We start from the raw sequence: 57671 nt of genomic DNA on the forward strand, positions 1-57671 counted from the left end.
GGTTGATTGCATTTTGATGATTGTTATAATTTGTAGAATTTGGGATTGCGGAAAAATTACCTTCTGTCATCTCAGCTAATCGGGATTGAATATTGCTAATTATTCCCGCCCAATCAGCATTTCTATCCCACTCACGACGAATCCTAGTTTTAGTTATTGCATCATAAAGTCTGCAAAAAACTACATTCTCCTCGCCGGGAGTTGCAGCAATAATTAGAGGTTTAGAAAAGTCGTAAATTTGCGATGCTGCGAGGAGAAAAGTTTTGGCGAAGTTGGTTTCTATTCCAGTTCTAATCACATAAATTTCATCGGCAGAAATGACTATATCTAGTTTTAAATTATCTTTGCCTCTGAACTCTTTACTGGTCAATTTCAAGCTTTGTAAGTAACCAGTTAAACCCCTTTGTTGGACGGGAATTGTTTGGTTATTATTGACATCGTATTGATACCACAAAAATGATTCGCCACTTACTTCGCCATTTTTGACGTATAAATATATTGGCTCTGGCGGATTACAAAGACCCAACTTAATTTCGGAATTCATGCTTGTTTCTCCAAAAAATCATGTGGAAATATTTATGTGTTGAGGGGTTACAAGTTTATTTTGATGGTAGATAATGCAACCCCTTTCAACTTCAATTTATAATGCGCTTCTTCCTCAGAAATTTTTCTAGCGTTCTCAACAGCAGGAATAAATACTGGATGCTAACTTGAAGAAGTTCAACGCATTTGGCGTAAACTTTTTGAATTAATTTTGTGGCGGTGATGGTCGTAGATTGGGCTTCAGCGATCGCAAACTTTTTAGATTTGTGCTGGGGAATAAATACTGGTATGGCTGCACACTCTTTCTCTGCTGCGGTTACTTCTTCTTGTTGTGGTAGCGTTCCTTGGGTAAAATGCCAGGTTATGTAATGAAAACATTTCATCCAAGTATTGCCCCGATGAATTTCGATGCCGTTGATAATTACAACCCAAGGCTGGGTTTCAAAATCTTCGTCGGTGAGGATAATTTTTGCGATCGCTCTATCCCCAACATAAATCTCATGTTCCTCGAAGCATATTTCTACTGCCCTGATGTCGTTTAGACTTTGGAGCGATTTGGGGCGATTGGGCAAAGCCCACGCTTCGCGAACGCTTGAGGAAACTTGAAAAGCATCCGTCGCATAAGTCATAATATAGACTCCTGTAAAGGTTCAAAGGGCGATCGCACGTTTTCCAGACTGGGTGATCGCCTTTTGTTGTAATTTTATTATGATATTCTGCTAACTGATTGTCAATATACAGATTATCAGTTACTCTGTAAACAGACAGTCAGTATTCTGATTGGCTGTTATTCTGTAATCAGATGAGCGTTAATGGAGGTTGGTTTATACGGAACGTGCTAGCAATTTGGATGGAAGCTTATATTGATATTTCGCGTTGGTGGCCCAAAACAAATGATGGTAGTCACTTGTCTGTCTATGCAGTTCATAGGCAATTTGAGGGTACTCCAAACGAAGTGACCCGACATACTTTAACGGTTGCTCGTGATGGAAAGCTCAAAAAAGCAGACATCGATAATTTGGTTAAGTTAGCCAGGATTTGCTCGGAACTGTCCGGCGAACTGGTAACTATTAACGATATTGTAAAAATTCAAGAGTGAACTTGATTTCATCATATAAGCATAAGCATTGGGCAAGGTTATGCATATCAAATTGTTGACAATTCAACCTTTCCAAAATATGAAGATTTTAATTCAAGTATGCGTAATCTTGAAACAGACGCACAAAAGCAAAACATAGATTCTAAAGTGAAAATTTAACGGTAGGTAACTACGCTGATAATTTCTATTGATAATTTTTCAGCGTAGCGCGAGCATGGCAAAAATTAAACAAAGAGCGCTGCATTTTTACTTATGCGGCGATTAGTGCTAATTCCAAGAATTTAAAACATTACAAAATTTAATAAGCACTTTAGAGCATCTGCGAGCATTTTTATGTTCGCTCAAATTTCGTATGTCACTGCGCCGAAATAGATAGTGGCTAAAAATTTGGAGGGATATGAACGCAATAAGCGAAGTTTTACACCAAGAACTCAGTGCAAATCTATACACACAAATCGAATTCCAGCACCTGCGGGAATGGTACGAAAGTGGAGTTGACCAAGAAATCATCCATCTCAACGTCAAATCCTTGGAAGGAACTACCCCTTACGAATACTTGATTTACAGCCCTAAAATATCACGCCGCAACGATGGAAGATTACGAGACGGTGACTTGAAAAAATATCGTCACATCGAACACGGGGGTTGGTGGTGTAGCGGAGTTGACCCACTCGATGACTACAATCCCATGATGTGGGGATGCTTTAAGCCGGATAAACCCAGACGCGATCGCACTAAAATCCATAAACACATCAAATATGAACACCCCTATAAAGAACCAACCAGAGCATTCTTCTTACAAGTACCGCAACGAATTTGGGAAAAAATTGCGGGGAACTGTGGAATTGCGATCGCTCCCGAAGACCTCCAAAACAATCAAGGTTTTTGGCATTGGGTATGGAAAAACAACGTACCAGTCGTAATTGTTGAAGGAGCAAAGAAAGCAGCTTGTTTATTGACTGCTGGATATACGGCGATCGCAATCCCTGGAATCAATGCGGGCTACCGACTTCCCAAAGATGATGATGGAAATACCATCGGAAAACCCTTTTTAATCCCGGATTTGAAACATTTCGCTACACCAAACAGACGGATTGATATTTGCTTCGATCGCGACAAGAAATCCGAAACCATCAAAAATGTCCGAACTGCCATCAAACGCATGGGGAAATTGCTTGCTGTTGAAGGCTGTGAAGTCAGAGTCATCGATTTACCGGGACCAGAGAAGGGAGTTGATGATTTTGTTGTTGCTCAGGGACAAGACACATTCGATGAACTTTATGATAAATCCGACACCCTCGATATTTGGCAAGTGAGGCTGTTCACACTGCTGAATTACCAACCTGCTTTGGAGTGCGATCGCCCCTTCCTCGGACACATTCAAATCCCAGATACAGAGCGACTTATCGTTCTCAAATCAGCAAAAGGAACAGGTAAAACAGAATGGTTAACTGGTGAGGTCGCGAAAGCCCACGAGCAAAATCGGAGGGTGCTAATTATTACTCACAGGATTCAGTTGGGGGAAGCATTGTGCGATCGCTTTGGAGTGAATTACGTAACTGAGGTTAGAGACTCAGGAACAGGGGATTTTCTTGGCTATGGAGTCTGTATAGATTCTTTGCACCATCAAAGTCAAGCGAGATTTAATCCCAACGACTGGTATAACGATACGGTCATCATCGATGAATGTGACCAAGTATTCTGGCATTTATTGAACTCTGGGACGGAAGTGCAAAAACGCCGGGTTTCTGTCCTCAAAAACCTCAAGTCCCTCATCCAGAATGTTCTGAGTAGTCCCCACGGTAAGATTTATCTTGCCAGTGCCGATGTGTCCGATTGTGATGTGGATTACGTTTTGTCATTGGCTGGGGAAATCAAGGTCAAACCCTTCGTGATTCGGAATAACTATCAACCCAAATCTGGAAACTGCTATACCTACTCAGGGAGCAATCCCCAGGATTTGATTGCTGCATTGGATAAAGCAATTCCTGAAGGTGGACATCATTTACTGTGTTGTTCCGCCCAAAAAGCCAAATCGAAGTGGGGAACGCAAGCTTTAGAGGAACGATTTCGGCGTAAATTTCCAGATTTGAGGATTTTACGAATCGATAGCGAATCCGTTTCTGACCCATCGCACCCGGCTTTCGGTTGCATTGCTCATCTCAATGAAATTCTCACGAAATATGACTTGGTTATTGCTTCCCCAAGCCTAGAAACTGGGGTATCAATCGACATCAAAAGTCACTTTTCAGCAGTATGGGGGATTTTCCAGGGTGTACAGTCGGCGAATTCCGTGCGACAGATGTTGGCGAGGTTGCGGGAGAATGTAGATCGCCATATATGGGTAAGAAGCAGTGGAATCGGCATGGTTGGTAATGGTTCCACATCGGTTGGTGTGCTGTTGGCAAGTCAACACGCAGCTGCACGGGCAAATATCATGTTGTTGTCCCAAGCTGATAATGCAGATTACAGCATCGATGAGAATTTTCAGCCCGAATCGTTGCAAACTTGGGCGAAACGGGCTTGTGTAATCAATGCTCAGATGCGGTGTTATCGGGAATTTGTGGTGCAGGGTTTGGAGGAGGATGGTTATCAAGTTCTCGATGCGAATAAGGTTCCAGACGAAGAATGTTGTGGGGTTTACGATTCGGTCAAAGCTGCTTCTCTGAAGTTATATGGGGAGGAATGTCGGGCGATCGCACAATCCGAAACCATCTCTGATTCTGAGTTTAAGAAGTTGCAGGATAAAAAAGCCAAAACCAAAACTGAGCGATACCAGGAACGGAAAGCTTTGCTGAAAGAGCGTTATGGAATTGAGGTGACACCTGGTCTTGTTGAGAAAGATGATAGCGGGTGGTATCCCCAATTACGGCTGCATTATTTTCTTACCATTGGACGGGAGCAGCTTGTTGAGCGTGATTCCAAGAGGGCTAAATCGCAGATTGAGGTGGGCGATCGCGCTATTTGGAAACCAGATTTTAACCGTGGGCAGTTATTGCCCTTGGTTTTGCTGCTGGAAGATTTGAATATCCCCTATTTTCTCACGTCTGGGGTGATGTTTCGTGGTTCCGATGCTGAATTGCGGGAGTTGAAGAGTAAAGCTGTGCAGCATCGGCAGATTATTCGGAATTATCTGGGGGTTTCTGTTTCTGAGGGGATGAGTTGTGTTGCGATTATTCAAACCCTGTTGAGTAAGTTGGGTTTGAGTTTAACCTACGTTGGGCGATTTGGAGTGAGGGGAAATAGGGAGAGGGTATATGAATTTGTTGCCCCAAAAGATGGGCGGGATTTGGTTTATGCAAAATGGCATCATCGTTGTGATGTTGGTGTCCACCAGCAATAAATATAGTATTTACGAACTACTTGATTGGACGCAATCTACAAGGTAATTTCTCAAAATTATCCAGCCTGGGTTGAGTATTGCGGCAAGCAGGGAAATAGGGAGAATATGAATTTGTTACTCCAAAAGACTAACAGGGTGAGGTTTACGCAAAATGGTGCGACCCCTCATAATTTTGATGCCCAATATTGATTATAGTAAATAAGCACTATTTTCTTGAACGCAATCCACGGATAATATGTCATCCAAAATTTTACTCAGCATTTCCAATCAAATTAAATGCAGCCCAGCTATTGGGAGAAAGGTCTTGCTCAATCATTGTTAGCATGGCTTTTCGCAATGATTTAGCTTTGTCGAACTTGTTTTGTTGTAAATTACGATAAAATTCCGTCATTAAACGGGTTGTAGACCCATCTGGTATGTCCCACAGGGTTACAAGGACGCTGGGAACTCCTGCATTCATCAATGAACGAGATAATCCGATCACACCATCCCCAGTAATGCGTCCTTTCCCGGTATTACACGCGCTAATTACTACTAATTCGGCATTGAGTTTCAAATCGAAGATTTCTTCGGCGGTGAGCAAACCGTTATCATTACCATAGGGAGTAAGCGCGATCGCACTTCCTAATCCTCTCACATCGTCCAGTATCCCGTGTGTGGCGAAATGAATGATTCTAGCTTTGGGTAGCATGGGTAAAATTGCGTTTTTGGTGGCTTCTTTACCAATAAGCGGTTTGGCTTGGAATAGAGGAGCGATCGCTTTGACTTCACCTTCGCTTCCTGGTAATTGGTCTAATTGTGTAGGTTTTTCTCCTGGTTTCTTGGGGGGAACCTTGGGCATGATAGGATTACCCACAAGTAAGACATCTTTTGCTGAACCAGGAACTCGCTGTCGTTGTTGATGGGTTAGTTGTAAAACCTGAATTGATGGGGAAGTAAGAATTGTGTGTTTTTCAATTAAGTATTTACCTTGGGAGTCTTGCAGGGCGGGAAAGGGAACGGCAAATAATTCTTGCTGGGGGATAAAAATTACACGCGCATCTTCTTGAGTCGGTAAATCTTTGGCTATGGGTTCGATTAGTAGTCGATGAAGTTGTTGCAAGTAGCGGTTTTTGGCGTTAGCACTTGGCTGGGAGCCTTTGTCTCCGATTTTTTCTTTTACATCGGTTATGGGGTATGTTGATGTTACTCCTGGTGGAAAAGAAGGTAGTCGGAGGGTAAGCGTATCATTATCAACAACTACTACTTCCCATGCTGGGTCTTTAGCTCGGTCATTTTTGAGTGTGACGCGATCGCCTTTTTTGAAGGTTAGCTGGTTATTACCGCGAGTTCTATTGTTAGGGTTAGCATTTGTAGGCATCGATGGGATAGATTCGAGGGTATTTTTTACCAGCGTTTCTAGCGAAGTCTGATTTTGTAGTAGTTGTGTAAGGTTAGATTGATGAAATGTGATTTTTCCATTAGGTTGAACAACCCAAATCAATATTTTGGTTGCGGGTACTTGGGGTTGTTTATTTTTGGCTGAAGATGGAATAACACGCAAAATATCGTAAACAATTTGGTAATTTACTAAAGTCGCATTTTGTTGTTTGGCTATTTGTTGAATTTGTGGCAGAGAAATTTTTGGTGTTTGTGTTTTGAAATCGCTATTTTTACTGTTGCTGGAAGAATTGGCTAGTAATTTTGCGAGTATTCTAGCTCTACTTCGTTCAGAAATTTCTAATGCATCCTCTTTCTTGTTTTGAGCGAGAAGAACTTCTACAAGCGTTTGATAGGTTCCCAAATAGGAGTCAAAAAACTGTACTCTATTTGCATCTTTATTGCCAATTCCACTATCGAGTATTGAGTCATATTTATCTACAGCTTCAGAAAGTAATTTTTCTGCTTTTTGATTATCTTTTGTTAAAAAATACAAAAATCCTGCTTGCCATCGCATTATAGCTAAAGTGTGTGGGTTGGAATTGGGATTTTTTTGTAGTAATGACTCTGCATTGCGTTGAATTTGGAATGCTTTATCGAGATTGCCAGATGCGGCATATTGAATTGCCAGGGTTTGCATTAAATCTGCTTTAGAATTCCATTGCAAAGAATTTTTTGCATCTGTGGTTTCGCGATCGAGAGCTAGGACTTGTTCATAATAATGAATCGCAGCTTTCCAATTTCCCTGTCCGGAATTGGCAGAGCCTAAATACCTCAATGCTGTAGCTTCTTCATCTGCAAGTTTCAGTTTTCTTGCTAATTCTAACCCTTGATTAATATATTTTACACCGAGATTGAAATTGTATTTTTCACTTCTAGCTCTAGTATACAAAGAGCCTAAAAAAGTTAATGTTTGTACTTCCATCCTTTGGAATGATGGACATAATATTACCTGTTGTTGTTGGCTAAAAAAAACTTTATTTGATTGTAAATTAAAATTATTTTGATTAGTACAATCACTATATTTTTTCACCGTATCTAAAACTTTTTCTTGATACTTAATAGCTTCATCTATACTTGCAATTGATGCATAGGCGTTACCAATACCTTGATATGCTGCTAACTCAAAGAATGGATTTCTACTATCTTGAGCAATTTTAATTGCTTTGTTAAAGTTTTCAAGACCAATATTGTATTTGCTTTTAGATAAAAAGGCTAGACCCAGACTAGTATGTGCAGTAATTTTAGCAGAAATCTTATCGTTGGAATCTACTATTTGTTGGAAGAATTCAATAGCTTTATCAGTTTCTCCAATCTCTAGATAATTTGTACCCAACAATTGTAAAATTGTATTCTGAAATCCTGTCAAATAAGAATTATTTTTTATTTGTGGATAAATTACATAGGCTGATTCTAATAATTTTATAGATTCTCTATTTTGATTCATTTTTTGATAAGTAACCCCCAGTCCCAATAAATGTTGAAATTCAGCAATACGATTACTAGCTTTAACTTCTGAATTTTGATTTTTTTGATATTCTTGAGATATAGTTATCCCGTTTCGATAACATGCAATTGCTTTATCATACTCATTTGATAGGTCATAATTGTTGCATAATAATACGTGTTCTCTTCCATGCATTAGTGCTACCCAAGGAGCTTCATTTTTTTCAAAAATCTTCTGTTCCTCTTCTTGGATTTTAATTGCTTGTTGAAGATTACCCATTAATATATATGCAGATGCGAGAAAACCCAATCCTATAATTTCAAGCTTTGGATCTTTAATTTTGCGTGCGATCGCAATCGATTCTTGGGAATATTTAATGGCTGCGGTAAAGTTTTTTCCCTGAAGGTAAGAGCTGGTGATTCTAACCAATGCTTGACCTTGGTTTTGCAAGACAGATATTTCTAATTGAGTATCTTTTAGTTCTCTGGCTATTACTACTGCTTGCTCGAAGGATGCGATCGCCTTACTGTTATCCCCAACAGCAGTATAAGCATTTCCCAGGCTGACTAAAATATTTATTTCTCTGCGTTTATCTTTAGTACCTCGAACATTTACTAGATTCTTCTCTAATAACTCAATGCTGGTTTTCACGGTAGATAAAGCGTATTGCTCCATTTCCCGGTTTTGACTGCTTCTGGCTACCGCTAAACTTTGCTGATAAAAATCAATAGCCTTTAATGTATTTCCTTGTGGAGAATTGAAATTTATAATTCCCAGATTAAGTAATGCTCTTGCCTCTAAATCGGTATTTTTAATTTCTCGTGCTATCGATAAAGCCTGTTCCTGGTGGGTGGTTGCTTGAGAAAAATCTTTTAAAAATATGTAGGCGTTACCAATACTTTTGTGAGTGTGTCCCTCTGCTAAACGCTCCCGCAATTGTTGGTAAATTGGCAGTGCTTTTTGAAAGAATTCCAAAGCAGCTTTTGCTTTTGCTTCCGGTTGCTTGCTTTTGAGTTGCTGCTCACCCAACTTGAACAATCGATCTGCTTCAGCTTTTCTGGAATTATGCATAACTTGGGTTACATACAAGGAAACTGGTTTGGCTGAAGGTAAAGTGATCGCGAATGTACCTAAAATTACCAGCGCACTTATATAAATTTTTTTCATATCTGTAACGACTACTATTTAGGCTTACAACAGGAAACAATTGGTTCTGGGACAATTCTTGGTAGATTAACCCCATCCAATGTCAATAAATCCTCCCAGTCAGCTTTCAAGCCTTCATCCTGGGGATTTTGACGACGAAGTTCGATTAATAGTGTGAGAGTTTCGTACCAAAAACTATTTTCGGCATAAACAAGAAGGCGATCGCGTCCCGTATTTGCCTGTAACTGTTTTGTCACCTCTGCACTAGCTTTTACCCGTTTGATTCTGCCATTAACTTGGTCAATTCGAGTATCGCAATTAATACCCAGACTCCACTCATAGGTTTGATCTAGTTCTAAAGCAGGTGCATTCTTGGGTAAAGTGATACTGATAATGCCGGGTGTATTTGTTAACTGCAAATCCTGCTTGTAGATTTCTTTTTCATCGAAATCTGTCAGCTTAAATTCTACTGGGGTTGTAGAGTTTGCTATGTAGGGGACATAAAACCAGAACGTGGGGCGATCGCTAACTGTTAAACCCTGATTTTTCTCCGGAATCAAACCAGTCAAAGGAGGCTTCTTGTTATCGCTAGAGCAACCACGAGTTGCTGCTCCCATACGGTTCCCAGGTGCGCCATCGTTGGATAATTTGAAGCGAAATGGCTTTCGACGTTGTGTTTTTGACGGTGATGGGTTTGGTTTTTGTTTTGGTGTTTGTGCAGGTTTGGCTTCTGAAGGGGGAGCCATAGTTAACAAATTTTGGTTACAACCAAATAGTAAAGGGAGGATGAGGAATAGTATTAGTTGGTATGATGGTCGCAGACCAAGCTCTGTCCGTCGTTTATGTTTAGATTTCATGTTATAACTCCCAATTTATTGATTTATCGTTGATTTTTTATATAGTGAGTAGCATATCAGGATTGCACTAGAACCAGCTAATGTCAGCAGCGATGGTACAAAGGGAACCCAGTATCCTTTAACAAATAAGAGAAAACACGAGCCATATAGGATAACGATCGCTAAAGTTATTCCCACTCCTAGAGGTATGGCATCTCGAATACGCCAAATAATCAAACCCCCGACAAAAGACCAACCACAAATCCATAAACCATCTCCCCACCAAGACCAAACTCCCAATAATGGACGTTCCCCCAATGCTGCGCTGATAATTTGACTTACCATTTGAGCGTGAAGAAATACACCTCGTATTGGTGTTCCATAGGGAGTTTGAAAATCATCGGGCACAGGAGGGTCTGTAACACCTACTAAAATTATTTTGTCTTTTATATCACTATGCGGCACATAGCCTGTAAGTAATTCTGTAACACTGAAGGACTTTGCAAATTTTTCAGGGTTACGGTTACGGTAATTGAGTAAGATTTGAAAACCGCCATTATCTAAGTGTTGATAACCACCTGCGTGACTCGGTAGCTGTTGAAAATGTGCTTTTTCTAACTTTAATTCTGTTTTTGAAATTTGCTTGGGACTAATATTTTTTTCTGTATCCAGATAATACTCTGCCAACTGCCAGCTGAGGGAGTTATGTGCTTGACAACGAGAGCTTGACTTTGGATTCATGAACAGTAGATGGCGGCGAATAATTTTGATTCCGCTACCAGGAGTCGCAGAGTCAAACGCAACATCACTAAATCCCAACCTCTCTGTTGAGATAAAAGGTGGTGGTGGAGTACCAACAGAACCACTAACCCTTTCTGGATTTTCTACTTCACAGGTAGCCAACAAGTTTTCACTTTCAAACAGCTTTTTTAAATCTGCGGTAGGTTTAACTTTAGATAAAGGGGAGAAATCCCTGTACATATCCAACCCGATAACTCGTGGTTGATGTTCGTTGAGTTCATTTATAACTTTAACAAGGTTGGCATTCGATAACGAAAACTCACCTTTTTCTTTGTTGTCTTGAGCATCGATATCTCTTTTGTCAACTTTAATAACCAAAATACGAGGGTCGATTCCTTCATCGGGTCGTAACTGCATCATCTGGTCATAAGCTTTCAACTCTAGGGATTGCAACAAACCGAGATGACGCACCCCCAACACTAAAGACGCTACAGCTAAACTGGTAGCGATTAGCGATCGCAATGTGGGAGTGTATCTGTAGGGAACCCAACTTAAGGGTTGATAAGCAGGGTTTTGGAAAATTACAGGGAGCCAACTGGCACAAGGAAACTGTTGATTTTGTAAATCTACATCTTTCCCTAAACCATTCTCTAAAATTTGCAAGCTTTTTCGTGCTTCTCGCACTGCTAAATATAAGGAATGAGTGCGAGCAAATGCCTTGAGGAAACACTTCAAAAACTTATGAGCTACTACATCTGGAATTGGTTCCTGCATCACAATCATTTGGGGAATCTGCATTGTGCTTAATTCTGCGGCTAATCCCAAACCATCACAAGAATTAAAAATTGCCAACGAAAGTCCTTTTGCAATCGCTTTGCTGAGAGTATCTCGTAAATCCTTCAGGTTTAAACTATCTGTTTCATTAATTTTTATCAAACCTCGATTGAAATTACTTTTACTTTCGCTATGTCCAGCAAAAAATAAAATATCCCAGCTTTCTTCTTGTAACTTATCGTTGATTTGTGTTCGTGTCGGTTTTTCTAAAAATTCAATCTTAGCGTCTGGTAATTCTCGTTTTAATATTTGTCTGTCTTTTTCAATATTTATATCTGCACTATCGCCTAATATGGCTAATACTTGAATTTTTCGTTTCTTCTTGATATTACCAACTTTCGGTGGCTCGTAATTCCTGGGACTAAATGCTATTTCTGCATTTTTATATTCCGCCAGTAGTTCCCACTTACTCCAAGGCAATTTCCTGAATAAAAAATTATCTGTCTGTACAATTATTTTAATTTCTTCATCAGTCCGAATTTTTCGTAAAAACTTTTCTCTAATACTAATAAACGAACTGGATTTTAACCAATCATTCAAAGCATCGATTAATACTTGTCCTGCTTCTTTGCAATCATCGATGGGATTAAGGGGGCGATCGCATTCGCCTATATTTGTAATCTGATTCTTTTCGTCGTCTAAGCGTGTCGCTGAACCCGAACGGAGATAATGTTTATAGCGCGATCGCCACAGTACGTAGCTTTCCTCAACTTGGGGGTTGGGAGGTAATTTTCCTGTAATGCTTATTTCCGCAGGTTTTCCATCTTCCATAATCCTCAGCCTGACCGGAAAACCCTGCTGCTGTAAATCACCTTCCCCCAATTCGAGGACAACCAACTTACTCATATTTTCTGTTACCTGCCAGTTTGCTGAGTAATGGTTTAAATTCTGACAGATAATACTTTTAGCTGTAAATTAGTCTTAATGTTTTTGTCACAATTGATATAGAATTCAAATCTCAAGTTTAATTCGATTCACCAATTAAAGTAAAAGCTGCCCAGTTCTTGGGGTCTGGGTGCTGCTTCATCGTTTCCAGCATTGCTTGACGCAGGGCAAAAGCCTTTCCTTTGTGTAAATTTTGATAAAATTCTGTCATCAAGGACGCAGTAGGTGCATCGGGTATTGACCACAGAGAAACAATCACACTGGGGACACCTGCACTAATCAAAGAACGCGACAAACCAATCACCCCATCACCGGAAAGTTTTCCTCTACCTGTGTCACAAGCACTCAACACAACCAATTCAGCATTTAGCTTTAGGTCAAAGATTTCGCTGGCGGTGAGTAAGCCATTAGTTTCTTCTGTTTTACCTTTATTATTAAATACTTCAGGAGCTAAGGCGATCGCACCGGGTATACTTCCAGCAGTAAAATCATCGAGTAAGCCGTGGGTTGCAAAGTGAATAATTCTGGCTTTGGGGAGTAGGGGTAGGATTGCAGACTTGGTAGCGCGATCGCCGATAATCGGATTGGTTTTGAATATCTGCGCGATTTTTTTGACTTCTTCCTCTGCATCTGGAAGTGGATTTAACCGGGTTGCGGGTTCCCCAGGCTTTAGTGATACTTTTGGCATAGTGGGATTACCTACAATTAGCGCATCTGTGGGTTCTGGCGAGAACTTTTGACGTTGTTGATAACTTAACTGTTGGTGGGTTAAATCGAGTACCTGTATTGATGGTGCAGTTTGGATAGTATGTTTCTGAATGAGATAATTTCTATTAGCATCTTGCAGCGCGGGGAAGGGAACAAAAAATAGAGAATCTTGGGGAATGAAGATGACACGAGCATTTGGGTCTTTTGGTAAAAGGTCGGCAATGGGATCGATGAGAATTTTGTGTAGTTGCTGTAAGTTGGTGTAGGCTGCTTGAGAGTATGATACTTTCGTAACTTGAGCGAATGTGCGTTCGATGGGTGTTTCTGTTTTTTCCCAAGTAGTCAACCTGATTTTGACTGTCATGTTTTGAGGGTTAACTGCAACAACTTTCCAAGGTGGGTCTTTTTCACGGTCTTCTGTATTGCGTCTTACTAAATCATCAATTGCAAAATTTTGTTGGTTATTTTGTTGGTTATTTGCGCTTCTGGGACTATCTATAGCGACACCTAAATCTTTGAGGTTATTGTTAACTAGGTCTTGCAAAGAAGTTTTTTGTTGTCGCAACAAAGATTCTATGTTTACTTGGCGAAATGTTACTTCGCCTGTGGGTTTGATAACCCAAATAGATAATTCTGATGCTATGCTTTGCGAGACTCGGAATCCTTCTTTTAGTGGTATTACTTGAAACTTTTCACCTTTTATAGGTGTATAAGTTGCAGCAAAAGTACTATAATCACTTATAGAGTATTCCACTAGGGTGGCATTTTGTCTTTTGGCGATTTGTCTAATATCTTCAATTTTCAGTGGTGAAATAGGCGAGTTTTGCTTGGTATTGTCGGATAATCGAAAGTTAATTAACTCAGAAAAAGCCCTCGCTCTTCCTCGCTCGGAAATTTCAAGTGCTTCTTTGTATTTATTTTGCTTAATGAAAACTTGTTGTAGACTCTGAAATGAATCAGTTTGCTTATCAATAATCGATATTCTATCGGTATCTTTTAATCTTACTCTTAATGATTCTTGAACTTTAATGGCTTCCATAAGTGTACTTTCTGCTAGAAGAAGATTACCTTGTCTATAGTAAGCTAATCCTAAATTTTGGAGTGCGATCTGCTCATTTTCACGATCTTTTTGCTCTCTTGTAATTGCTACAACCTGTTTTCCATAATCAATTGCTTTAGAATAGTCTCCCATTTGACGATAAATTATAGCAAGATTTCCTAGCGAATTACCTTCCCCTTCCCTATCTGGAATCTCTCGTTTAATTTTCAAAGACTGTTCCTGATAATTAATTGCTTCTTTGTATTTTCCCAATTTATTAAATATAGAAGCAAGATTTCCTAATGCTTTTGCCTCAAGCTCTCTATCTTGATATTTTTTTGCGAGAGATAAGCTCCGAGATATATTATCAAAAGCTTCATTATAATTTCCAATATCTTTGTGCAATACGCCAAGAAGATTGAAAGCATTACTTTTGAGAGTAGAAATTTCATTTTCAGGTAAATTTAGTTTCTGTATAATTTTCAGAGCCTGTTCTGCATCATCAATTCCTCTAGAGTAGTTACCCAAATAAGAATTAGTCATAGCAATATTTCCAAGTGCTACAATCTCAGATCGAAGATCGTTGGTTTCTCGTGCAATTTCTAAACTTTTCTCAAGATATTTCATTGCATCTCCATAATTTCTTCGCCTCATGTGAATACTGCTAATCTGGGAAAGAAAAGAAAGCTCTTCTTTTTTACTCCCTGTTTTCTGCACAATTATCAACAACTGCTGGAAATATTCATCCGCTTTCTGATAATCTCCTTTATCAAGGTAAACTTGAGCAAGATTAATGTTTGCGTTTTTCTCGGTTTGAGAATCTACAGTTTCTCGTGCGATCGCCAAACTTTGCTGTAAATAGTCAATAGCTTTGGTGTAATTACCCAAATTCATATAAGCTGAACCAATATTTCCCAGTCCTTTCCCTTCACTTTCACGGTCTTCTGTTTTCCTGGCAATCGCCAAGCGCTGTTCTTCATACTCAATTCCTTTTTGGTAGTTTCCCAACGCAATGTTAGCAGCACCCAAATTTCCTAGTGCAGCACTCTCACCTGAAGGATGTTTAATTTCTCGGTAAATAACAAGTGCCTTTTGAAAAGATTCCAAAGAAGCTTTTAGTTGACTACTTTCTAGCTGCTTTACTCCCAACTTCAAAAGCCGTTCAGCCTCCGCTTCCCTAGAATTATGCGTGACTTGGGCAAGGGGTATGGAAACTGGCTTGGCTGAAGGCAAAGCGATCGCAGATGCACTTAAGAAGATAACTAGCACACCGAGGGAAACTTTTTTAACACCCATATTTTAACGCTCATACAAGTGACTATTTAGACTTAATACCTGGGGACTATCACCCTATTTTTGTATATTAAATCACTAATATTTGTACATGCCTTTTGTTTATACAAAATTAATCTATGGACTTCAGTCAATCTGAAGGATTGAGGGATGATTGTTGTAGAGGCGATCGCACCTCAAGTATGAGGAATTGGAAGATTGGAAGTGCGATCGCTTACAACAACTATTTGACGATAGCGCGATCGCGTTTATACACCCAAATCGCACTCAATCCAAAAAATCCAAAAGCCCAAATTAACCACAGTAGATGTAAAATAATTCGAGTGTCAATATGTGATTGAGCTACTGATAAAACCAATTCCTTGTAGTGGTAAAAAGGTGATAGAGAAACCAAATCCTGCATTAATTTTGGCTTAAATGGTAATGGAAAAATGCCGCAAGCAAAGGGAATAATAAACAAAGACAAACTCAAAATCGAATCTGCACTTTTAGGATGGACTAAATATCCGAGTTCCAAACCTAAAATAGCAAAAGGTATAATCCCAATTATCGAGCAGATGAAAATAGACAAATACAGACCCAAACTTTCATGAATTCCTAGCTGCCAATATCCCAGAATAAAAATAGATAGAATCGCAATGGCGCAAACAATTAGTAAACTGGCAATCTTAGCTGCTATATAAACAACAGGAGGTAGGGAGGTGGTTTTTAATAATTTTAACCATCCTTCTGCACGTTCAACTGCCACACGTTTACTTAACCGCTCGATCGCAATAATAAACAGGATAATACCACACAAGTAGATTAACTGGTCTATACTAACTTTTCCTGGTTGAAATCCTGGTTGAAATTTGAGTAGTGGAACAAATCCAACAATGCTTAATGTTGCGAGCAAAAATGTAGGTGTACGTCGCAGTTGAGTGACTTCAAACTCAAACTGTTTTTTAAAGATAGCTAATAAATTTCGAGGTGTAGTTTCAATTGGAGTTAATGTTTCATTCTCTTTATCATTTGGTAGCTTAACAGGAATTTCCTTATTATCTACCACTGATTCCTCTACTAGCTGTCCTGTTACCGATGCTTCAGAAGGTGGATATAACTTAATAATTCGAGTTGCTAATTCTCTTATCTTTTCCGAATCACCAGGGTTATGGGTAGTCACTAAAATCGTCACACCTTGTTCGTGACAATGTTTGATTTGTTGCCAAAATACTTCCCAGCTTTCCTTATCTAAATTTCTAGTAGGTTCGTCGAGGATGATGAGTTTGGGATTTATAGCCAAAGCCAAAGCAAAATAAAGTCTTTGTTTTTCACTACCAGCTAAAGTAGCTATCTCAGCATCTATTATTCCTGGTTTTGTGAGATTTACAAGAGCTAGAATTTCTTCATTTGAAAGTAGGAGGGGATTTGGGGAGTAGCTTCTGACTAGTTCTAGTAGTTCCTTGACTTTCGTATTTTTAGGAACCTGTGTTTCTTGCAAAACCACACCAACATCAAGTTTTGAATTGGCATCTTTTGGATCGAGTCCCATGAGTTTTATTTCTCCACTACTGGGAGTTATTAACCCACATATTTGAGATAGTAAAGTTGTTTTACCAGCACCACCATCTCCTTGTAGCCAAATAAACTCTCCCGAATTAACTGTGAGATTAATATTTTCCAGTATCGTTTTCTGACTCAATCCATTGCGAAATTTTTGCGTAACATTATTGATTTCAATTACTTTCATTTTTGATTCTCCAATATCTTTCTAGTGCAAGGAAATTTGCATTAAAAACCAAGTAGCTAAACCACCAATAATTGCGATGGGAGCAGAAATACCCATCAAGGCTAAAATTCCAAAGGCTCCCAAACCACCAGCAGCAGACCAAAAGCTATAAACCATTGGATTTTGGTAAGGGAACTTACTACAAATGCTAAAAAGGCAAAAGTCATTTCCTCTCGTGACAAGAAAGAATGTGGCAACAATAGCAACTGTTATAAACCCAAGTACAACTAATTGACCTAAAGGAAATGGAAGCTTAGAAGTTTTAACTGCTACAGAAATAGTTTCTTCGGCATTATTTGTATTGGTGATTTTTCCCTCATTAGTGTTAGTTTTTTCTACTTTAGTGTTGGAAGGAGCTTGGATAATATCTGGACAGTTTTCTGGTTTAGATTTATTGGAAAAGGGTTTCATCTGCAAAGTTACTCCTAAATTCAGAAAGTGGAAGATTTAGAAAGATATTAGAAAAATGCACCAATACTTTTAGCTGCTAACCATGTAAGTATTCCCAGTCCCGCAGCAATTGGTACGGGAACACCTAAAGCAGCAGCACTTGCACCCACTGCAATTCCGAGTTGTCCTGCATCCAAATTAGAAATTGGTATTGCTGGTGGAGGTAACAACGGAGAAGAGAATGGAGATGTATTACATTCTGTTGGGAGTTTACCGAGGAAATTAATCATTGGATGACAAGAGTGTTGAATGTGTAGAGTTTCAGTAACTAGTAAAGGTGTCCAAATTACAAAACACACGATTAAAGCTGCTGAAAATCGACGACTATTCCACTTGTTGAGCAAAAGTGTTTGGTATTGTTTAAAAGTTGTCTGCATAGTGTATGGTTCGATAAAGACGAAAGATTAATTTTGATGTAGCGATCGCATCCAGCTATAAAACCTTAATAAGCTTTTGCAAATCGCAAAATACGTGCTTCTTTGCCGTTGCCAGTATTAATTAACTTATGCAAATCCAAAGAAGAACCTGAACCTGAATAGGAAACAGTAATTACAGAACCGATTGGTGGTAAAATTGGATTTGCATACCAATCGAACCAAGCAAAATTTTGTGCGCTATTTTTCCATTGAATTAAAATTTTATTGCCAGCATAGGTTGCATCCCAACCAAAATCTTGAACGAGTGTAACTAGAGTGGTTTCGTACATTGCAAAGACTCCTAAAATTGAAAACTAGGCGAAATTTCATTTGCTAAATATCTTATCTGGATGAGAATTAGAAATAATGCAATCACCTGGAAAAGAATTTACATTTACTATCCAATTTTCAATTCCACTAATCTTGTTGCTCGGAATTTAGCCCTAAAAAAGCGAACACTGTCGCAGTAACAGCAGCAGTTAGTCCCTTTAAAAAGCCTTTGCTAAACTGTTGGAAAAGATTAGGCTTGTTTTCCGCAATTTCTATCCACAGTGTCATACTTTGGGAAATTACCAGTTCAATAGCTTGTTGTACTCTTTGTCCAAACAAATCTTCTAGAGTCTCGAAAGAAATGTTGCCAACAATCGAAGCAACAAACCATTTTTTTTCACAATAGTCGCTATCTTCCATGACAATCAACGCTCCATATTGATAACGTTCTTTGATGCCATTTTCTAGAAGATTTGCTAGTATTGGCCAAGTATCTGCGATCGCTTCATATGTATCCCGATCTAGATTAATAACTAAATCGTCAAATGCATGTTCAAAGCTGCTGGCTACCCAGACCGAATTTTCGGTGCGAGGGATAATGTATACGACAACAGCATTATTTTCGTCTATGGGATATTCGCATTCGACGTAAGATTGTACGATCTCAATATTGACCTCATTGCTCCCAGAGGCTTTACGGCTTTCGATAAAAGGTCTCATAATACTGCCTTTATTTTGCCAATGATGATTTTGGTACAGCGATCGCACATTTTAATTGTCTGTTACCACTACATCTGGATGAGATTGCATAAATATGCAGTCTGTAAAAAACTAGATGAACAATTAACCGAAATAAAGGAATCACCAATAATTGCGATGAGTACACCCATTAAGATATCGTTGCAGTTATTGTGTTTCCGAAGCCTTATTGATTTTAGTCTCTATACTAAAATTGACACCCTGAAATATTTGTCCAAGTTTCGAGCGAACCTGTAACAGCAACACAAGCTGTCAATGCTCCAAAAGGACCACCGAGTAAAAATATAATGTCATCCATAAATAGCTAAAAACTAAATTATGAAATCTTTGCCAATGCAGCTATCTCCCAAAGATATTTTGACACTAAATCTTTCTCCTTGTTTACCACTAAATTTTCTTTGGATGACTCGATCCTTTTCTCTGGAAACAACTTCCCTAAAAATATTACCAGTTTCATCTAATACCGTCATTCGACAATTAGGAGGTAAATGCTTTTGACCTTCCATCGTATGAACTTGTACTAAAACAGCAAATTTACCATCATTTTTCTCTAAAACTCCTACGAACAAAGCCAAAGGATAACCTGCTAATTGCATTCCCAAATCTAGCCCCGGTTTGACTCCCACTGTAGAATTTTTCGGGTCAATCATCCATAAACTTTCAGCAGCAGTCCAACGAGTTTCTTCTTTCTCCGTTGTTTGGATAAGATAAACTAAAGTATCAATAATTTCTTTATCTTGATAACCAATTTTTCCTAATGTTCCGGCTGCAATTTGTTTTTCCCCTTCATCTCCGGAATTTTTTATTTTTTCAATTAGCTCTTTTATCTGCTTTAAAGTATTCGCATCAGGTTGTTTATTCGAGCTTTCCCTTCTACTTCTAAAGGCAAAATTGACTTGTGATGCTCTAAATAAATCCTCTACTGTTTGCCAACCTGCATCAAAAATATTTTCTATATTTTGTCGCCAACTTGACAGTGGAATGCCTGGAATCAGTCGATTTCTATATAGTTTCTGTCTCCACGCATCATTTTCTAGTAATGCTTCCCACTTGCAGAAATCCATATCCAAACGGGGTAAATAAAGAGAACGTTGACTCAGTTTATGGATGAAGTATTCTGCTTCATTTGTGGATATTTTTGGCAAAGCTGGAATAACTTCTCTTTGTTGTGGGCATATTTCTAGTGATACGATAAATGTATTAATATCTTGAATTAAATCATCCTTATGTAAAGAATATGTACGCTCGATCGCATCGTATTCTCCTTGAGTTTTCAAATCGATATGTGTTGTAAAACCCCAAATTAAAAGGCTCAGTTCGTCAGGAATAATTTGCACTGCCAAATAATAGTCAGCAACAAATTTAGGGATATCTATCCATTCTTTAGGGACAGAGAATTCTTGATTATCAATTGCTTCGCTAGGAATTATCACAATACGTTTATCTGCAATGGAAATATCTGCAAACGAAAACGATGTACCATTGACAAATTCCCAAGTATCTGGAGAACTTAAAGTTATTGGTTGAGATAAATCTAACTCATTTTTCAACCATGTACTCACAACATTTTGACTGAGAAGGTTGAGAAACGCATTCCAACGAGATGCATCGTTAGAATATTGCTTGGAATTATTGACTTGTAACCATGCTTTTCTTCTGTCATCTTCGGAAAATGACAAATTCAAAACTTGAGAATTGCGATCGCTAAATTTCACTATATTTTGCCCAAACATGATTTTCCTCTCGTTTAATTAGTTCTCAAATGTGGTGTAATTTGTTTCTTGTAGCCATTTTTCTACAAAAGTAGAGATTTTTCCCTCGGCTGATGGGATATCATTAAGCTTTATGGGTAAACTTTTTTGGACTTCTTCTGATAATTTTAGGCATAACTGTTGTTTTACACCATTAATTATTTCCTGTAAGCTTGGTTCCGGAATATTTAAACTTTGAGCAATTTGAATTAATGATACTTCTTGCCTGTAATAAAAATTGAATAGTTCTAAATTATGAGAAGCTAATTGCTGAAAATCATGAGTTAATAACTCATAAAAATTAGACTGAAAATACTGTGTCAAATAGATATCAAGTGCTTTTGATATATCCCTAATTTTCTCAGGAGTTAGAGTTAAACTATATCTTTCTTGACTCCAGCAAGCCACTTCTTTGACGAGAGCATTAATTACTCTCGACACAGTAGTTTGAGCAACATCAAATGCATCTGCAATATCTTTTTGTGTTATATCTAGACCAAACTCAAGCTGTAGCATTTTCTTCTTAGCTTGAGGAAGTCGCTCGTAAGCATTAAATATAATCGTTGTAATTTCGCTTTGTCCTTGATTTCGTAATTCGTCTGGCTCACCTTCTATATCTTCATCATATTTACTGAAATACTGGGATTCTATCGTATCAATTAAAGTTGCTTGATTATCATTAAAAGCTGTCCCCAAAGGTTGATCGAGAGAATCAATAGTGGGTGAGATATTATTGCGTAAAGCTTTTACACAATTTAACAGTAATCCTTCTAATTCTTCCGTATTAATGTTAGTTTGTTTTAAAGCTGTGATACAAGATTGCGACCATCTATTACTTTTTCCATTACTAATTAATTCTTGCGTTTTAGCTAGTAATTGATTGTATCGATTGACGATTTGTTCTAACTCCTCTCGGTTTAGCCATGCTAATTTTTGACTTCCAGTTTCTTGTCTGGAGTTATAACTTTCTTTAAAACAACGCCAAGCAAAAAGGTGTTGGGATAACTGATAATTACTTTCTTTCTCTTTATCTTTAATCCCAAAATCTGTTAAAGCCTCTCGAACAAATTTATGTGAAACATTACGCAATAATGCAGCATCACAATATTTTCTTTTTGTTTGACCAATATGAATGAAATCAGAAAGAACTGTTCCTAGTCGGTATTGAGCAAATTTAGTGATGGAACCACGTGTTCCATCATATCCCTTAAACAGCTTGGCGAATTTTTCTTGATTGAGCAGGTTCATTCTCGCAACTTGCATCAAGTCCTGTGAAGAACAATCGACTTGCGAGTCAATTTTAGCCATTTTTTCAGATAACCAATAAATGGTTTCTTCTAAATAGGAAGCAATATGTTTGTGTGCAATTTCATTTGAATTTGAATCTTGACTTCTTTGAAGCCAATAATCTACCCAAAATTTCTCATCATCTCTTTGCCTCAAATTACTATCTTCTTGAATGCTACGGATTAATTCGCGATTTAACTCGCGATCGCGTAACCAAATTAGACGTAAGCTATTACTATCGTTGCGCCTTTCGATAGATAGAAAAGTCGTAAATTTATCAACTAGATTGCTTCTTCCTGGTAACATTATCTACCTTCCTGTTGCTGTTATGGGTTTTACGCTATTGAAGTAATTCTTTTATTAATAGGGAAAGGTGACACAGCAGATATTTATTTGGCGATCGCACTCTAATTTATTCAGTCGAACCCTCTGTAATGAGTTACTGTGAATGTTGAGTGTATTGGGCGATATATGCTTGCAATTGTTGGTAAGTATCCAACAAATTATTTTTGAAATAAGTAGCATCAGCCGAAATTTTCCCCCATACTTTAGTTAAAGACAGGGAAGTTAAAGATAGAAAATTTTCTGCATTATCTTTTTTCCCCGATAATTCTGCTGATTCGGCTAAATTTTTACGACGAAGCAGTGCTTGCTCGACGTAAGGGAGGGAACCTGGGTAGGTTTCTTCCAGATTCAACAATATTCTTTCTCCTAGTTCTATTTCGCCAGGATCGACACCTGTTTCTAAAATTTCTTTCAATCGTGGCATAGCAATTTCATCCACGATTCTCACTAGAGCTTCTAGACATAACTCAAACTGTTGTGCTGTCAAATTATTATCGAGTAAGGGAAGTTCGATAGAAGCAGAAATTTCTTTTCCCATCGAGTCATAAGCCCAACGTACCATGTTGGTTTGCGAAGAGATATGCAGCAATGCTTTAAACAAAATAGGTGTATGTGTATCGCTGATATTAGTCAGCAGTTGTGGTGCAACCAATTGCAAGTACTCGCCTTCTTCGCTTAAACTAATTACGATCCAAAAGTTCTCGACGTTCTCAGATTGAAATCCAGTGATGATGCGTTGATTTTCTGCATCAATTTCGTGCTGTAACTGGTTTTGCTCTAGATGGGCTGCAATTTGTGTGAGTGTAGTTGCCATAAATTACCCCTTTTCGATTTACTTTGGGCTGACACAAGTAACTCTGGACAGGTTTTGAGATTTATGCAGGCTACGATTTAATTTGTTTCCCCAATTAGGGTAAAAGCTGCCCAGTATCTGGGGTCTGAGTTTTTTCTCTTGGTTGCTAACATTGCATCCCGCAACGCTGAGGCTTTATCAGAATTATTCTTTAAGCGCTGATAAAAATCTCCCATTAAAAACTTCGTTGCATCATCATCCACGCTCCACAAAGAAACAACAACACTGGGAACACCCGCACTAATCCAGGAACGCGATAATCCAATTACCCCATCCCCGGTAATTTTTCCCCTTCCCGTATCGCAGGCACTCAGGACGACTAACTCGGTATTATTGAGTTGTAAATCGAATATTTCGCTGGCTGTTAGCAAACCGTTGATTCCCCCGTCCTTACCTTTGTTAAGTGGTTCGGGAGCGAGTGCGATCGCACCAGGTATACTTCCACCTGTAAAATCGTCGAGCAACCCGTGGGTAGCAAGGTGGATAATTCTGGCTTTGGGTAATAGGGGTAAGATTGTAGATTTGGTCGCTCGATTACCAACTATTGCGTTGGTGTTATACATTTGCGCTACTTGTTTGGCTTCTTCCTCTGCATGTGGGAGAGATGGTAGTTGTGTGGAGGTGAGAGGTACATAGGGCATGGTAGGATTACCGACAACCAGCACTTCTTGAGGCTTATTTTGAGGGATTGTAGATAATTTTTGTCGCTGTTGCCGAGTTAAATCTAGTACCTGAATTGATGGTGAGGTTTGGATTGTATGCTTATCGATGAGGTAATTTCTGTTCGCGTCTTGCAGTGCGGGGAAAGGGACGAAAAACAGAGAACCTTGGGGAATAAAGATAACGCGATCGCGCTCGTTTTTTGGTAATGAGTCTGCAATGGGTTCGATGAGGATTCTATGTAGTTGCTGTAGGTTTTTGTTGGCTGCGTAAACGTAGGAAACTTTTGTCACTTGGGCAAATGTTCGTTCGATAGGTGTTTCTGCCTCTGTCCAAGTAGGGAGCTTAATTGTGACTGTTCTGTTTTGAGGGTTAACTGCAATTACTTTCCAAGGTGGGTCATTTTTACGGTCTTCTGTATTGCGTCTTACCAAGTCACCAACTACAAAATTTTGTTGATTATTTGGTTGGTTATTTGCACCTCTGGTATTATCTATGGCAACACCTAAATCTTTGAGGGCATTCTTAACAAGGTCATCTAAAGAAGCGCTTTGTTTTTGCCACAGGGGTTTGAGGTCAATTGGATGAAATTTGACTTCTCCTGTAGGCTTGATGACCCAAATATAAAGTTCTGATTCTTTATTTTGTAATTTCTTTTCAATGTTAAAATCACCACCAATAATTGAATATTGAACGAGGGTGGCATTTTGCTGTTTGGCAATTTGTTTAATTTGCTCAATAGTGAGTGGAGGGGGTGTATATTCTGCTTTGGTATTTGGTTTCGCACGCCTTTGTAGTAATTCCACAAATGCTCTAGCTCTTCCCCTTTCAGCAATTTCTAGGGCTTTATCTGTTTTATTTTGAGCAATTAGGACGGATTGTAAAGTGCGGTAAGTGCGAGCTTGTTCCTCAAAAATTGAAACTTTAAAGGTATCGTTACTACCTAATCTCTCACGTTGAGATTCCCAAACTGCAATTCCCTCAAATAGGCTTTTTTCTGCTTCTGGAAGTTTGCTTGATTTTTGCAGAGTCGCGCCTAAATTGTTCAGTGCCCGACCTTCACCTTGACGGTCTTTGATTTGGCGCGCGATCGCCAACGACTGTTGATTGAATTCAATTGCCTTGGCATAATCCCCTAAAGAATTGTAGGCGAGTCCAATATTACCCAGTGCCTGACCTTCGCTGTGACGGTCTTTGATTTGGCGTGCGATCGTCAACGATTGTTGGTTGTATTCAATCGCCTCGGCATATCTTCCCAACCAAACAGAAGCAAGTCCTAGACCAACGAGCGCCCGACCCTCACTTTGAAGATTTTTGATTTGTCGTGCGATTGTCAACCATTGCTGATAGTAATCAATCGCCTTGGCATATTCTCCTAAAGAATTGTAGGCAGTTCCCAGACCAGCCAATGCCTGACCCTGAATTTGAGGGTTTTTGATTTGCTGTGCGATCGCCAACGATTGCTCATTGTATTCAATCGCTTTGGGATAGTTTCCTTGATCGTTGTAGACTTGTCCGAAGCCATTCAATGCCTGAGCCTCACCCTGAAAATTTTTGAGTTGGCGCGCAATTATCAACGACTGTTGATAATAATCCATCGCCTTGGCATAGTGTCCCTGGGCATTGTAAGCCACTCCTAAATTACCCAACACCTGAAACTCGCTTTGTTGGTCTTTGATTTGGCGTGCGATTGTCAGCACCTTTTGATAGTAATCAATTGCCTGGTCATATTTTCCCTGGTTATTGTAGACAGTTCCCAGATTACCCAACGCCCATACCTCGCTTTGAGGGTTGTTAATTTGACGTGCGATTATCAATACCTGTTGATGGTACTCAATCGCCTTGTCATAGTCTCCTAATGAATTGTAGGCAGACCCCAAACCTGTTAAAACCCTGCCTTCCAAATCACGTTCGTTTATTGCTTTAGCAATGGCTAATGCTTGTTGGTAATTGGCGATTGCTTGTTTAACATTTCCTGTAAATAGGTGGGCATTACCTAAATTAACCAAGGATTTAGCTTGAGTTAGGCGATCGCCAATCGTTTCGGCAGTCGTGGCTGCTTGCTGACAAAACTGCAACACAGATTGAGATTGATTCTTTTTATAATTTTCTCTGCACAAGTTCCACAGACGCTCTACTTCTGATTTGCCAGTTTCCGGGCTTTGACCCAGCACCTGTAACCGAAAAAATGGTATTAGGGAATTTAACGCAAAAGCGGTGGAAAGGGCTGTCCCAAGAGCAAGAATACCTAGAGCAAGCTTTTTTGGGTGCATGGCAAAGATTGCAAATAGAGGAATTATCACCAGTATTATCCGAATAGCTAGCTATACCTAACGTTTATATAATTTCTTCAACTTATCTCTACTGAGAAATAAAGTATATACAACCCACATTCCGCACCTTAACTGGCACATTATGAAATAGGAGGGATTTTTTTGATAGGTATTGACTATTGAGAGGCATAATTATGTTGAATTAAGGTCTAATAGTTAGCATTTTTGCAATTAATAACTTATCATTAAGAACGAAACAATAATCAATTAGAACTACCAGAGGTTGATGTTTGATAGCCCCATTTTACTCATGATTTTCAAATCTAATTCGTAATTATTTGAACTGGAATTTATTCAATTAAATAGTAACGACGACATGCATCAGGAAAAAACCTTAATATCCATAATCTTTCATCAGTAATATTAGATATTTGCTTCACTCCATTAATAATTAGTAAATGAATTGATTGAAAACATTGAAATATCCACCGTAAAGTTGGACGAACTGTCAGTTTACCTAATTGGTTTTTAATCGCCGACTTTGATAACGATAAAGCTTGACGGAATTTTCTTTGTGCAAGAGTATAAACTAACAAGCATAACCCCATTATCATTGCCAATGATTCAATTCTCTCTGGACATTTGAGAAAAATGCTATCCGCAAAAAAAATAACGGGTCTTTTAAAAAACCGAACCCTCTCTCGCATGATTGTTGGTCTTTATATTTGGAAATCATCTCGTCATGACTTAATTCCTTGGAAGATAATAGGTTTGTTGCGATAATAAATCTTCCTGCACTCTTCCATTCTCCTTCTATTACATTCATGTCTTTTTCTATTCGAGCTTGGATTTTATAGCATTGTTTTATTTTCAATTGTTTATTCTGATTTTTTGTGGCTGTTTAAAAACTTTTATCTCCATCAGGTTGTGATATTTCATTTTTTTAGATAACTCTGCTGCTGCTTTCATTGCATCTTGACGACAACCAAATTCTTCTGCACATAAATTTTTCAGCTTTGTTTGTACATTTTTTGATGTTTTCTCAAGTTTCTTTTCTATTTTTCTCTGTTCCGATATCTTACAGCAGATTCGATGTTTATGAGGTACAGTGCTTAATCTAAATTCCAAGCACAAAAGCCATCCCCATAATTTGTGTACTTCACGTACCTCAAAAGCGCTGTACGAGCTTTACTTTCTACAATTAACCAACGTTGCTCTACACCCCCATAATTGCTCTTCCTTTCCACATATGAATAACCTTCGATTTCACTCTTCGTAAATTCTGCTTCTTCTAATTGTGATACTAAATTTTTCGCTTTTTCTAATTAATGTCAATGGTACACGACTTAGCCATTTTATATTTTTCATTAATGCTATATTCGCAGCACTATATAATGCACAATCTCCTACCATTAAACTATCTATATCTACTTGTTGACGAAATTCGACGATGATTTTCGCAAATACACTTGAATCTACTTCATTTCCTGATGCTGTTTTTAGAAATATTGGTATGTCTCCGTCTCCACTACATATTAAATCTAAGATAAATTGTTTTAAGTCAGGTCTATGATCCCTTGAATAGCCATAAGTTATATTGATTGGCTGTCTTGATTTTGTTTCACTTATTTTTTCAACAGTCAACTCATCTTTTTCCTCTTCCTGAAAAATTACTTCTGTTAGATTTGTTTTATGTTCTCCGTGTACATGAAATGAACTTGAATCTAGGTGCTCCCCTTGTCAGCGATACACTATATTTTTTTACTGCTGCTAATGCCACTATCGTAAATATTTGGTTCAATCCTTTTAAATATAATTGATCCATTACTCTACCTAGTTTGTCATCATTCAGATATTCTGCTTTTATCCCTTCTCCTATTAAATGCTCGCAGGCTTTCCCTGTCATGTACTTTGAGAACATATACAGCGCTCCTGATACAAATCCTAGCCCATTTAATATCATCGCTTTGACTGCATGTCCTGCGCTTACTTTCTCCTGGGGATGCTGTCCTAATAATTCATTTATTTGCTCTACTATACCTATTTCATCTATTATTCCTGCTACTAAACCTAGATGATCTATGTTTTCAACGTAGATATTTGAACCAGATTTCATCACAAATAAAAGCTACTTTCTCTACAACTATTTCTAGTTTTTCATCAAACAGTGCTTAATCACTACAACTGACAATAACTTTTTCTGTCTATCTACGTAGACTGTTGACTCTATTGATACTCATCTTATTCGCCAAAATACTGCCAAAGAGTATATGACACTTTAGGGTGCGGAATGTGGGATACAACGATATCGATAAGCTTGGTTAGATATTGAAAGAGCGATCGCGTACAAACTTTAAGAAACTTCATAATTCCACCTGCATAATCTGCATTGTCCTATCCAGAAATAAATACTGAACGAGCAAAAGTTTCGTTTGCAGCGAGTCTGCGGTATTAGAGCAACAATAAGGAGATGAATGATGCAGTCTTTCCAAACATTTGTCGATTGGGTTGAAAATTGGAAGCATGAAGCTTCAAATAAATTCTTGAAGCAGTTGTTTTCTGTTTTTTTAATTATGTTGTTATTTTTTAGCGGAACAGTTCTCACGGGCTGTTCACAAAATCCGCCTCCGAGCGAGTTTACTCTTCTTAGATGCGGACCGCAATTAGGTATAAAAAACGAATGTAGTCCTAAATTCAACTTCTATGAGTAGCTGATTTGTTTTAGGGCTAAAAAATATTTGTTGTCTTTATTAGCCCTAATCAATAATTATCGAGAGATGACGGAAGCATAAGATTACAAAAACACATATTTGTATTTGTGTATAATTAATCTGCCAAAAATTGCTTTAATTTTGTTATTTATACATCCCTCGATATTTTTTACTGTCAAGTATTTGGTAAATCATTTTATGGATTGCACTCAAGTCGGGTTTTTTAACACTTGCGAGTTAATCAATAATTACTTTAATAGTTATTATATCCACTATAATGATCCATTAGTGATTATTGGTTGGATGATTTTCGCAATTATTGTCTGGCAAATAAAAGGCTTTATTTGGAGTTTGATTAAATGGATATTTAAGTTATTGATGTGGCTAACTTTATTAATAGTAGGTTTGTTTATTCTTTCTGTACTAATTCAGGCAACATTTGTTTAAGAAATTAAGTGAGGTAAAAATGATGAATAGCGATCGAGTGATTTTAGATGGCAAGGAAAAAGATATTCGCGTCAAGGCAACAATTTGGATGTGGGGATTATCTGTACCTTTATTCTTTGCCTGCGTACCAATCATTGCTCTCAGTGATATGGGAATTTCGCTGCCTTTCTTTGTTTTAATTGCTCTTGCTCTGGGAACTGCTTCGATATGGTTTTTCTATGGCAAGTCTATGAATGTTTTAAGTTTAGAAATTAAACAATTACAGGAGCGGATAATTGACTTAGAAACTATTGCAAGCCATGAAGGATTGGATAATAAATTTAGAGATTTAGAGCAGACAGGATTGAAAGATTGCAAAGAAGTCAGTTTTCAGACATATCCTCAATATCAACCTCATAATCGCGAAAATACACCCGGTTGAAATATGCTGCGAAGTGAAGTCTTATTACTCGCAATAAGGCTTTGCTATCAACAAAATAATTTCTTTATAATCATTCATGTGGTAGTAAACTACGCACGGCTTGTCCAAATTCAGCGTGCATAGTTTACAATAACTTACTCAGTATTAACTTTGGTTCTGCCGCTAACTTGTACCAAGAAAGATAAACATTTGGTGCAATCTTGTTATTTAGCAGCAACAAACTCTACCCATTTGCGAGCAAACCAGGGAACCGCAGCAATACAAGCGGGAATAGTACCAGGCAAAATGATTTCTTGAATAACACCTTCGGCAATACAAATAGCAGTAGATGTTGTAATTCCACCTACAACATTTCCCGCACCATTGGCAGCACCATCAACAAATTCTTGCTTGGGATCGGCAAGTGCTGGGAACGCAAAATTAAACAAACACTGACAATTAAGGAAAAGCAAACGAAGCGGTTGAGAATGTTTTTGAGCATAAATAAGCTCCTGTATGAAGTTTGGTTTGAAGACGACGAAATCTTTTGGAGCGAATCGACGGAATTGATTAGTGTCCAAAACAGTGCTGAATACAGTGACTATTGCATTGACTCGCAATACCTAAATTTTCCTCGGTTGTGAAATACCATAATGTTTCGGTCAGTTCTTGCTTGCAGACTTCACTACTATTAACCGCAGCAAGTGTAAAACAGCGCTTTTCATGGTCAGTCGTCTCAACCAAAATCTCTCCTTCTGCGATCGCGATCGCTTCTCGATGAAGAATGCTAAGACCAAACACATTTTCAACACCAAAATCCTGTAACTTAATAGCAATCTCTTTGAGAAAATTAGAATTAGCTGCAAGTGATTCGACAGCATTAATATCATCAGATTGAGCTACCGATTTGTACTGAAACTCTAGGGGAAACCAAGATAGATTCTGGGTACAATTTTCACCATTAATTCCACTACTAAGCTTCCATAGATATGGAATAATTTCTCGTTCATTAACTTTAGCTACAGGATTGATATAAACTTTATCATCTCCTACACTTTCTATTAGACGTTCGTGAGGCGACAAATCAAAGTGTTTATGTAATAACGTCAATCCTAGTTTTTGTTGCAATCCATATTTGCAGATTACCGCTCCAAGTTCTCCCAATACATCTTTATGATTTGCGAGAGAATGTTTTGCATCAGAAAATTTATGCAAGCGATCAAAAACAGTTGGTTCGTAAGTTATAAGCATTGTAGCTCCTATTGATTTGATAATTGACTTAATTACTACAGTACAGAGACCTCCCTCAATTTCAAAATCCAAAAATATAGCTTTTCTGGATGGAATCTTATATATTTTCAACTTTCCTGCTTTGAACTTTCTTTCAAACTTCCTAATAACTTTCATTCTTACCCACAGAACCAACAATATTTCCTCTTGTTCGCAAGTGAGTTCGAGACAGCAACAAAATGCTCGCACAAAATCTTTCGGAGGAAAACGACTACTGCGTTGATTTGAATTGAAATAGCGTCTTAGCGATTCTAACTCAATAATATATTCTTGTTCTTGAAGTAAGTCATAAAGAGTTATAATACTAACTTGCTTATACTCTAAAACTTTTCGCAGAAAGTCACTATACAGCCAATCAATATAAAATCTAATGTTGACAAAAAGGTTGTTTAATGAATCTCGTTCGTTGCTATTCATAATACTCAAGAAAGCTTCAATAATTAATCTTCTGGGTCAAACAAAATTTCTACACACTGAAATTCAATGTGCGATCGCATTGTGAAAGTTTTCATTTTAGTTTCTCTAATTATCTGGAGCGGATTCGAGACTTTATGCATTAAAAATTGAAGGCAGCAACTTTTTTAAAATTATGTTTACCAATAAATATTGATGCAAACCAGCAAACATGAGAAAACCCAGAAACATTTAATTATCGGTAATTGATTACCTCTACTTAAACGAATCTGGGATTATATTCAGCCGACGAACTCAGTCACCCTAGCAATCGGGCTTTTGTTCGACAGGCAGAGTTAATGTTAAAAAATTAACTCCGCTATTACGTTAATCTGGAAATATAATGTGGAATTATGCAGGTGTGATGGTGGAAATTGTGACATTATTTTGATTCGGCTGAGTAGAATTACAAATATACCTAAAAAATCGGCGTTGCATCACTGCGGGATGATATGCGTTTTTTTCCTATATTTTGAAAGCAAATGAATTCAGGCGATCGCGAAAAGAGCGAATAATCATATTTAACATTTAAACTATAAAGGAGATATCCTGATATTTCAGGTAGTAAATCAATAGCTTGAGTGATAGAGATAACATCCGGAAACACTATTGGGAAACCCTTCCTCATCCCAGATTTGAAACATTTCGCCACACCAAACAAACGAATTGATATTTGCATTGATCGCGATCGCACAATCCGAAACCATCTCCGACACAGAATTTAAGAAGTTGCAGGACAAAAAAGCCAAAACTAAAACTGAGCGATATCAGGAACGGAAAGCTTTTTTGAAGGAGCGGTATGGGGTTGAGGTGACACCAACACTTGTTGAGAAGGATGATAGTGGGTGGTATCCACAGTTGCGGCTGCACTATTTTCTGACCGTCGGACGGGAACAGCTTATGGAGCGCGATGCAAAGAGAGCAAAAACTCAAATCGAAGTTGGGGATAATGCCATTTGGAAACCTGATTTTAACCGTGGGCAATTATCACCGATGGTTTTGCTGCTGGAAGACTTAAATATCCGTCATTTTCTCACGCCTGGGGTGATGTTTCGTGGTTCCGATGTCGAGTTGCAGGAGTTGAAGGGTAAAGCAGTGCAGCATCGGCATATTATTCGCAATTATTTGGGGGTTTCAGTTTCTGAGAGGATGAGTGCGATCGCGATTATCCAAACCCTGTTGAGTAAATTAGGGTTGACTTTAACCTACGTTGGTCGATTTGGAGTGAGGGGAGAGCGAGAGCGGGTGTATCAGTTTATCGAACCGAAAGATAGGCGAGATGTGGTTTATTCGCGATGGCAAAATCATGTGGTGACTGAGGCTTCTCGAAGTGTTGTTGGTGTCCACTAGCAATAAAATAGTATTTATGAACTATATGATTGGGACACAAACCACAAGTTATTCCCCAAATTGTTATCCAGGGAGGGTTGAGTATTTTGGCAAATGGGGCGATACTGCTTCGCAGTCACTTCGTGAACACAAGAATGTGGTGCAATGAGTTTTTATTTGTAAGTGCGATCGCGACCGGACAAAAGCTCCAATATTATAGTTATGCAATTATGCATAGCAACGTCTTGATGGTACTCAAATACTATAAAATAAATGTTAAATAAGTCTTGGGAGTGTTTCCATCGGTTAATTTTGAGCAGAAAATATCAGTAGATTATCAAATCTTAAAGATTGGTGGCGTAACTTTTTTGAGTATGCGACCATGATTTGTAAAAGCTCACGATTGATTAGGAGGTATACTAGGGGCTTAAATTTAGGCTTGCGTACTTTACAGCTTTCGCGTGCAACTTTGCGGGTAGATAAAAAATTGGCTTGGCTAGTAAACTAACTTAGTCGAGGTGAGTAGGGAAATATGAGTACAGGGTTTTCAGCAGGTTCACAAGCGCTTGGGTATCTTTACCAAGCACGCTATGCCCTGTATTTAGTTTTAACAAATAAAGAAGAGCTAGAGCTTGCAGTTGAAAGCTTAGATGATATTACTTTTTTTGAGGATGAGAATAATCCCCTAGAACTATTGCAACTGAAGCACCATACAAATACTCAAGCTTCCTTGACAGACAGTAGTAGCGACCTCTGGAAAACAATTCGTGTCTGGAGTACCCAGCTACAAGAAAACAAAATTTCTTTACCTGATACCTTGCTAACTCTAGTCACTACTGCTGAGGCTTCTGCAAATTCTGCTGCATTTTTATTGCGTCCTGTTAAAGCTAGAGACTCTAAACGTGCTTGGCAAAAGCTTCTCGAAGTTGTCAATAAATCTGACAGCAAAAGTCTAACTAAATCATTTGAAGCCTTTAAAGCTTTAAATTCCATACAACAAAAACAACTAATTGATTCTATTCAAATTATTGATAGCTCTCCAGATATTATTGATATAATTCCAAAAATTAAAGAAAAGTTAATAGCGGTCAGAAGAGAACATCGAGATGCTGTTTATGAACGATTAGAAGGTTGGTGGTTTGCGAAAGTTGTCAAGCACCTTCGTGATAATTCTGTCAACTTTATATCGGGTTTTGAAGTACGCGATAAAATTTGCGAAATTAATGACCAATTTAAACCAGATGCTTTACCTATTGACTTTTTCGATTTAGAAATTCCCAATCAACCGGAAATTTCACAAGATAATAGACATTTTGTGGCTCAGTTAAAAGAAATTGCTGTTCAAAATAAGCGTATTGAAAAAGCTATCTTAGATTATTATAGGGCATTTGAACAACGCTCTCGATGGGCACGGGAAGAACTACTGTTTGGAGGCGAAATTGAACAATATGAAAAAAGATTAATAGATGAGTGGGAGCGTTATATGCTTGCACTCCAAGATGAGATGCCAAAGAGTGATGATGAGGACGAATGCAAAAAAGTTGGTAGAAAGGTATTTAACTGGATGGAGCAAAATGCTGACATTCGCATTCGTTCTCAAGTAACAGAAGCATACGTCATGCGTGGAAGCTACCACATTTTAGCTGACCAAAACCCACCCCGTGTACACTGGCATCCAAAATTTGTGGAGAGACTAAGCCAGTTATTAGCAACAACGTAGGAGAGAAGATTGTGCTGTCTTGGCAAGAACGTCCAGTTGAATACGCCAACCTTTTTAATCCTGCTTTCTGCTCGATTCTACTTTACAATGCCATCAAAGGCTATCAGAAAGAAAAGAAGCAGGGTATGCCGTATCCTCTGATTTTTCTTGTTTTACCGCTCGTTCTTCATCAGTCTACGCGAAACTTACTACCCAGGACGACACGAACTAAATTACATATTTGGCTGCAAAATAAACCTGAAGTACGTGTTAAATTTAGCGATCGCACAAGTAATTTAGTCCCTCATACAAAAGAAGCCTTAGCTTTTGGAATGCAAACTGGTATCATTGGTTTCGGTGATGATGGGAAATTCACATCGTCCAAGAGTCAATTGAAAAATATTTCGGCTGTATCATGGTCTGAGGGTACGGAACCAGCTATTTGCTTTAAAAAAGCTGAGTTTATTGGTCGTTGGTTTGCTCAAGCGGGGGAAGTATCAACAATCTATATTATGTGGGGCATTTGTCCGTAAAACGAGTTTGTATGCAAATCAAGTCCATAATTCTATATAATTCCTCCGGAGATAAGCGCACAATAAATTTCAAATTAGGACAAGTTAATATCATTACAGGCGAATCAAGTAGAGGGAAATCGGCTCTCTTGGAAATAATAGATTATTGTCTTGGTCGTACAGATTTTACAGTTCCTGATGGGGTGATACAAAATATAGTTGCTTGGTATGCAGTTATTTTTCAAACCCAAGATATGCAAGTTTTGATTGCAAAACCAAAGCCTTCGGGGAATAACGCTTCACAGAATCAAGTTTACTATGACTATGGTAATAATATTAATCCCCCTGAATTATCTCAATTAGAACCTAATTCAAACGATGAAGCAATTGTCAGTTTTCTATCTGACTTGATTGGAATTTCTCCTAACGAAACTATAGTTGAAGATGGAGCGTCAAGAAAACAGTTTGAAGCCACAGTAAAACACACTTGCTATTATATATTTCAAAAGCAAGGAACAGTTGCGAATCAGAATATTTTATTTAATCGTCAGGAAGAACCATATATTCCACAAACTATTAAGGACACACTTCCATATTTTTTAGGTGCAATTCAAGAAGATAGACTAAAATTGCAAAAAGAACTTACTCAGGCTCGCAAAAAGTTAGCACAAGCCCACAATAGCCTCAAAGAAGTAGAATTTTTCACTCAGAGAAAAGCTGTTATGGGTCAAAATTTGCTAATTGAAGCTCAACAAGTAGGTTTAGTCGATTCTAATTTTATTGCTAAAGATATAACTGACATTTTTGATAAGTTAAAATCTACATTAGACTGGAAAACAAACGAAATTGTGCTTATTGGAAATGACAATTTTCCACAATTGCAAGCTGAACTTGAAGAGACGCAAAGTGCATTTAAACAGATACATGAGAAAATAGTTTCGGCAGAAACTTTTCTAAAAAAAGGAACAGGATTTTCTCAAGAAGCTAATCAACAATTATTAAGGCTAGATTCAATAAACTTGTTTAAAACGGAACAGAACTCTCCACATCAGTGTCCTTTTTGTAACTCGACGCTACCAGAAACTATTCCCAGTTTGTCCGCAATGAGAGAATCCTTAGTAGATTTACAACGTAATCTGACAAATGTAGAAGTTACCCAGCCAAGATTGCTTGAACATATTGCACAACTTAAAGAAGAGCGTGAAGAGCTAAGACAAAAAATTCAAGAAACACAATCAGCAATGAAAGCTGCAATATCTGAACAAGAAGCAGCCCAGCAAACTCGTGATAGCAATGCTCATGTTGCCCATATAGTTGGTCGCATCAGCCTATATCTTGAAACAGTTGAATTAACAGATGAAAATTCTCAAATACGTTTAGATATTGAGAAATTAAAAAAACTAATTTCTAGCTATGAGAAGGAATTAGACATCGGAGAAATAAAGGCTAATTTAGACTCTATCCTAAATCGGCTTGGATTGCAGATGACTGAATGGGCAAAACTGCTACAACTTGAGCACAGAGACTCTCCCTATCGATTAGATTTAAATAAATTAACTGTAATTGCAGATAGACCTGAACGACCAATTCCTATGAGAAGGATGGGAGGAGGAGAAAATTGGCTTGGTTGTCACTTAATTGCACTTCTGGCTTTACACAAACATTTCGTTGAACGCGATCGCCCAGTGCCACACTTTTTAATTTTGGATCAACCTACCCAAATTTACTTTCCCTCGGAAGAAGCATATTTTAATTTACAAAAAAATTTATCAGACGACAGCATGAACATGAGTGCTGATATGGAAGCTGTAGAGCGAATGTTTAACTTTTTGTTTGATATATGTGAAGAATTATCTCCTAACCTCCAAATAATTGTTACAGAACATGCAAACCTTAGCAATAATGATAAATTTCAAAATGCGTTGGTAGAGGAACCTTGGATTGATGGTAGGGCTTTAGTACCTGAAAGTTGGATATCTTAAGTCAATAAGCAGCCATTTTGCAAGAAATTCCTAATATTCAAGAATTTTACGAATCGATAGCGAATCTGTTTCCGATCCATCTCACGAAGCTTTTGGTTGCATTGCCCATCTTAATGAAGTCCTCACCAAATATGACCTTGTGATTGCATCACCAAGCCTAGAAACTGGAGTATCAATCGACATCAAAGGTCACTTTTCAGCAGTATGGGGGATTTTCCAGGGTGTACAGTCGGCGAATTCCGTGCGACAGATGTTAGCAAGATTACGGGAGACAGTCGATCGCCATATTTGGGTAAGAAGTAGTGGCATCGGTTTGGTTGGCAATGGTTCCACATCGGTCGGTGTGCTTTTAGCCAGTCAACATGCAGCAGCAAAAGCAAATATTACCTTGCTGTCCCAGGCTGACAATGCGGATTACAGCATCGACGAGAATTTTCAACCCGAATCCTTACAAACTTGGGCGAAACGGGCTTGTGTGATTAATGCTCAGATGCGGTGTTATCGGGAATTTGTGTTGCAGGGTTTGGAGGAAGATGGTTATCAAATTATTGATGCGGATAAAATTCCAGACGAAGAATGTTGTGGGGTTTATGATTCCGTCAAAGCTGCTTCCAAGGAATTGTATTTGGAGGAATGTGGGGCGATCGCACAATCCGAAACAATCTCTGATTCTGAGTTCAAGAAGTTGCAGGATAAAAAAGCCAAAACTAAAACCGAGCGACACCAGGAGCGGAAAGCTTTATTGAAAGAGCGTTACGGGGTTGAGGTGACACCTACGCTTGTTGAGAGGGACGATGATGGCTGGTATCCACAGTTACGGCTGCATTATTTTCTCACCGTTGGACGGGAGCAGATTTTAGAGCGCGATCGCAACCGGGCAAAGGCTCAAATGGAAGTGGGAGAGAATACCATTTGGAAGCCTGATTTTAACCGTGGGCAGTTATTGCCCTTGGTTTTGCTTCTGGAAGATTTGAATATCCGCTATTTTCTCACGTCTGGGGTAATGTTTCGTGGTTCCGATGATGAATTGCGGGAGTTGAAGAGTAAAGCTGTGCAGTATCGGCAGATTATTCGGAATTATCTGGGGGTTTCGGTTTCTGAAAGGATGAGTGAGGTTGCGATCGCTCAAACTCTACTCAGTAAATTAGGATTGAGCTTAACCTACGTGGGGCGATTTGGAGCAAGGGGAGAGCGAGAACGGGTGTACCAGTTTATTGAGCCGAAAGATGGGCGGGATGTGGTTTATAAGCAATGGCAAAATCGTGTGGTCACTGAGGCTTCTCGAAGTGTTGTTGGTGTCCACTAGTAATAAAATAGTATTTATGAACTATTAAGTTGGACACGATTTACATGTCATTTCCCAAAATAATCCAAGAGGTGGGTTGAGTATTTTGGTTGATGGAGAAATTGCGATGACGGCAGCCACTTCCTACGGGAGTATCACACCCCAACGATGAAGATGGATTCCCTCGACAGATACTTGGTTGCGAACTGTAACATTTATTAACGAGCAAGAAAAGATTGTCTTAACCAATATGCAACCGTCCCAAAGATAACAATCAAAGAGACTGGAAGGAACCAGATTCCAATGCTAGGGTTTTCTCTAGTTGCTAAGTCAAAAATTTGCCATTCAGTGTAAGCAAATAACCAAATCATTTCGGTTTTTAACCAATTTAGCATTGAGCAAGCTATTTGATATTGCCGCAGTGCATTTTCTTCAGTAATCTGCACTGGATAATTAAATATGTGAGGATAGCGATTGAGTAATGTTAACAGCCCATAAATCCACAAACTCAATATTGGGAACAGCCACAGAATATTCTTACTACCCCAGCCGTTGGCTCTTCCATAAAATCCAAAGTGGGTAGGTATGGTCTCTGGCAATGCAAACCAAGCATGAATGGCAATGCCAAATAATCCAACTATTCCGGCGATCGCAATCCAATTGAGCATCCGTGCTTCCCGATACTGGGGAATTAGAAGAACAGGTCTTTGATGACTCATTATAACTCCATTGTGTCAGCTTACTTTTTCCACTTCAAATGATTTCAAATGATTATCTTTCAATCGCTAACTAATCATTATCGTGAGAGAATTTTTGGTGTCAGCCAACTCAAGTTCTAGCTAAAATAGTTCTCAATCCCAAAGGACAAATTTCCGGGTTGTTGTTCCAGTCACCTCAAGCCAAAGTTGCTAGTTTAGAAAAAGCAATTACTCAATTTAAGACTTTACCCGGTAAGGTTAGTGTTTAGTCAGGGAAGGCAAAACAACTAAAGCTGCATTAAATCCCCAAACACCCTTGGCAGTTGCTTCTGCGTTCAAATTAACTGTACTCAAAGTATGGGAGGCAGAAATTGTATCGGGGAAACCAAATTGGAAGGATGTAGTGCAAGTACGATCGCACACGAAAAATTTACCATCAGGACTGTTACAAATATGGGCTGATGGCGATCGCATTATTCAGTGGGAAAATTTATGTCAAAAATAAACGCGATCGCACTGCACATCAAAACTCCCATAATCACCACAGATATCACATTTTCTTAGCCTCGCTTACGTAAATAAAAAAATATTTTATACTCAAGATGAAAATAAAAATCGAATTTTCATCAGAATAAATACTTGTTTTTTATATTTTTAGTTGCATAAATAACAGAAAAAAGCAGGATAAAAAGCGATCGCTTGTCGTAATTGTGAACATTTCCAAGTAATGCCGATTTGACCCAATCTGACTTTTCCCGTTAAGTCTCTGTTGCCAGCAACCAGCCCTCACAAAGGTCATGCAATTTTGACCGATCGCCCAATTCACAACTCGCAAAATTTTTTTTCCACCAATCCAACATTACTTGTCACATTTAGCACCATATTACAATCACTGTACCGTACGGTGCTATTTTTTAAACCCTTTATTCTGTCGCTCCAGAGTTAATTTATGGCAATATTTGGGTCACTAAATGCTGATTTTTTTACAAACTCCTCATCCGTCAAACTTTTTAAAAACTCGATTAAATCCTGCTTTTCTTGAGGACTTAATTTAAATCCAGAAACAAAATTACTCTTAAGAGGATTTTGACTTCCTACTCCAGAAAATTTACCATTAGTAATAGTTCTACCACCTGCTGCATAATGGTCAATAACTTCTTCTAAAGTAGCAATACTGCCATCGTGCATATAAGGTGCAGTTAAATCAATATTTCTTAAAGTTGGTGCTTTAAATTTGCCCATATCATCTGGTTTTTTGGTAATTTCGTATATCCCCGTATTATTACCTGGATATGCACCTTTTCCATCCAAATTATATAGTCCTGTATTATGAAAAGCTATTTCTTCAAAAGCCAAACGCTCATGTTTGACTGAATCGCTAAAATTCAAGCCTCCATGACAGTGAAAACATTCTAAACGTTCACTATTAAATAGTGCTTCTCCTCGTTTTGCAGAAGCAGAAATTGCATTTTTGTCATTACCATACCGATATTTATCGTAAGATGAATTAACTGAAATTAAACTGCGTTGAAATGATGCCAATGCTTGAGTAAGATTCTTGAGATTAATATTATTATCACCTCGACCAAACGCATCGGCAAATAATTGTTGATAATTTTTATCTTCCCGCAACATTTTTAATATTTCTTGTTCCTTGCCTGATAAACCCATCTCGACAGGAATTTCACCAAATAGGGGTATTAACGCTTGTGCTTCAAGTTTTTTCATCCCTGGATGTGCCCAAGTCAAAACGGAGTTGTATGCGATATTCGCAAGACTCATTGAGTTTCGGGGATGCTGTTCTCCAGTCGCACCAACTGCAAGAGGTTTCCCATCTGTAAATGCTAGTGCTTGAATGTGACAGGAAGCGCAAGAAAATTTATTATTAATAGAAAGTCGTTTTTCGTAAAATAAATGACGACCTAGTTTTACTTTTTCTGGTGTCATTGGGTTATCAGCTGGGATGATTGGCTTTGGCATCCAAGCTGGAATATCCCAAACATAGGTATTACCGGTATTTGGTGCTGATAAAACTTGACTTAAACCAACGGATAAACTGAATGTGAACGCAAAAAAAGTAGATAATAACAAACAGCGTTTCCATTGCAAAATAATCTGCTTCATTTCACACTAAAAAAAGTTTGTTTTACGGATGTTTGACCACCAAAAGGGATACCAAAACCTGCCATAATCCCCGTACAATCTTTATCGTTAGGTTCTGACATACAGCCTGGAGCCGTATTTTCCTGATTGCGGGTTAAGTTCGTGTCCCCTACTAGTTTAGCAATATCAATAACAATGGTATTCTTACTTGGCTCAAAGTTAGCTAGGTTAATGATTGCTGTATTAGGATTAGTACATTTGGTAGTTGGTTTTTGGCTAGCAGTTTCCGCTTGACAACCTGTGCTACCTAAATGAATGAAAAAGGCATTAACTGCTTCTTTTTCACCATGTTTATGTTGGTGTGTGTCTGTTGGTTGACTCTTAGTTAAACGTGCGAAATCGATGCGAGCAAACTTGTATCCAAATTGCCAATTCCACCATAGCGAAGTTAAGTTTAAAGGTGAAGGAGCAAGGGTAGAGTCTTCATGGTTAAGATTTTCTGGTAGACCTAGAGTAAATTTGATGGCTTTATATTGACCTTGGGGAATTTTACCAACAACTATATTGCGGGTTTCCACTGTGCCATTCGCACAAGCTCCTGTTTTATTTTCAAAATCGATTAAAGCAACGTTTTGATATTGCCATTTACCATCTTGATTCAGGGACAGGGGAATAGATTTATTCTTATTGTCGATTAAGTGAATATCGGAAATATAAAAGCGAAAATCTAAAGGTGTAACAGTTGTTGCTGGTTTTCCTAATTTGTAATTGCTACCACAATTAAAGGGTTGATCCCCAACTTTCGCCGCAAATTTAATTGTCACTTCTTGAGTGGAAGCGGCATTGACTTTGTGAGAAGTATAGTGATGCCAGAGTGAAAATGCCACAAAAAATATTAAGACTGAAGTCGCAGATTGGATTTTCGATCGCATAGGTTTTATTTTTGTTATCGAATATTGAATAATCAACTGATTGCTACATAAGTTAATAGCTGATTAATATTGCTTACCAAAATCACAATTTTTTGTCAAAAGACAACTTGTCTAAGTTGATCTGCAAAGACCAGTAATAACAGGCTAAAAAAACTTATGATCAGTTCCTCGCTCTACCGACAACAATCACCATCAAAATCCCAATAACCTTGCACCTTGGTAAAATAGAAAACTAGCTACCCAAGCTAAACCTACTGACCATGCGACAGAAAACATGGCAAATTTAGCACTTTTGGATTCAGATTTAATCACCGCAACCGTAGATAAACAGGTTACATACAACAAAGTAAACAGCATAAAACTATAAGCTTGTACCCAATCAATTTGTTGCGCGATCGCTTTTCCTAAACCATCTTCGCTAGTAGCATAAATTACTGCTAACCCACCTAACACAATCTCCTTAGCAATAAATCCAAATAGCAACGATACAGTTAACTGGGGATTAATACCAATGGGTGCAAAAATCGGAGATGTGAATTGACCAATCATCCCAGAAAGTGTCCCAGCACTGGCAGGTGCTACATTTGTGGGGAAGTTATTGCAAAACCAAATTGCCACCACTCCAAAAATAATAAATCGCCGCGACCAAACCAAGAAGTGTCTCACTTCCCGCCATGAGCGTAACATCATCTGCTTGAAGGTGGGAAAACGGTAAGGTGGTAGTTCTAAAATTAGTGGTTCCTTGCTGGGAAATTTACCCTTAAATAAAGCTGCGGTCAAAATTGCCGCCACAAAACTAAGCAAATACAGACTAAATAGAACTAAAGGTGCTTGCTTGGTTGCAAACAAAGCTGTGGTCATAAAGATAAATACATTCAACCTTGCCGAGCATAGGGAAAAGGGAATCACCAACATAGACAGCATTCGCAAACCAGGCGATCGCATTACCCGTAAACCCATTATCGCTGGGACGTTGCAACCAAAACCCATCAAAGCCATGACAAACGAGCGTCCATCCAATCCCAGCTTTTCCATGAATGCATCCATCAAATAAGCCGAGCGTGATAAATAACCACTATCCTCGACTATTGCCATGCAGATGAAAAAGAGGAAAATTACCGGGATAAATGCAGCTACCGTCCCTACACCCTCATACATGCCATCGATTAAGAAATCATGGAAAAATTTACCCCAGACTCCCAAACTTAGCAAACCACCCAATAGGGGTTGCAAAGCAATTTCCTTAAACCAAGTCAGCAGATTGCCCAAATTTTCCTGCAAAGGTGTACCTAATGTATAGATAAAATGGAACATTAAATACATTGCACCGAAAAATATCGGCAAACCCAACACTGGATGCAGGAGTATCCGATCCAAACGAGTTGTCAGATTTTGCCCCATTTGACTGGGAACCCTCACTGCATCTTGCAATAAAGCTCCCATCTGGGAAGCTATCTCGTTTTCTGGTGCTAAACATGCTTCTATATTCCCCACAGAAACTGCTGCACGAGACTTTGCCAACTCATCCCCAATTATTTTGTAGGCTTCACTGCAACCCTGTCCATGTTTTGCACATATAGGAACAACTGGTATACCCAAATGCTTTGCTATTTTCTCATGGTCGATACTCACACCAAACTTAGGTGCTTCATCTGCCATATTTAACAACAGCACCATTGGTAATTGCAAATCTTTTAGCTGTAAGGCTAGACTTATTTGTCTATCCAATTGACTAGAATTGAGAATAATTATGACTAAATTGATTGGATTGGTCATCAAAAATTGCCGCACCACCTCCTCATCTTCTGAAAAACCGCGTAAATCATAAATTCCTGGTAAGTCTATTACCTGGGTTTCTTGAACACCAATTTTTACTTTTGCACTCAATAAATCTACGGTTACTCCTGCCCAGTTACCGACACTGGCATTGGCACCAGTCAAGCGGTTAAAAAACGTTGATTTGCCCGTGTTTGGCATTCCTAGAACTGCAATTGTTGTGACTTCCGTCGCAATCCCAGTGTCAGAATTCGTCATGATTTTGTCTCCTGGGAAACTTGGGTTAAATGAATTGCGATCACATCCCGACGACGTACCATTACCTCTGTCATTCCCACCCGTACATGTAAAGGACCACCAAACCAAGCTTTGCGAATTAGCTGCACTGATTTTCCTGTCCGAAAACCCAGAGCTTGCAAGCGTTGTTCTAAACCAGTTTCAGCCGAGAACCGGGCAACAAATGCAGTGTCTCCAGGTTGTAAAGAAGTGAGTATTAGCCCTCTTCTGTCACTTTCCGGAATAAGCAAGTAGTAAAGAAGCTAAATTATCCAGAAGCATAACAAGGTTTAAATTGATTCATTGCGGCAATTAGATGATTGAATCCCAGTAACAAATCTGAATTGGGGAAAATACTTAACCAGGGATAAATTAACCAAAATAGTAAAAGTGGTTGGATAATAAGACGCAGATTATTTAAAGTATTCTTCCATCCAGATTCATGATTCCATTGTGGATGATTAGAAAAATCAATATCACTATTGTCTGGTGCTTCAGTCGGAAGTTGACGAGCTTGATTGAAGCCTAAGAAGACTGGAGAATTTAAACTAATCATTGTATAAACACTAAAAATAATCTCCCACCATCTCTCAATATGTAGGAAATTAGTGAAACGGTAATCTGTCCAGCCTAGTTCCTGTTTACACTGTCGAAACCCATATTCAACCCAGGTTCTTAATCCATATAAATCACCTAAAGTCTTCTTCAAATTACCTTGAAGATTCGTCATCACAAAGGAGGTAGAATTTTCCGGCATGGTTTCTGGAGCAGTGGTTATTTCCCAATAAGTTATGGCTCTTTTTTTACCATAAATTATTTCCCTAATGTATCTAGTCTCTGATTTTTGATTGCTAAATGTTCTCTCAAATTTACACCACTTATTCGCTCTAACGCTTTGCCCTGCTGGTAACCAGACTCCATGATTACTTCTAATTGATACCACGTAACCTAAGTTATATTCAGATATTTTTCTAATAAATTGGCTACTCTCGCCATATAAACTATCAGCCAATACCAATTTAATATTGAAGCCTGATTCCATTAACTCTGTAATGATTTCTGATGCTAACTCTATTTTAGTTTTATATTTATCTGACTCCTTTAGTGTTCCTTTTGGCTTAAATACTTTGAAGATTAATGGAAAAGTTATGTTAGCATCATTCGTGAGAGGTTAAGATAATTGCACATTTGTCAAGAGGGTGCAGGGAAATGGGATAAATCCAGCCTGGAGACAGGTTTTCGCAAGGCTTTGACAATTCCTAAATCTTGATTTTCTCTAGCAGCAAAGTACTTAACGGGGTCATCCGCCTTACCTTTGTCATAAGCGACACTAAAATGATATAAACCACGAAAAATCATCTCTAAAGAAATGCGGTCAAATGGTAGAGATAACTCATCAGCAACAGCATCAGCCAAGTCAATTAAAACAGCATAAAATAACCAAGTAGCCCAAACTTGTAACTTCACGCCATTAATAGAACCAGTCCATAAATAAGATAATCCCAATAAACGTTGATAGATTGATAATTCTATCTCGTAATCCTAACTGCTTGTAATATTTTTGTTGATTAAAGATAGCCGGAGTTAATAAAGCCTCTAAGTGTACAGCAATGGCTTTATTATCTATAGTAGGGGTATGATGTTTTTGTGTGTGGTCAGAGTTGTGTTTTAGTCGCTTGGGCATGGCGGTAAACCAAACTTTTTTGTGAACGCGTTTAATAATTGAATTTACCGAATAATGTTGCCCAATTTTGATTAAAGTATTCAGTCGTTACAATAGTTTTTCAATGAAGATTTCGGCTATTCAAAACTTTATTGATAATGACAATCAAACAATGAGAGAAGGAGGCGAGCGTCGCTCGCCTCCTTCTCTCACCCCCGCGCAAGATTATCATTATTGTTTAAATTATTTTGAGTATTTTAACTGATTGACAAAATACGTTTTATCTTAACCTATCACGGATGTGTTAGCATAAACTCCATAAGCATTGACTGAAACTATTCCATTATCTACCTTCCCTACGCTTCCTAAATATTGTCTAGCTACATAATCAGTCTTTTTACCTTTTTTCCTATCTCCGGTTTCATCTATTACTACTGTAATCGCCTGACCATTCAATACTTGCTTGAGTTTATTTAATCTTCGTTGTTTTAATTCATCTACTGACCAATCTGAATTAGCTAGAAAATGATGTAATGATTGGGCTGAGTTTATGCTCACTACCTTTGCTATTTCTGGTAACGATTTTCGTTTTATAGTTGATATTATCCCCATGTGTAAATATTTGAAGCACTCATAATTTCTTACTTCCTTAAACAGGTCTTTATACTCTGCACAATATTCATCTATGATGGCAACTGTTGGGTGAGCATCTCTTGCTAAATGTTTCAGAATTTGCAATTCTACATCCATTGCCACACTTACCTTTCAGGGTTTTCTTTTTTTATTCTTTTATTCAGAATACCCGGAAAGTGACAGAAGAGGGTTAGTTTAGGCATTTAAATTTAATCAGAATTTTTTCTTAATAGTTTTGCAATATATTCTCAATTATATAGGTAAAATTACCAAAATATCAAGAAGAAACTATAGTAATTATCAAGAGAAAACTATTAATTTTTGTAAGGGCTGAATACTGATGTATATCTATTGGTTCCAATCAAAATGGGTTTCAGCTTTGAGAATTTGGGTTTGGGAAGCATAAAAACCAACGTCGTTGTACGGGTCGTAATTCGCGGTTCAGTCCAATTAGCGATCGCGTTAACAAACCGTTGGTTTATCCCATAAAAATAGGGTTTACCGAAGAAAGGTAGAGGGCAGAAGGAATCAGTTAGAACGCTAGATTATATGACAGGCTGTCTTTTGACATACTGAAGGAGTTTCAGTAAAGAATTATTCAGATACTTATGGGCGCATCATTTGCTGTTGCACTCTGAGTTTTGGCTATTTGTGTGGTTTTCAAGTGGTGTAGGAGAAGATGCTTTGAAATTTAATGATTTTGTGTATATTAGTGTACGCATTGGTGTTGTCAGCACAGTATATTTACTTGCATCTCCAAGTGTCTTAGCAGAAATCAGTCAAGCATCATTTGAAAAAACAGTTAATGACACCAGTTTAAATTTCGTTGGTAAAGAGACCAATGTAAACAACTCTCATCACGCAAGCTTCCCACTTACATCACATCAGCAAACATCACTAGAGAATGTTTCCCAATTAAGTGATATCCAACTTCCCAGCACAATAGCCAAGGATTTATTAGTACAGTCAGAACAAACACCAGAAAATAATTTAGCAAATACCCAAATCACAGCAGTCAGACTTAAAGAAACACCTGATGGCGTGGAAGTCATTTTAGAAACACCAAACGGTACGCTACAAGTTACGGATACTATCAATGATGGGAATACATATATTGCAGACATCAATAATGCAGTTTTAGCTTTACCTGAAGGAAAAGAGTTTCGTGTAGACAAACCAGCAGAGGGGATCGCAGCAATTACAGTTACCCAAATTGAATCAAATAACAAAGTTCGAGTGATGGTGACTGGAACTTCTAGCTTACCAAATGCACAAGTCAGGAATACAGCCAACGGTTTAACTTTAAGTTTATCTTCACCAGAGAAAGCAGACATCGAACTTACCGTTACTGCTCAAAAAAGACCGGAAGATGCACAGGATGTACCCTTCAGTTTGACTGTGATTCCCCGACAACAAATTGAAGACTCTCAAATAGATTCTTTGATTGATATTGCCAATCAAACACCAAACTTTAACTTTTTCCCCACATCTGCGGGTGGCACGGAATTTAGTTACTACAGTATCCGGGGTTTGAATAACCAGAATTTCCTGACTGCTCAAGATAGTGTTGCTTTTTATATAGATGATGTTCCCTTTGACTACAATGGCTTTTTAGACCTAGCTTTGGCAGATTTAGAAAGGGTAGAAGTGCTGCGAGGTTCCCAAAGTACTCTTTACGGGCGTAATAGTTCCGCTGGGGTAGTCAATATTATCTCCCGTGAAGCAACTCCAGACCCAGAAGTGAAATTTGCTCTTGGTTACGGTAAATACAATAGCCGTGAATTGCAATTTTCTCTCAACGATGCATTAGTAAAGGATAAACTAGCATTGCGAATTTCTGGGTTTCACAAATCCCAGGATGGGTTTATCGAAAATCTTGCTACAGGTAACATAATTGGAGAGCGATCGCGTACAGCAGCTAGAGCGCAGTTGCTTTGGACACCATCAGATCAATGGAAGGTAAGTTTTAATAGTTACAACGCTTTTACAGACGACGGTAATCCTACTTATAACCGAGGCGATGCACCCGACCCCTTCAAAGTCAATTTACAGGTAGAAGGTTTCAATAAGCTGAGTACAAATACGCAATCTTTGAAAATTGGCTACAACGGTGATGCTTTCCGGGCAACATCTATCACCGCACGTCGCTTTACAACTCAGGAAAACGTCGTCCCTGGAGATACAGGCGTACAGTATATTGATGGTATTAACTCAACTCTGTGGACTCAAGAATTACGGTTACAATCACCGGAAACTGCTGATCGTTTTCAATGGTTATTAGGTGCTTACTATGAGTCTCGTGATTTTATTGTTGATGATGCTCGGACGGAGTTTTTTGGATTTGGGACATTTAGAAGGACTGGAGACGATACCCGTCAAACCTATGCAGTATTTGGACAGGTAGATTATAAACCGATCGCTCCTTTAACAGTATTTGCGGGTTTGCGCTACGAATCGAGTACAGCATATTCCGATAGCACCTATGAGTCAGTTGCTGTCAATGGTAGTTTAAATCCACTACGTCCAGCATTTAAAGATGAAAAAGCTAGTAGTGATGAATTTATTCCTCGCTTTGGTTTGAAATATCAATTCAATCCCAATTTAATGGCGTATGCAACTATTGCCAAAGGTTATAGACCAAGTGGATTGAACTATCGTGCTAATAGTGAATCCACACTGAGGTTTGGTGAAGAAAAAACTTGGAGTTATGAAGTAGGATTAAAATCTGCTTGGTTAGATAATCGTTTGTTGGCAAATCTGTCATTCTTTCACAACGATGTAAATAACTATCAAGTATTACAATTTGATGAAAGTGGATTTTTTGGACGTGTCAGCAATGCTGATCTTCAAGCAACTGGGGTTGAATTTGAACTGAATGCAAAACCCACAAAAGGACTCGATTTGATTGCTTCAATTGGTTATGTAGACAGTAGATATAAAAATTATTTGAATACTGATACTGGTGTAGATTTAAGTGATAATCGAGTTCCCCTAGCACCTCAATTTACCTATAATTTAGCTACTCAATATCGTACTCCTGGTGGTATATTTGCCCGTGCAGAGTTGCGTGGGTATGGTTTAACTTATTTTGACGACGACAACCAAATTAAACAAGACCCCTATGCAGTTGTCAATGCCAGAATCGGTTATGAATGGGAAAAAACTGGCGTTTATTTATATGCTAATAATTTGTTTGATACTCGTTATATTACATCGGGGTTTTTATTCCCACCCCCAGTCGGAACCGTGGGATTTGGCGACCCTTTTACCTTTGGAATTCAGTTGAGGACGAGTTTATAAGCGCTTGTGAAGTATCTTCGTCGGGTATCTGCTCAATAAATCGGGGCGGACTATCAGTTAGGGAACGATTTTACGTCATTTGAGGCTTGTCGCCGAGTGATTTACCCCGAATTATTGAGCGGTTACTTCGTCGGTGAGGATAATTTTTGCGATCGCAAAGCGTGGGCTTTGCCCAATCGCTCTCTCACCCGCACGCTATTACCCAAACCTTTATATATCTGAGCTAATTGCCATTCATTTTTCCAGACTGATTCGCTTGTAGTCAGGGCTACCCTACGGGAAGGCTCCGCGAACAGCCCTGGCTTTATGCAACTTAAATGCTGATTAGCTGATCTCGATTTTAACAACTTACATATTTTGTGTTTTTGGTCAAGTATTTTTACTGGACTGGTGTTCTAGGGTTTTGCCCAACACCAATCAAGAGGCAAAAACACATAGCAAATCCTACCAATATGGTCTGAATTGATTTCTTAAATATTATATATTTTGCAATTGCAAGGGAGCAAGTCAATTAATTATGGCGTTGAATATGTAGCCGATGCTGATAATGCCAATGGTCATTAACCCAACAAATACGGCTAAAAGTTGTGGTCGCAGCACTTTTTTGAGAATCACTATTTCGGGAAGAGATAGTGCTGTTACTGCCATTGTGAAAGCTAAAACTGTACCCATAGGCATTCCTTTATTTACCAAAGCTTCAGTAATTGGCATTACACCCGCAATATTTGCATAGAGTGGAACACCTAAAATTACCGCGATCAGCACTGCAAAAGGATTATTCGCACCTGCATATTTAACAATAAAATCTGTCGGCACATAACCATGAATCCCTGCACCGATAGCAATTCCAATCACCACGTAAAGCCACACCGATCGCACAATTTCGCTGGATTGGAACCTTCCTTGCTCAAATCTTTGTCCCCAGTTTAACGCCATTAGTTCTAGGTTGTCTTCCCCTTCTAGAGGTATTTCTTGATGAGATTTTTGCAGTTCCCAAACAAATGGTTCTACCCATTTTTCTAATCTCAGGAGTCCGATGATGTATCCAGAGGCGATCGCTAAACCCACGCCAAAGCTGATGTAGATCAGCGTCACCTTCAACCCAAACAATCCCCAGAGAAGGATAACAGCAACCTCATTTACCATTGGCGCTGCCATCAGATAAGAAAAGGTTACGCCTAAAGGTACACCTGCTTCCAAAAAGCCGATAAACAAAGGAACCGCAGAGCAAGAACAGAATGGTGTAACTATTCCTACCATTGCCGCCAAAATATTTCCTGCAAAAGTGCGCTTTCCTTCTAGCAAAGAGCGAACACGCTCTGGTTCTAAAAAGCTTTGAAATGTCCCAACAATAAAGCTAATTACAATCAGTAATGTTAAGACTTTTGGCACATCATAAAGAAAGAAGTGCAGACTTGAACCTAAATGCGATGAAATCGACAAGCCCAAGAGTTGAGTGACAATCTGAGTTGCCAACCAATCAAATGGATAAAATGGATCAAACATAACTTTGCCTGTTTAACGCTGCAATAAGGGCTGAATTTGTTCGGCACTGATGACTTGACCTTTGCTGACAACTTTGCCATTGATTGTCATAGCGGGAGTAGACATCACACCTCGTTTAGCAATTTCGATTGGGTCGGTAATATGTGAAACTTCAGCAGTTAAATTGAGATTTGCTACAGCTTCTTTCGCATTTGCTTCTAGCTGTTGGCACTTTTTGCAGCCTGTACCCAAAATTTCAATCTTGATAGCATTCATGACATAACTCCTTTTTTGTATTCTCTAATTCAGTTTAGTTAACTGCCAGATTCTCTTTTTTGTTTTTATCAAAGTAAGTATGAGCAAAACTTCCTAGAGGACAGTTTGGCTTCTGAGCAATTCCTAAAGCCTGAAATTTCTCAAGATATTGCGCCTCTGTCCAGCCTTCTTGTTCTGCCAATACCAATAAGGTAAATACTCCCGCCCTTAATCCAGAAGCACAGCGAGTATAAATCGGTTGGGGGGATGCTTTCACTGCTTGTTTAAAGGCTTCTAGTGTTTCGACGGTCAAGTTTTTGGCTGAAACCGGAACACTGACATATTCCAAAGCTTGTTCTTTCACCATTGACGCATCAAGCTGATTTCCTTCAGCCGCAGGACACAAATCAATAACAGTCTTGTAGCCTTTTTGAGCAATTTCTTGCAAAGCTTCAGACTCAGCAATATAACCAATGGCTAGGGTATTGGTGATGGTTTGGAACATAATGGCGCACTCAATAGAGAATAATCTTGATAGATTTCAATATAAACTCTATACCCATGTATAAGGTCAAGGGGTTTCGGAAAATATTTAGTTTTTTACAGTTCTGCGTCAAGAATAATACATTGATAAGTGGGATCGGGATGGTTAAAGTTGGTTTTGCATTGCTCCATTAAAGGTACTAGCTCATCATGAAGCGATCGCAATTGGTGAATATTTTCCTCAATTTCCTGAACTTTTTGGCTGAGTCGTTCATAAACAGCGTTACAGGTGAGTAATTTCCCTTCCTTTAACGATAGAATCTCCTTGATATCATCCAAACTAAGCCCTAAAGACTTGGCACGGGTAATAAAGGCTAGTCGATCTACATCTAACTGGCTAAAAAGTCGATATCCCGCTTCAGTACGCTGGGGAGGTGGAATTAATCCAATGCGCTCGTAAAAATACAGCGTTTGGGGATTGATTCCTAAAATACGGGAGATTTCGCCCATTTTGAACATTGATAGAACTCCACAGGAATTTAGTAAACTAATGCTAAATCCTATACTGAGATATAAGGTCAAGAGTTAGAAGTTAAGATTTGTTGAATTAACCTGCTTTAAATTCCTAAACATAAGTTTTTGGCTTTGATAATAGTGGGAGATGAAAAGCATGAGTACAGTCGCAGGTAAAAAAAGAGCTGCCATAGCAACCAATGTGCCAATTATTCCTTACAACTTCACTCGCAGATAAATACGTAGCACTTTTTACTTTTCCGCGAACTAACTCCTCAGCTTATTTGGACACATCTCATTGTGTTAGCTCAAACCACCACTCTAATAACATAGCCCGACATTGCAAGCAAATCAATGTATTAAGTAAAGATGCGATACTATCATGATTAATCGGATAAATTGCTCCGATAAAGTTTGCAGGAATCTGTACAGTGGGTTGTAATTCAGCAACAAAACCAAACAACTTCTGATTCGAGAAAGAGCTATTTACAGCCCAACCCTGAGAATTTAAAGGAGTCAGTTGGGAAATCGTTTCTGCTGGAATTCCTAATTCTCGTTGAATAACTTTGGGTACTACTGTCACAGCTTGTTCACCTTCTGGAACCCTTCCACCAGGGAAATCGAGGGTTTTTTGTCCTAGTCCTGGACGATAGGTTGGTGGTAGTAAAATTAACTGTTGGTTGTGAATTGGTAAAATAATTACCGAGTCTGCTTTTTCCACTCGCCAATATTCCAGGATTTGTCCTGTTTCATCCTGGAGATGTTCGCCAATTACTGTCAACCACTGGGAGTGCAATTCCAAGAATCTGTCCTGAGTTTGCCAACCTGTATTCATAATTCATCTGTTTAATCATTGTATTCATCCCACATCGGGGTACTGAGATATCGTTCCCCTGCACTTGCTTGAACAGCCACAATCAATTTATCCCGATATTCGGGTCTGCCTCCGACTTGTAATGATGCATACAAAACTGCCCCTGTAGAAATACCACTAAGAATCCCCTCCTTACGGGCAAGTTGACGACCTATTTCATAAGCCTGTTCATCAGTCACGGTAATAATTTCATCGATTAAATCCACCCGCAGCACATCCGGAACAAAGCCTGCACCAATACCTTGGATATTGTGTAATCCGGGGGAATCATGACTGAGGATGGCACTGGTAGCAGGTTCAACTGCGATAATCCGAATTTGGGGATTTTGCTGTTTCAAATAGCGTCCAGCACCCGTCAAAGTTCCCCCTGTTCCCACCCCAACTACAAATACTGCAATCTGTCCCTCTGTATCCTGCCAAATTTCTGGTCCGGTAGTGTGGTAGTGAATTTTCGGGTTAGCAGGATTGCTGAATTGTTGGGGAGAAAAGGTATTAGGGATACTGGCTAACAGTTCGTTAGCGTGGGATATAGCACCAGCCATGTCTTCCGCTTCGGGTGTGGTGACAACCTCAGCACCATAAGCCTGAATAATTTGCTGACGTTCCCGGCTCATATTTTCTGGCATTGTGAGGATTAAGCGGTATCCTTTGGCTGCACAAACCATTGCTAAACCAATACCAGTATTACCAGAAGTCGCTTCGATAATGGTAGAAACTCCTGGCTGTATTAAACCAGCTTTTTCTGCCTCAGTAATCATACTGGTAGCAATGCGGTCTTTGACCGATTTAGCAGGATTCATCCCTTCCAATTTTAAGGCGATATTAGCGACGCAGCCTGCGCTTTTAGGTAATTTTTGTAGCTTTACTAAGGGAGTGTGACCGATGGTTTCGGTTATATTGTTATAAATTGGCATAAATTTTATAGTTTGTTAATGAGATTTTTAATCTGCATATTCTAAAACATGAGTTGGAAAAATACGACAATAAACCCAAACATTAACAATATATGAGGTAGGTTACTAAGAAATGGACGTTTGGTGATTTTGACTAAAGGATAAATGCTGAAGAAGAGGATAGATAACAGAGTTACACCTTGTAAAAAAGCTGCCACATCCATACTCCAAGTTAGGGTAGGTAAACCTACACCACTGTATCCAATAGTTCGAGCAATTACAGGAATAATTTTTCCCGCTTCCGTAATTGCAGAAGGGATGTAATAAGCCAAATTTGCTGCTAGAGTCATTGGCAAGTAAGCGTAGATTACAGTCAGATAATCTGGCATTTCCTGGTCAATAGTCCTGGCAATTTTGTGGGTGAAATAAGTGGTAACAAAGGGAATAGTTAATAATATTGTCACCACGGGTATAGCAGTTAGTAAATGCTCAGAATCAAGAAGAATATCTCCAAAGCTAAACCAACCCAAAATTCGGTAGGAATAGTGCATAAACACTCCACCGAATAGCAACAACATTAAAGCAGCTTCCGCCCAGAAACCTTGATGATTTTCTAATAAATCAGTCCCAGGAAAACGCAAATTAATCTGCACAGAACGATTGGGACAAGCCTTTAAACAAGTCATACATAAAACACAATCTCGATTATCCTTTAATTGTGCAGGATGAGAGTAGAGGGGACACCCATCTGTAGCTTGTCCTTCCGTGGGGAGAGCATCAGCAAAGTTTACTGGGCTAGGATCAATACTACCTTTGTAACAAGGAAATGTACTACACTGACTGCCACACACTTGCTGAGTTGAACGCAATTCCACCATCGACAGTTTGGCAAACATCCCATTCATACCACCAATGGGACAAAGATAGCGACACCACAAGCGACGCTCATAAATTATGCTACCAATTACCGCTCCACCAGTGATGATTAATAATAACGAGGCTGAAAGATAAGGAGTATGGGGTAAATCCCAGAGTTTTTCCCATAGGTAAATGGCGACAAAACCAGCCCAGAGTAGCCAAGCACCCCATTTATTTAACCATTTTGTAGGCCAAGGTAATAATTTGCGGGGGTAAATCCACAGAGATATTTTTCGCAGCCATTCCCCAGTAATCATAAACGGACAGACAGCACACCACAGGCGACCTGCAATGGGAAATAATAACAGGTAAAAGGGCCACCACCATGCCCAAAAAAAGTTCAGAGTCACGCTGGCATCTCTGGTTTGGGGTCCAAGATAGCCCATAATGGTGACAGGGATGAAAATCGCCATCATCATTATCCAGAAGCGTTCAGGCCACCATTTACTTAGGAGAAATCGGCGTAACCAGGGTATTTGGTTGAGTAAATCGACTCGAAAGGCATTTTTTTTCGATTCCACTGACCATAATACTTGTTCTGGAATTACGGATTCTTCCGGGGGTGTCATGACGACAGCACGTTTAAGAATGCTTTCGAGTTCCACTAAGTTGGCTGGATAGTCGTAACTAATTAAGCGACGGATACCAGCTTGATTGAGTTCTAGAAGAGTTCGTCTGCTTTCCCAACAGAATTTATTTAAGAAATATGCAGCAAAATCCGGGATGTCCTGTTTGCGTTGGGGGAGGGGAAACAGCTTGATTTGATGGGCTTCTACATCATTCAAACTAATTTTACTGGGACTAGCGAGGATTAGACGTACCCAAGAAGAGAGGGGGGGTGAATTTTCTACGTTGGTTTGTAGTTTACCAGTTTTTAGATAATCAATTAGGCGATCGCGTTCTTTTTTCTGCAATAATTGAACGTTATCAATCAACAATGTACCTCTTTCCAGGAGTTCAATTATACCCGGTTGGTCTGCTTTGCCAAAGATGCTATCTGTATTAATTAAACCCGCTTCATCACGGGGTAACTGAGCTAGATCAATTTCTGCAAAGGGTCGATTGTGTAACCCTGAATGGGCATGAATGAACCCAGCAATAAAGGTTTTACCGCTACCCTGTGGTGCTTGCAAAATCACAGGCTTTAAATCAGCTACTGCTTGTTTAACTTGTTGTTGTAGTTTTTGACTGGCTTTACTCTCACCAATGATTGATTCGCCCATTGGTACTGGCTGAATATAACTTTGTAGCCCCTGAATCCTGGCTCCTTCTTTAGCTATGCGTTGGGCAAAATTGGTTAAGTCTTGGGCAAGAAAGTTATTGATAACACCTTGAATCTCTGGATAATTACCTTGGAGTTGGAGAAAATTATCCCGTCCGAGAAACCAAATTTCGCTTTTAGAAAGCGCGATCGCACCAGCACGATAGGTGGCATTCGCCTGTTGTTCTACTAATGGCACATAGCCAAAAACATCACCTGCATTGCGATAGGTAATGTGGGTTTTACTTATACGGGATTGACGATAAATCTCTACCGAACCCCATTTCAGTAGATACAAGCCCACAGGTTTTAAATCCTGGCGATAAATTTCGGTATCTGCTTCTACTTTTATAGTTTGCAGAGATTGAGCGATCGCATTAATTACCTCTTGACGCAATTGTCCCCAAACTCTATGAAAACTCAACCAGTCAGCACATTCTAAAACTGCTTGTTCGTTACTTTGTAACTCCCCATTGATGACGGGTTGTAGAGGTAGTAGTTGCACCTGACTAGTTTTCATTACTACATTCCTAGTTATTGTATTTCCCGTATAGCGAGTATTACGAATTATCTTGATTTGCTGCTTTCCAGCCATTCATACTGGGTGGGAAACCTCGCACATTCTCATAGCCCAACAGGTGTAAAGACATGACTGCCATTGCGGAACGATAACCAGAGGAACAGTAAACTACTACAGGCTGTTTTTCGGGAATCTTGTCGAGGTTTTGAGTCAATGTCCGCAGGGGAATATTGATAGCGTCACCAATATGACCTGATGCGTACTCAGAAGGCTCTCTCACATCCACTAAAAAAACTTTATCTTGTTTGAGCAACTGTTTCAACCCTTCCACTTTCCCTACCGTATAATAGTCTCCAGGGATGGATTTGAGATAACTATCTACTGCTATTTTCAGATCAACATCGGAAGTAGATACCACTGCGATTTTCTGGGTTTGTGACAAGGGGGATGCTAAAGCTGATGCGTCATAAACACCAAAAAATGTATAAATTAGTACGTAAAAACTCAATAAAATTACAGTTGAAAAATGTCTGATTTTCATTGCTTAATATTTCTTTGTGATTATCCTTGATGGTTAAAACGAAAACAGTCTAATTCCCTGTGCTAAAAATGCCGCAAATAAGTGGATGAGGGCAAACCCAACTAATTCCCCCCTAGATTGTTTCCTGATTGCACCCACACTCACCCTCATGGTCATTTCCCGCTTCATGGTCATGGGCATGATCTCCTGGCGTGCTAACCACCAGAGAACCTGCAAGATATGCCGTTATAGCCGTATCTGGGTTAGTTTCAGAGGTAATGACGGGCTGAATCCC

Annotated in this window: 44 protein-coding genes and 5 pseudogenes (1 of these 49 running past the window's edge); 12 read left to right on the forward strand and 37 right to left on the reverse strand. The window is 38.8% G+C overall.

Annotation, left to right across the window (positions count from 1 at the left end; translation table 11 throughout):
* Together VB733_RS20585 and VB733_RS20590 are read right to left on the reverse strand one after the other, a co-directional pair.
* A pseudogene (locus tag VB733_RS20585) lies at nucleotides 1-544 on the reverse strand (hypothetical protein); the annotation flags it as partial.
* A 91-nt stretch (nucleotides 545-635) separates the two neighbouring features.
* Complete coding sequence (locus tag VB733_RS20590) at nucleotides 636-1172, reverse strand: hypothetical protein (protein ID WP_323341929.1); 537 nt, start codon at nucleotides 1170-1172, stop codon at nucleotides 636-638.
* A gap of 173 nt (nucleotides 1173-1345) precedes the next feature.
* Here VB733_RS20590 and VB733_RS20595 point away from each other — a divergent pair, with 173 nt between their 5' ends.
* Nucleotides 1346-1642 (forward strand): hypothetical protein, encoded by a 297-nt coding sequence (locus tag VB733_RS20595; protein WP_323341930.1) that lies wholly within the window; start codon nucleotides 1346-1348, stop codon nucleotides 1640-1642.
* A 397-nt stretch (nucleotides 1643-2039) separates the two neighbouring features.
* Nucleotides 2040-4985 (forward strand): plasmid replication protein, CyRepA1 family, encoded by a 2946-nt coding sequence (locus tag VB733_RS20600; RefSeq protein WP_323341931.1) that lies wholly within the window; start codon nucleotides 2040-2042, stop codon nucleotides 4983-4985.
* A 250-nt stretch (nucleotides 4986-5235) separates the two neighbouring features.
* Here the strand turns inward: VB733_RS20600 and VB733_RS20605 are convergent, their stop codons facing one another.
* The 13 genes from VB733_RS20605 to VB733_RS20665 all read right to left on the reverse strand — a co-directional run bounded on the left by VB733_RS20605 (nucleotide 5236) and on the right by VB733_RS20665 (nucleotide 26066).
* The gene (locus VB733_RS20605) at nucleotides 5236-9018 is read right to left on the reverse strand and encodes a CHAT domain-containing tetratricopeptide repeat protein (protein WP_323341932.1); all 3783 of its coding nucleotides are present in this window, start codon (nucleotides 9016-9018) and stop codon (nucleotides 5236-5238) included.
* Nucleotides 9019-9032: 14 nt separating this feature from the next.
* The gene (locus VB733_RS20610; protein WP_323341933.1) at nucleotides 9033-9743 is read right to left on the reverse strand and encodes a DUF928 domain-containing protein; all 711 of its coding nucleotides are present in this window, start codon (nucleotides 9741-9743) and stop codon (nucleotides 9033-9035) included.
* 126 nt (nucleotides 9744-9869) lie between these two features.
* Nucleotides 9870-12254 (reverse strand): CHASE2 domain-containing protein, encoded by a 2385-nt coding sequence (locus tag VB733_RS20615; protein WP_323341934.1) that lies wholly within the window; start codon nucleotides 12252-12254, stop codon nucleotides 9870-9872.
* Nucleotides 12255-12372: 118 nt separating this feature from the next.
* Nucleotides 12373-15336 (reverse strand): CHAT domain-containing tetratricopeptide repeat protein, encoded by a 2964-nt coding sequence (locus tag VB733_RS20620; protein WP_323341935.1) that lies wholly within the window; start codon nucleotides 15334-15336, stop codon nucleotides 12373-12375.
* Nucleotides 15337-15556: 220 nt separating this feature from the next.
* Nucleotides 15557-17062 (reverse strand): ABC transporter ATP-binding protein/permease, encoded by a 1506-nt coding sequence (locus VB733_RS20625; RefSeq protein ID WP_323341936.1) that lies wholly within the window; start codon nucleotides 17060-17062, stop codon nucleotides 15557-15559.
* 21 nt (nucleotides 17063-17083) lie between these two features.
* Nucleotides 17084-17512 carry a hypothetical protein gene (locus VB733_RS20630; protein WP_323341937.1) on the reverse strand — a complete coding sequence of 143 codons (429 nt, stop codon included), beginning with the start codon at nucleotides 17510-17512 and terminating at the stop codon, nucleotides 17084-17086.
* Nucleotides 17513-17559: 47 nt separating this feature from the next.
* Entirely contained in the window at nucleotides 17560-17928 is a 369-nt protein-coding gene (locus VB733_RS20635; RefSeq protein ID WP_323341938.1) for a hypothetical protein, read from the reverse strand.
* Nucleotides 17929-17993: 65 nt separating this feature from the next.
* Nucleotides 17994-18257, reverse strand: a complete 264-nt coding sequence (locus tag VB733_RS20640) for a hypothetical protein (protein ID WP_323341939.1) — start codon at nucleotides 18255-18257, stop codon at nucleotides 17994-17996.
* A 127-nt stretch (nucleotides 18258-18384) separates the two neighbouring features.
* On the reverse strand, nucleotides 18385-19005 hold the full coding sequence (locus VB733_RS20645) for a hypothetical protein (RefSeq protein WP_323341940.1): 621 nt from the start codon (nucleotides 19003-19005) through the stop codon (nucleotides 18385-18387).
* Nucleotides 19006-19307: 302 nt separating this feature from the next.
* The gene (locus tag VB733_RS20650; RefSeq protein WP_323341941.1) at nucleotides 19308-20729 is read right to left on the reverse strand and encodes a DUF1822 family protein; all 1422 of its coding nucleotides are present in this window, start codon (nucleotides 20727-20729) and stop codon (nucleotides 19308-19310) included.
* Nucleotides 20730-20747: 18 nt separating this feature from the next.
* The gene (locus tag VB733_RS20655) at nucleotides 20748-22190 is read right to left on the reverse strand and encodes a hypothetical protein (protein ID WP_323341942.1); all 1443 of its coding nucleotides are present in this window, start codon (nucleotides 22188-22190) and stop codon (nucleotides 20748-20750) included.
* A 283-nt stretch (nucleotides 22191-22473) separates the two neighbouring features.
* Entirely contained in the window at nucleotides 22474-23193 is a 720-nt protein-coding gene (locus tag VB733_RS20660) for a hypothetical protein (RefSeq protein WP_323341943.1), read from the reverse strand.
* 77 nt (nucleotides 23194-23270) lie between these two features.
* Complete coding sequence (locus tag VB733_RS20665) at nucleotides 23271-26066, reverse strand: CHAT domain-containing tetratricopeptide repeat protein (protein WP_323341944.1); 2796 nt, start codon at nucleotides 26064-26066, stop codon at nucleotides 23271-23273.
* Nucleotides 26067-26080: 14 nt separating this feature from the next.
* On the opposite strand from VB733_RS20665, the gene VB733_RS20670 reads away from it, so the two are divergent.
* A complete protein-coding gene (locus VB733_RS20670; RefSeq protein ID WP_323341945.1) occupies nucleotides 26081-26212 on the forward strand; it encodes a hypothetical protein in 132 nt (43 codons plus the stop codon).
* A 303-nt stretch (nucleotides 26213-26515) separates the two neighbouring features.
* Here the strand turns inward: VB733_RS20670 and VB733_RS20675 are convergent.
* Nucleotides 26516-28281 (reverse strand): annotated as a pseudogene (locus tag VB733_RS20675) (IS1634 family transposase).
* Between the two features lie 1061 nt (nucleotides 28282-29342).
* On the opposite strand from VB733_RS20675, the gene VB733_RS20680 reads away from it, so the two are divergent.
* On the forward strand, nucleotides 29343-29744 hold the full coding sequence (locus VB733_RS20680; protein WP_323341946.1) for a hypothetical protein: 402 nt from the start codon (nucleotides 29343-29345) through the stop codon (nucleotides 29742-29744).
* A gap of 203 nt (nucleotides 29745-29947) precedes the next feature.
* On the opposite strand, the gene VB733_RS20685 is transcribed toward VB733_RS20680, so the two are convergent.
* Entirely contained in the window at nucleotides 29948-30172 is a 225-nt protein-coding gene (locus VB733_RS20685; RefSeq protein WP_323341947.1) for a hypothetical protein, read from the reverse strand.
* Nucleotides 30173-30293: 121 nt separating this feature from the next.
* Nucleotides 30294-30974, reverse strand: a complete 681-nt coding sequence (locus tag VB733_RS20690; protein ID WP_323341948.1) for a hypothetical protein — start codon at nucleotides 30972-30974, stop codon at nucleotides 30294-30296.
* A gap of 1158 nt (nucleotides 30975-32132) precedes the next feature.
* On the opposite strand from VB733_RS20690, the gene VB733_RS20695 reads away from it, so the two are divergent.
* The 5 genes from VB733_RS20695 (at nucleotide 32133) to VB733_RS20715 (ending at nucleotide 38294) form a co-directional block, all read left to right on the forward strand.
* Nucleotides 32133-32816 carry a hypothetical protein gene (locus tag VB733_RS20695; protein WP_323341949.1) on the forward strand — a complete coding sequence of 228 codons (684 nt, stop codon included), beginning with the start codon at nucleotides 32133-32135 and terminating at the stop codon, nucleotides 32814-32816.
* Nucleotides 32817-33327: 511 nt separating this feature from the next.
* Entirely contained in the window at nucleotides 33328-34515 is a 1188-nt protein-coding gene (locus tag VB733_RS20700; RefSeq protein WP_323341950.1) for an ABC-three component system protein, read from the forward strand.
* An 11-nt stretch (nucleotides 34516-34526) separates the two neighbouring features.
* Nucleotides 34527-35027, forward strand: coding sequence for a three component ABC system middle component (locus tag VB733_RS20705; RefSeq protein ID WP_323341951.1), 501 nt, complete (start codon nucleotides 34527-34529; stop codon nucleotides 35025-35027).
* Nucleotides 35028-35038: 11 nt separating this feature from the next.
* Nucleotides 35039-36988, forward strand: a complete 1950-nt coding sequence (locus tag VB733_RS20710; RefSeq protein WP_323341952.1) for a DUF3732 domain-containing protein — start codon at nucleotides 35039-35041, stop codon at nucleotides 36986-36988.
* Nucleotides 36989-37040: 52 nt separating this feature from the next.
* Nucleotides 37041-38294, forward strand: coding sequence for a plasmid replication protein, CyRepA1 family (locus VB733_RS20715; protein WP_323341988.1), 1254 nt, complete (start codon nucleotides 37041-37043; stop codon nucleotides 38292-38294).
* A gap of 197 nt (nucleotides 38295-38491) precedes the next feature.
* Here VB733_RS20715 and VB733_RS20720 read toward each other — a convergent pair whose 3' ends face one another.
* A complete protein-coding gene (locus tag VB733_RS20720; RefSeq protein WP_323341953.1) occupies nucleotides 38492-38992 on the reverse strand; it encodes a DUF1648 domain-containing protein in 501 nt (166 codons plus the stop codon).
* 295 nt (nucleotides 38993-39287) lie between these two features.
* Between VB733_RS20720 and VB733_RS20725 the strand changes: the two genes are divergently transcribed.
* A complete protein-coding gene (locus tag VB733_RS20725; RefSeq protein WP_323341954.1) occupies nucleotides 39288-39476 on the forward strand; it encodes a hypothetical protein in 189 nt (62 codons plus the stop codon).
* 437 nt (nucleotides 39477-39913) lie between these two features.
* On the opposite strand, the gene VB733_RS20730 is transcribed toward VB733_RS20725, so the two are convergent.
* The 8 genes and pseudogenes from VB733_RS20730 to VB733_RS20765 form a co-directional block, all read right to left on the reverse strand.
* Entirely contained in the window at nucleotides 39914-41095 is a 1182-nt protein-coding gene (locus VB733_RS20730) for an MbnH family di-heme enzyme (protein WP_323341955.1), read from the reverse strand.
* Nucleotides 41092-42006 (reverse strand): MbnP family copper-binding protein, encoded by a 915-nt coding sequence (locus VB733_RS20735; protein WP_323341956.1) that lies wholly within the window; start codon nucleotides 42004-42006, stop codon nucleotides 41092-41094. Before VB733_RS20735 ends, VB733_RS20730 begins: the two co-directional genes overlap by 4 nt.
* A 192-nt stretch (nucleotides 42007-42198) precedes the next feature.
* Nucleotides 42199-44040 (reverse strand): ferrous iron transport protein B, encoded by a 1842-nt coding sequence (gene feoB / locus VB733_RS20740; protein ID WP_323341957.1) that lies wholly within the window; start codon nucleotides 44038-44040, stop codon nucleotides 42199-42201.
* Nucleotides 44037-44309: a FeoA family protein gene (locus tag VB733_RS20745; protein ID WP_323341958.1), complete on the reverse strand. Its 273-nt coding sequence runs from the start codon at nucleotides 44307-44309 to the stop codon at nucleotides 44037-44039. The genes feoB and VB733_RS20745 overlap by 4 nt, the downstream gene beginning before the upstream one ends.
* Nucleotides 44310-44326: 17 nt before the next feature.
* A pseudogene (locus VB733_RS20750) lies at nucleotides 44327-45214 on the reverse strand (transposase); the annotation flags it as partial.
* A 47-nt stretch (nucleotides 45215-45261) separates the two neighbouring features.
* Nucleotides 45262-45573, reverse strand: a pseudogene (locus VB733_RS20755) (IS4 family transposase); the annotation flags it as partial.
* Nucleotides 45530-45742: a hypothetical protein gene (locus VB733_RS20760; RefSeq protein WP_323341959.1), complete on the reverse strand. Its 213-nt coding sequence runs from the start codon at nucleotides 45740-45742 to the stop codon at nucleotides 45530-45532. The pseudogene VB733_RS20755 and the gene VB733_RS20760, both read right to left, overlap by 44 nt.
* A gap of 282 nt (nucleotides 45743-46024) precedes the next feature.
* Nucleotides 46025-46471 (reverse strand): annotated as a pseudogene (locus tag VB733_RS20765) (transposase); the annotation flags it as partial.
* Between the two features lie 249 nt (nucleotides 46472-46720).
* Here VB733_RS20765 and VB733_RS20770 point away from each other — a divergent pair.
* Together VB733_RS20770 and VB733_RS20775 are read left to right on the forward strand one after the other, a co-directional pair.
* Nucleotides 46721-46843, forward strand: a complete 123-nt coding sequence (locus tag VB733_RS20770) for a hypothetical protein (protein ID WP_323341960.1) — start codon at nucleotides 46721-46723, stop codon at nucleotides 46841-46843.
* 162 nt (nucleotides 46844-47005) lie between these two features.
* Complete coding sequence (locus VB733_RS20775) at nucleotides 47006-49654, forward strand: TonB-dependent receptor domain-containing protein (protein WP_323341961.1); 2649 nt, start codon at nucleotides 47006-47008, stop codon at nucleotides 49652-49654.
* Between the two features lie 122 nt (nucleotides 49655-49776).
* Here the strand turns inward: VB733_RS20775 and VB733_RS20780 are convergent, their stop codons facing one another.
* The 10 genes from VB733_RS20780 to VB733_RS20825 form a co-directional block, all read right to left on the reverse strand.
* Complete coding sequence (locus tag VB733_RS20780; RefSeq protein ID WP_323341962.1) at nucleotides 49777-50001, reverse strand: hypothetical protein; 225 nt, start codon at nucleotides 49999-50001, stop codon at nucleotides 49777-49779.
* A 160-nt stretch (nucleotides 50002-50161) separates the two neighbouring features.
* Nucleotides 50162-51160, reverse strand: a complete 999-nt coding sequence (locus VB733_RS20785; protein WP_323341963.1) for a permease — start codon at nucleotides 51158-51160, stop codon at nucleotides 50162-50164.
* A 12-nt stretch (nucleotides 51161-51172) separates the two neighbouring features.
* Nucleotides 51173-51415 carry a thioredoxin family protein gene (locus VB733_RS20790; RefSeq protein ID WP_323341964.1) on the reverse strand — a complete coding sequence of 81 codons (243 nt, stop codon included), beginning with the start codon at nucleotides 51413-51415 and terminating at the stop codon, nucleotides 51173-51175.
* Nucleotides 51416-51449: 34 nt separating this feature from the next.
* Nucleotides 51450-51899, reverse strand: a complete 450-nt coding sequence (locus VB733_RS20795) for a beta-lactamase hydrolase domain-containing protein (RefSeq protein ID WP_323341965.1) — start codon at nucleotides 51897-51899, stop codon at nucleotides 51450-51452.
* A 95-nt stretch (nucleotides 51900-51994) separates the two neighbouring features.
* Entirely contained in the window at nucleotides 51995-52396 is a 402-nt protein-coding gene (locus VB733_RS20800) for a heavy metal-responsive transcriptional regulator (protein WP_323341966.1), read from the reverse strand.
* Between the two features lie 289 nt (nucleotides 52397-52685).
* Nucleotides 52686-53225, reverse strand: a complete 540-nt coding sequence (locus VB733_RS20805) for an NUDIX hydrolase (RefSeq protein ID WP_323341967.1) — start codon at nucleotides 53223-53225, stop codon at nucleotides 52686-52688.
* An 11-nt stretch (nucleotides 53226-53236) separates the two neighbouring features.
* On the reverse strand, nucleotides 53237-54178 hold the full coding sequence (cysK, locus tag VB733_RS20810; RefSeq protein ID WP_323341968.1) for a cysteine synthase A: 942 nt from the start codon (nucleotides 54176-54178) through the stop codon (nucleotides 53237-53239).
* Between the two features lie 41 nt (nucleotides 54179-54219).
* Complete coding sequence (locus VB733_RS20815; RefSeq protein ID WP_323341969.1) at nucleotides 54220-56856, reverse strand: sigma 54-interacting transcriptional regulator; 2637 nt, start codon at nucleotides 56854-56856, stop codon at nucleotides 54220-54222.
* Between the two features lie 40 nt (nucleotides 56857-56896).
* Entirely contained in the window at nucleotides 56897-57397 is a 501-nt protein-coding gene (locus VB733_RS20820; RefSeq protein WP_323341970.1) for a rhodanese-like domain-containing protein, read from the reverse strand.
* Nucleotides 57398-57509: 112 nt separating this feature from the next.
* On the reverse strand, nucleotides 57510-57671 hold the 3' end of the coding sequence (locus tag VB733_RS20825) for a NifB/NifX family molybdenum-iron cluster-binding protein (RefSeq protein ID WP_323341971.1). Its footprint extends 204 nt past the window's final position; only the last 162 of its 366 coding nucleotides appear in the window; its start codon lies off the right edge, out of view — the gene reads right to left on this strand; its stop codon occupies nucleotides 57510-57512.

Origin of the sequence: Calothrix sp. UHCC 0171, assembly GCF_034931845.1 — a bacterium.
In the GTDB taxonomy this organism is placed as follows: Bacteria; Cyanobacteriota; Cyanobacteriia; order Cyanobacteriales; family Nostocaceae; genus Brunnivagina.

Bases quoted from the DNA above. Each gene is read 5' to 3' on its own strand.
- VB733_RS20720 (WP_323341953.1), bottom strand. From the start codon at position 38,992: ATGAGTCATCAAAGACCTGTTCTTCTAATTCCCCAGTATCGGGAAGCA.
- VB733_RS20820 (WP_323341970.1), bottom strand. From the start codon at position 57,397: ATGAAAATCAGACATTTTTCAACTGTAATTTTATTGAGTTTTTACGTA.
- VB733_RS20805 (WP_323341967.1), bottom strand. From the start codon at position 53,225: ATGAATACAGGTTGGCAAACTCAGGACAGATTCTTGGAATTGCACTCC.
- cysK (WP_323341968.1), bottom strand. From the start codon at position 54,178: ATGCCAATTTATAACAATATAACCGAAACCATCGGTCACACTCCCTTA.
- VB733_RS20620 (WP_323341935.1), bottom strand. From the start codon at position 15,336: ATGGGTGTTAAAAAAGTTTCCCTCGGTGTGCTAGTTATCTTCTTAAGT.
- VB733_RS20595 (WP_323341930.1), top strand. From the start codon at position 1,346: ATGAGCGTTAATGGAGGTTGGTTTATACGGAACGTGCTAGCAATTTGG.
- VB733_RS20690 (WP_323341948.1), bottom strand. From the start codon at position 30,974: ATGCTTATAACTTACGAACCAACTGTTTTTGATCGCTTGCATAAATTT.
- VB733_RS20600 (WP_323341931.1), top strand. From the start codon at position 2,040: ATGAACGCAATAAGCGAAGTTTTACACCAAGAACTCAGTGCAAATCTA.
- VB733_RS20660 (WP_323341943.1), bottom strand. From the start codon at position 23,193: ATGGCAACTACACTCACACAAATTGCAGCCCATCTAGAGCAAAACCAG.
- VB733_RS20760 (WP_323341959.1), bottom strand. From the start codon at position 45,742: ATGCCCAAGCGACTAAAACACAACTCTGACCACACACAAAAACATCAT.
- VB733_RS20605 (WP_323341932.1), bottom strand. From the start codon at position 9,018: ATGAAAAAAATTTATATAAGTGCGCTGGTAATTTTAGGTACATTCGCG.
- VB733_RS20610 (WP_323341933.1), bottom strand. From the start codon at position 9,743: ATGGCTCCCCCTTCAGAAGCCAAACCTGCACAAACACCAAAACAAAAA.
- VB733_RS20790 (WP_323341964.1), bottom strand. From the start codon at position 51,415: ATGAATGCTATCAAGATTGAAATTTTGGGTACAGGCTGCAAAAAGTGC.
- VB733_RS20735 (WP_323341956.1), bottom strand. From the start codon at position 42,006: ATGCGATCGAAAATCCAATCTGCGACTTCAGTCTTAATATTTTTTGTG.
- VB733_RS20625 (WP_323341936.1), bottom strand. From the start codon at position 17,062: ATGAAAGTAATTGAAATCAATAATGTTACGCAAAAATTTCGCAATGGA.
- VB733_RS20795 (WP_323341965.1), bottom strand. From the start codon at position 51,899: ATGTTCCAAACCATCACCAATACCCTAGCCATTGGTTATATTGCTGAG.
- VB733_RS20615 (WP_323341934.1), bottom strand. From the start codon at position 12,254: ATGAGTAAGTTGGTTGTCCTCGAATTGGGGGAAGGTGATTTACAGCAG.
- VB733_RS20730 (WP_323341955.1), bottom strand. From the start codon at position 41,095: ATGAAGCAGATTATTTTGCAATGGAAACGCTGTTTGTTATTATCTACT.
- VB733_RS20635 (WP_323341938.1), bottom strand. From the start codon at position 17,928: ATGCAGACAACTTTTAAACAATACCAAACACTTTTGCTCAACAAGTGG.
- VB733_RS20710 (WP_323341952.1), top strand. From the start codon at position 35,039: ATGCAAATCAAGTCCATAATTCTATATAATTCCTCCGGAGATAAGCGC.
- VB733_RS20650 (WP_323341941.1), bottom strand. From the start codon at position 20,729: ATGTTTGGGCAAAATATAGTGAAATTTAGCGATCGCAATTCTCAAGTT.
- VB733_RS20630 (WP_323341937.1), bottom strand. From the start codon at position 17,512: ATGAAACCCTTTTCCAATAAATCTAAACCAGAAAACTGTCCAGATATT.
- VB733_RS20815 (WP_323341969.1), bottom strand. From the start codon at position 56,856: ATGAAAACTAGTCAGGTGCAACTACTACCTCTACAACCCGTCATCAAT.
- VB733_RS20590 (WP_323341929.1), bottom strand. From the start codon at position 1,172: ATGACTTATGCGACGGATGCTTTTCAAGTTTCCTCAAGCGTTCGCGAA.
- VB733_RS20800 (WP_323341966.1), bottom strand. From the start codon at position 52,396: ATGTTCAAAATGGGCGAAATCTCCCGTATTTTAGGAATCAATCCCCAA.
- VB733_RS20785 (WP_323341963.1), bottom strand. From the start codon at position 51,160: ATGTTTGATCCATTTTATCCATTTGATTGGTTGGCAACTCAGATTGTC.
- VB733_RS20680 (WP_323341946.1), top strand. From the start codon at position 29,343: ATGATGAATAGCGATCGAGTGATTTTAGATGGCAAGGAAAAAGATATT.
- feoB (WP_323341957.1), bottom strand. From the start codon at position 44,040: ATGACGAATTCTGACACTGGGATTGCGACGGAAGTCACAACAATTGCA.
- VB733_RS20700 (WP_323341950.1), top strand. From the start codon at position 33,328: ATGAGTACAGGGTTTTCAGCAGGTTCACAAGCGCTTGGGTATCTTTAC.
- VB733_RS20670 (WP_323341945.1), top strand. From the start codon at position 26,081: ATGGTATTAGGGAATTTAACGCAAAAGCGGTGGAAAGGGCTGTCCCAA.
- VB733_RS20640 (WP_323341939.1), bottom strand. From the start codon at position 18,257: ATGTACGAAACCACTCTAGTTACACTCGTTCAAGATTTTGGTTGGGAT.
- VB733_RS20770 (WP_323341960.1), top strand. From the start codon at position 46,721: ATGGGTTTCAGCTTTGAGAATTTGGGTTTGGGAAGCATAAAAACCAAC.